Annotated in this window: 54 protein-coding genes and 1 pseudogene (2 of these 55 running past the window's edge); 28 read left to right on the top strand and 27 right to left on the bottom strand. The window is 44.7% G+C overall.

Annotated elements, in window-relative coordinates; all coding sequences use genetic code 11:
- Nucleotides 1-226: the 3' portion of a hypothetical protein gene (locus H6550_13370; GenBank protein ID MCB9047117.1), read on the top strand. 425 nt of this gene lie to the left of the window's left edge; only the last 226 of its 651 coding nucleotides appear in the window; its start codon lies off the left edge, out of view; it ends in the stop codon at nucleotides 224-226.
- On the opposite strand, the gene H6550_13365 is transcribed toward H6550_13370, so the two are convergent.
- Nucleotides 216-1172: a hydrogen peroxide-inducible genes activator gene (locus H6550_13365; protein MCB9047116.1), complete on the bottom strand. Its 957-nt coding sequence runs from the start codon at nucleotides 1170-1172 to the stop codon at nucleotides 216-218. The two genes, H6550_13370 and H6550_13365, sit on opposite strands and share 11 nt — an antisense overlap.
- Before the next feature lie 184 nt (nucleotides 1173-1356).
- Between H6550_13365 and H6550_13360 the strand changes: the two genes are divergently transcribed.
- Genes H6550_13360 through H6550_13350 form a run of 3 tightly spaced genes read left to right on the top strand, consistent with a single transcriptional unit; the run spans nucleotide 1357 to nucleotide 3279 of the window.
- Entirely contained in the window at nucleotides 1357-1998 is a 642-nt protein-coding gene (locus tag H6550_13360) for a YdeI/OmpD-associated family protein (protein ID MCB9047115.1), read from the top strand.
- Nucleotides 1995-2477, top strand: coding sequence for a PaaI family thioesterase (locus H6550_13355; protein ID MCB9047114.1), 483 nt, complete (start codon nucleotides 1995-1997; stop codon nucleotides 2475-2477). The genes H6550_13360 and H6550_13355 overlap by 4 nt, the downstream gene beginning before the upstream one ends.
- A gap of 52 nt (nucleotides 2478-2529) precedes the next feature.
- Complete coding sequence (locus H6550_13350) at nucleotides 2530-3279, top strand: glycosyltransferase family 2 protein (protein ID MCB9047113.1); 750 nt, start codon at nucleotides 2530-2532, stop codon at nucleotides 3277-3279.
- A gap of 2 nt (nucleotides 3280-3281) precedes the next feature.
- Here the strand turns inward: H6550_13350 and H6550_13345 are convergent, their stop codons facing one another.
- The 3 genes from H6550_13345 to cadA all read right to left on the bottom strand — a co-directional run bounded on the left by H6550_13345 (nucleotide 3282) and on the right by cadA (nucleotide 8414).
- Nucleotides 3282-5537, bottom strand: a complete 2256-nt coding sequence (locus tag H6550_13345; protein ID MCB9047112.1) for a T9SS type A sorting domain-containing protein — start codon at nucleotides 5535-5537, stop codon at nucleotides 3282-3284.
- A gap of 11 nt (nucleotides 5538-5548) precedes the next feature.
- Nucleotides 5549-6169, bottom strand: coding sequence for a hypothetical protein (locus tag H6550_13340; protein MCB9047111.1), 621 nt, complete (start codon nucleotides 6167-6169; stop codon nucleotides 5549-5551).
- A gap of 115 nt (nucleotides 6170-6284) precedes the next feature.
- On the bottom strand, nucleotides 6285-8414 hold the full coding sequence (gene cadA, locus H6550_13335; protein MCB9047110.1) for a cadmium-translocating P-type ATPase: 2130 nt from the start codon (nucleotides 8412-8414) through the stop codon (nucleotides 6285-6287).
- Nucleotides 8415-8451: 37 nt separating this feature from the next.
- Between cadA and tsaE the strand changes: the two genes are divergently transcribed.
- The 4 genes and pseudogenes from tsaE (at nucleotide 8452) to H6550_13315 (ending at nucleotide 11979) form a co-directional block, all read left to right on the top strand.
- On the top strand, nucleotides 8452-8907 hold the full coding sequence (gene tsaE, locus H6550_13330) for a tRNA (adenosine(37)-N6)-threonylcarbamoyltransferase complex ATPase subunit type 1 TsaE (GenBank protein ID MCB9047109.1): 456 nt from the start codon (nucleotides 8452-8454) through the stop codon (nucleotides 8905-8907).
- 65 nt (nucleotides 8908-8972) lie between these two features.
- The gene (locus H6550_13325; protein MCB9047108.1) at nucleotides 8973-9698 is read left to right on the top strand and encodes a LysE family transporter; all 726 of its coding nucleotides are present in this window, start codon (nucleotides 8973-8975) and stop codon (nucleotides 9696-9698) included.
- A pseudogene (locus H6550_13320) lies at nucleotides 9691-11540 on the top strand (amidophosphoribosyltransferase). The gene H6550_13325 and the pseudogene H6550_13320 overlap by 8 nt, the downstream one beginning before the upstream one ends.
- Nucleotides 11541-11781: 241 nt before the next feature.
- Complete coding sequence (locus H6550_13315; GenBank protein ID MCB9047107.1) at nucleotides 11782-11979, top strand: T9SS type A sorting domain-containing protein; 198 nt, start codon at nucleotides 11782-11784, stop codon at nucleotides 11977-11979.
- A gap of 53 nt (nucleotides 11980-12032) precedes the next feature.
- On the opposite strand, the gene H6550_13310 is transcribed toward H6550_13315, so the two are convergent.
- Nucleotides 12033-15284, bottom strand: coding sequence for a M1 family peptidase (locus H6550_13310; GenBank protein ID MCB9047106.1), 3252 nt, complete (start codon nucleotides 15282-15284; stop codon nucleotides 12033-12035).
- A 169-nt stretch (nucleotides 15285-15453) separates the two neighbouring features.
- Here H6550_13310 and H6550_13305 point away from each other — a divergent pair, with 169 nt between their 5' ends.
- The 3 genes from H6550_13305 to H6550_13295 all read left to right on the top strand — a co-directional run bounded on the left by H6550_13305 (nucleotide 15454) and on the right by H6550_13295 (nucleotide 17094).
- Nucleotides 15454-15843: a helix-turn-helix transcriptional regulator gene (locus tag H6550_13305; GenBank protein ID MCB9047105.1), complete on the top strand. Its 390-nt coding sequence runs from the start codon at nucleotides 15454-15456 to the stop codon at nucleotides 15841-15843.
- A gap of 63 nt (nucleotides 15844-15906) precedes the next feature.
- Nucleotides 15907-16662 carry an SDR family oxidoreductase gene (locus H6550_13300; protein MCB9047104.1) on the top strand — a complete coding sequence of 252 codons (756 nt, stop codon included), beginning with the start codon at nucleotides 15907-15909 and terminating at the stop codon, nucleotides 16660-16662.
- 99 nt (nucleotides 16663-16761) lie between these two features.
- On the top strand, nucleotides 16762-17094 hold the full coding sequence (locus H6550_13295; protein ID MCB9047103.1) for a YegP family protein: 333 nt from the start codon (nucleotides 16762-16764) through the stop codon (nucleotides 17092-17094).
- A 48-nt stretch (nucleotides 17095-17142) separates the two neighbouring features.
- Here H6550_13295 and H6550_13290 read toward each other — a convergent pair whose 3' ends face one another.
- Genes H6550_13290 through H6550_13280 form a run of 3 tightly spaced genes read right to left on the bottom strand, consistent with a single transcriptional unit; the run spans nucleotide 17143 to nucleotide 19944 of the window.
- Complete coding sequence (locus H6550_13290) at nucleotides 17143-18159, bottom strand: YdcF family protein (protein ID MCB9047102.1); 1017 nt, start codon at nucleotides 18157-18159, stop codon at nucleotides 17143-17145.
- A gap of 38 nt (nucleotides 18160-18197) precedes the next feature.
- A complete protein-coding gene (locus H6550_13285; protein ID MCB9047101.1) occupies nucleotides 18198-19379 on the bottom strand; it encodes a tetratricopeptide repeat protein in 1182 nt (393 codons plus the stop codon).
- Nucleotides 19372-19944: a sigma-70 family RNA polymerase sigma factor gene (locus H6550_13280; protein MCB9047100.1), complete on the bottom strand. Its 573-nt coding sequence runs from the start codon at nucleotides 19942-19944 to the stop codon at nucleotides 19372-19374. The genes H6550_13285 and H6550_13280 overlap by 8 nt, the downstream gene beginning before the upstream one ends.
- 172 nt (nucleotides 19945-20116) lie before the next feature.
- Between H6550_13280 and H6550_13275 the strand changes: the two genes are divergently transcribed.
- The 4 genes from H6550_13275 to H6550_13260 all read left to right on the top strand — a co-directional run bounded on the left by H6550_13275 (nucleotide 20117) and on the right by H6550_13260 (nucleotide 27375).
- On the top strand, nucleotides 20117-22312 hold the full coding sequence (locus H6550_13275; GenBank protein ID MCB9047099.1) for a sodium-translocating pyrophosphatase: 2196 nt from the start codon (nucleotides 20117-20119) through the stop codon (nucleotides 22310-22312).
- Between the two features lie 128 nt (nucleotides 22313-22440).
- Nucleotides 22441-24285, top strand: a complete 1845-nt coding sequence (locus tag H6550_13270) for a T9SS type A sorting domain-containing protein (GenBank protein ID MCB9047098.1) — start codon at nucleotides 22441-22443, stop codon at nucleotides 24283-24285.
- Nucleotides 24286-24423: 138 nt separating this feature from the next.
- The gene (locus H6550_13265) at nucleotides 24424-26232 is read left to right on the top strand and encodes a PKD domain-containing protein (protein MCB9047097.1); all 1809 of its coding nucleotides are present in this window, start codon (nucleotides 24424-24426) and stop codon (nucleotides 26230-26232) included.
- A 153-nt stretch (nucleotides 26233-26385) separates the two neighbouring features.
- Nucleotides 26386-27375, top strand: coding sequence for a T9SS type A sorting domain-containing protein (locus H6550_13260; protein MCB9047096.1), 990 nt, complete (start codon nucleotides 26386-26388; stop codon nucleotides 27373-27375).
- 55 nt (nucleotides 27376-27430) lie between these two features.
- Here the strand turns inward: H6550_13260 and H6550_13255 are convergent, their stop codons facing one another.
- Nucleotides 27431-28399 (bottom strand): nucleoside hydrolase, encoded by a 969-nt coding sequence (locus H6550_13255; protein MCB9047095.1) that lies wholly within the window; start codon nucleotides 28397-28399, stop codon nucleotides 27431-27433.
- Nucleotides 28400-28563: 164 nt separating this feature from the next.
- On the opposite strand from H6550_13255, the gene H6550_13250 reads away from it, so the two are divergent.
- The 4 genes from H6550_13250 (at nucleotide 28564) to H6550_13235 (ending at nucleotide 33823) form a co-directional block, all read left to right on the top strand.
- Nucleotides 28564-29997 carry a hypothetical protein gene (locus tag H6550_13250; protein ID MCB9047094.1) on the top strand — a complete coding sequence of 478 codons (1434 nt, stop codon included), beginning with the start codon at nucleotides 28564-28566 and terminating at the stop codon, nucleotides 29995-29997.
- 100 nt (nucleotides 29998-30097) lie between these two features.
- Nucleotides 30098-31360: an aminotransferase class V-fold PLP-dependent enzyme gene (locus H6550_13245; GenBank protein ID MCB9047093.1), complete on the top strand. Its 1263-nt coding sequence runs from the start codon at nucleotides 30098-30100 to the stop codon at nucleotides 31358-31360.
- Nucleotides 31361-31467: 107 nt separating this feature from the next.
- Complete coding sequence (locus H6550_13240) at nucleotides 31468-32151, top strand: hypothetical protein (protein ID MCB9047092.1); 684 nt, start codon at nucleotides 31468-31470, stop codon at nucleotides 32149-32151.
- Nucleotides 32152-32230: 79 nt separating this feature from the next.
- Nucleotides 32231-33823 (top strand): Na/Pi cotransporter family protein, encoded by a 1593-nt coding sequence (locus H6550_13235; GenBank protein MCB9047091.1) that lies wholly within the window; start codon nucleotides 32231-32233, stop codon nucleotides 33821-33823.
- A gap of 24 nt (nucleotides 33824-33847) precedes the next feature.
- On the opposite strand, the gene coaD is transcribed toward H6550_13235, so the two are convergent.
- From coaD to H6550_13220, 3 genes are read right to left on the bottom strand one after another with little or no spacing between them, the layout of a single operon-like run.
- Nucleotides 33848-34306 (bottom strand): pantetheine-phosphate adenylyltransferase, encoded by a 459-nt coding sequence (coaD, locus tag H6550_13230; protein ID MCB9047090.1) that lies wholly within the window; start codon nucleotides 34304-34306, stop codon nucleotides 33848-33850.
- A 1-nt stretch (nucleotide 34307) separates the two neighbouring features.
- Nucleotides 34308-34856, bottom strand: a complete 549-nt coding sequence (locus tag H6550_13225) for an RsmD family RNA methyltransferase (GenBank protein MCB9047089.1) — start codon at nucleotides 34854-34856, stop codon at nucleotides 34308-34310.
- Complete coding sequence (locus H6550_13220; GenBank protein ID MCB9047088.1) at nucleotides 34844-35686, bottom strand: DUF3822 family protein; 843 nt, start codon at nucleotides 35684-35686, stop codon at nucleotides 34844-34846. Before H6550_13220 ends, H6550_13225 begins: the two co-directional genes overlap by 13 nt.
- Nucleotides 35687-35825: 139 nt before the next feature.
- On the opposite strand from H6550_13220, the gene H6550_13215 reads away from it, so the two are divergent.
- Nucleotides 35826-37157, top strand: coding sequence for an MATE family efflux transporter (locus H6550_13215; protein ID MCB9047087.1), 1332 nt, complete (start codon nucleotides 35826-35828; stop codon nucleotides 37155-37157).
- On the opposite strand, the gene ytxJ is transcribed toward H6550_13215, so the two are convergent.
- Nucleotides 37158-37487: a bacillithiol system redox-active protein YtxJ gene (gene ytxJ / locus H6550_13210; protein ID MCB9047086.1), complete on the bottom strand. Its 330-nt coding sequence runs from the start codon at nucleotides 37485-37487 to the stop codon at nucleotides 37158-37160. It lies immediately after the preceding gene.
- A 155-nt stretch (nucleotides 37488-37642) separates the two neighbouring features.
- Here ytxJ and fabD point away from each other — a divergent pair, with 155 nt between their 5' ends.
- On the top strand, nucleotides 37643-38536 hold the full coding sequence (gene fabD / locus H6550_13205; GenBank protein ID MCB9047085.1) for an ACP S-malonyltransferase: 894 nt from the start codon (nucleotides 37643-37645) through the stop codon (nucleotides 38534-38536).
- Between the two features lie 254 nt (nucleotides 38537-38790).
- Here fabD and H6550_13200 read toward each other — a convergent pair whose 3' ends face one another.
- Both H6550_13200 and H6550_13195 read right to left on the bottom strand, forming a co-directional pair.
- Nucleotides 38791-39459 carry a hypothetical protein gene (locus H6550_13200; GenBank protein MCB9047084.1) on the bottom strand — a complete coding sequence of 223 codons (669 nt, stop codon included), beginning with the start codon at nucleotides 39457-39459 and terminating at the stop codon, nucleotides 38791-38793.
- Between the two features lie 527 nt (nucleotides 39460-39986).
- A complete protein-coding gene (locus H6550_13195) occupies nucleotides 39987-41018 on the bottom strand; it encodes a phytanoyl-CoA dioxygenase family protein (protein MCB9047083.1) in 1032 nt (343 codons plus the stop codon).
- A 23-nt stretch (nucleotides 41019-41041) separates the two neighbouring features.
- Here H6550_13195 and H6550_13190 point away from each other — a divergent pair, with 23 nt between their 5' ends.
- The gene (locus tag H6550_13190) at nucleotides 41042-41551 is read left to right on the top strand and encodes a lipocalin family protein (GenBank protein ID MCB9047082.1); all 510 of its coding nucleotides are present in this window, start codon (nucleotides 41042-41044) and stop codon (nucleotides 41549-41551) included.
- Nucleotides 41552-41559: 8 nt separating this feature from the next.
- Here H6550_13190 and H6550_13185 read toward each other — a convergent pair whose 3' ends face one another.
- Nucleotides 41560-43752, bottom strand: a complete 2193-nt coding sequence (locus tag H6550_13185) for a radical SAM protein (protein MCB9047081.1) — start codon at nucleotides 43750-43752, stop codon at nucleotides 41560-41562.
- Nucleotides 43753-43844: 92 nt separating this feature from the next.
- Here H6550_13185 and H6550_13180 point away from each other — a divergent pair, with 92 nt between their 5' ends.
- A complete protein-coding gene (locus H6550_13180) occupies nucleotides 43845-44468 on the top strand; it encodes a hypothetical protein (GenBank protein ID MCB9047080.1) in 624 nt (207 codons plus the stop codon).
- On the opposite strand, the gene H6550_13175 is transcribed toward H6550_13180, so the two are convergent.
- The 4 genes from H6550_13175 to H6550_13160 all read right to left on the bottom strand — a co-directional run bounded on the left by H6550_13175 (nucleotide 44465) and on the right by H6550_13160 (nucleotide 47916).
- Nucleotides 44465-44776 (bottom strand): DUF1232 domain-containing protein, encoded by a 312-nt coding sequence (locus tag H6550_13175; protein MCB9047079.1) that lies wholly within the window; start codon nucleotides 44774-44776, stop codon nucleotides 44465-44467. The two genes, H6550_13180 and H6550_13175, sit on opposite strands and share 4 nt — an antisense overlap.
- 135 nt (nucleotides 44777-44911) lie before the next feature.
- Nucleotides 44912-46153, bottom strand: a complete 1242-nt coding sequence (locus H6550_13170) for a T9SS type A sorting domain-containing protein (GenBank protein MCB9047078.1) — start codon at nucleotides 46151-46153, stop codon at nucleotides 44912-44914.
- Between the two features lie 216 nt (nucleotides 46154-46369).
- Nucleotides 46370-47287, bottom strand: coding sequence for a putative sulfate exporter family transporter (locus H6550_13165; protein ID MCB9047077.1), 918 nt, complete (start codon nucleotides 47285-47287; stop codon nucleotides 46370-46372).
- Nucleotides 47281-47916, bottom strand: coding sequence for an NUDIX domain-containing protein (locus H6550_13160; protein ID MCB9047076.1), 636 nt, complete (start codon nucleotides 47914-47916; stop codon nucleotides 47281-47283). Before H6550_13160 ends, H6550_13165 begins: the two co-directional genes overlap by 7 nt.
- Nucleotides 47917-47962: 46 nt before the next feature.
- Here H6550_13160 and H6550_13155 point away from each other — a divergent pair, with 46 nt between their 5' ends.
- Genes H6550_13155 through maf form a run of 3 tightly spaced genes read left to right on the top strand, consistent with a single transcriptional unit; the run spans nucleotide 47963 to nucleotide 50132 of the window.
- The gene (locus tag H6550_13155; GenBank protein MCB9047075.1) at nucleotides 47963-48592 is read left to right on the top strand and encodes an orotate phosphoribosyltransferase; all 630 of its coding nucleotides are present in this window, start codon (nucleotides 47963-47965) and stop codon (nucleotides 48590-48592) included.
- 24 nt (nucleotides 48593-48616) lie between these two features.
- A complete protein-coding gene (locus H6550_13150) occupies nucleotides 48617-49567 on the top strand; it encodes a geranylgeranylglycerol-phosphate geranylgeranyltransferase (protein MCB9047074.1) in 951 nt (316 codons plus the stop codon).
- Complete coding sequence (gene maf, locus H6550_13145) at nucleotides 49560-50132, top strand: septum formation protein Maf (GenBank protein MCB9047073.1); 573 nt, start codon at nucleotides 49560-49562, stop codon at nucleotides 50130-50132. The genes H6550_13150 and maf overlap by 8 nt, the downstream gene beginning before the upstream one ends.
- Here maf and H6550_13140 read toward each other — a convergent pair.
- Both H6550_13140 and H6550_13135 read right to left on the bottom strand, forming a co-directional pair.
- Nucleotides 50129-50734, bottom strand: a complete 606-nt coding sequence (locus H6550_13140; protein MCB9047072.1) for a GNAT family N-acetyltransferase — start codon at nucleotides 50732-50734, stop codon at nucleotides 50129-50131. The two genes, maf and H6550_13140, sit on opposite strands and share 4 nt — an antisense overlap.
- A gap of 62 nt (nucleotides 50735-50796) precedes the next feature.
- Nucleotides 50797-51180 (bottom strand): hypothetical protein, encoded by a 384-nt coding sequence (locus H6550_13135; GenBank protein ID MCB9047071.1) that lies wholly within the window; start codon nucleotides 51178-51180, stop codon nucleotides 50797-50799.
- Between the two features lie 194 nt (nucleotides 51181-51374).
- Here H6550_13135 and H6550_13130 point away from each other — a divergent pair, with 194 nt between their 5' ends.
- On the top strand, nucleotides 51375-52871 hold the full coding sequence (locus H6550_13130; GenBank protein MCB9047070.1) for a T9SS type A sorting domain-containing protein: 1497 nt from the start codon (nucleotides 51375-51377) through the stop codon (nucleotides 52869-52871).
- Nucleotides 52872-52874: 3 nt separating this feature from the next.
- Here H6550_13130 and H6550_13125 read toward each other — a convergent pair whose 3' ends face one another.
- The 5 genes from H6550_13125 to bshB1 form a co-directional block, all read right to left on the bottom strand.
- On the bottom strand, nucleotides 52875-53270 hold the full coding sequence (locus tag H6550_13125; protein MCB9047069.1) for a hypothetical protein: 396 nt from the start codon (nucleotides 53268-53270) through the stop codon (nucleotides 52875-52877).
- A gap of 110 nt (nucleotides 53271-53380) precedes the next feature.
- Nucleotides 53381-53548, bottom strand: coding sequence for a DUF4295 family protein (locus H6550_13120; protein ID MCB9047068.1), 168 nt, complete (start codon nucleotides 53546-53548; stop codon nucleotides 53381-53383).
- Nucleotides 53549-53568: 20 nt separating this feature from the next.
- Nucleotides 53569-53751, bottom strand: a complete 183-nt coding sequence (gene rpmG, locus H6550_13115; protein ID MCB9047067.1) for a 50S ribosomal protein L33 — start codon at nucleotides 53749-53751, stop codon at nucleotides 53569-53571.
- 26 nt (nucleotides 53752-53777) lie between these two features.
- Complete coding sequence (gene rpmB, locus H6550_13110) at nucleotides 53778-54014, bottom strand: 50S ribosomal protein L28 (GenBank protein MCB9047066.1); 237 nt, start codon at nucleotides 54012-54014, stop codon at nucleotides 53778-53780.
- Between the two features lie 73 nt (nucleotides 54015-54087).
- Nucleotides 54088-54822, bottom strand: coding sequence for a bacillithiol biosynthesis deacetylase BshB1 (gene bshB1, locus H6550_13105; protein MCB9047065.1), 735 nt, complete (start codon nucleotides 54820-54822; stop codon nucleotides 54088-54090).
- Between the two features lie 1072 nt (nucleotides 54823-55894).
- On the opposite strand from bshB1, the gene H6550_13100 reads away from it, so the two are divergent.
- A protein-coding gene (locus H6550_13100) for a T9SS type A sorting domain-containing protein (protein ID MCB9047064.1) crosses the window boundary here: on the top strand, nucleotides 55895-57671 show its 5' portion. It continues 1988 nt past the right edge of the window; 1777 of the gene's 3765 nt are visible here — the first part of the coding sequence; the start codon lies at nucleotides 55895-55897; its stop codon lies beyond the right edge, outside the window.

The following is a 57671-nucleotide window of genomic DNA, read 5'->3' as shown; positions in this document are numbered from 1 at the left end:
GGTAGTGGATATATTCACAGGCAGAGTAGCGCCTGCGTTTGTTACATCAAAAGGATTCCTGGAGCATTGCCGCAGGGGTATTAACCCCGGCGGCTATATGGTGCTCAATTATATTATTCAGCGCAATGAAGATTGGTTTCGCATAGACAAGACCATACGCTCTGTATTCCCGGTATGCTTTTGTATCGACGACGGTATTAATCGTATTGTGATAGCTAAAGCTTAGAGGATTGTATACGCAATACTTTACGATTGCTTTTCTGTACCCTCATTTTTTCAGGCACCAGTTTCAGGATACTGTCTATAACGCTTTGCAGCAATGTTAACTTAACAAAGTGGCCGCTGGTGACCATGCTTATTTCGCGCACCGGTTCAGGATCTTCAAAATAACGTACACGTTCCATACGGTCGTCAGAGAACTCGAATGTGGCAAACTCCGGCAGTATGGTCAGCCCTTTATTGGTATCTACCATTTTGCGCAGGGTCTCTACATTGCTGGATTCGTACCTATAGGGGCGTTCCTTCTGCAGCTTTTCTATATGATCGCCACAAAGGTCCAGCACCTGGTTGCGTAGGCAATGGCCCTCATTCAGCAGCCATATCCTGTCCAGTTCAACATCGTCAGGTGTGATCATGCGCTTTTTCAATGCAGGTTCACCGGCAGCGAAATAACCTACCAATGGCTCTGTAAATAGAGGATATTCTTTAATGCCGTTTTCGTTGAGCGGAGTGCTGAGTAAGCCAGCATCTATCTCGTTATTCCTGAGCGCCATGAGTATCTGGTCTGTCTCCATTTCTTTAACCAGCAGTTTCACTTCCGGATATGCTTTGTTGTAGCTTTCCAGGAGTCCCGGTAAAAGATATGGGGCGATGGTAGGTATTACAGCCAGTTTGAATGCGCCGGAAATAGTTGTTTGCTGGCTTTGTATCAGCTCATATATCTTATCACAGTCTGCCAGTATTATGCGCGCCTGATCTACTATTGCTTCTCCCATAGCAGTTATAGCTATAGGGTGTTTGTTCCTGTCGAACAACTTAACGCCCAGTTCGTCCTCCAGCTTCTGTATCTGCATGCTCAACGTAGGCTGGGTAACAAAACACTTTTCAGCGGCTGCCACAAAGCTTTTGTAAGTTGCTACGGCAACAACATATTCTAATTGAGTAATCGTCATGGTTTACAATTTATACGCGAAAGTAGTTCATATTAGGGATATAGACAAAGTTTATAGCCTTTATAGTGAGTGCTTAGTGTTGGCATAATGTTAAAGCATGTGCCGCGTGTAACAATCGGCTTTAATATGTGGCGGTAAGGGTTGCTTTTTTAGGTTTACCTTTGTGCTGTCCCAACTGACTTTTATGAGCATTGCAAAGAAAATGAGACTCAAAACAGGTTTATTATACCTGTTGAAAGCACCCAAAAGTTGCGAAATATATTTTGACGGGCTTGAGCAGAAGAATGCATCGGCCGGGAAGCAGGTTATAGGGCAGGCAGTATTATTTGCACAAAACAAAAGCGTGCTGGAAGAAATAGTACCCAAGCTGGCTGTAAGACTGGAAGAGGATGCCTTGTTGTGGATAGCTTATCCTAAAAAGTCAGGAGGTATCAAATCGGACATAACAAGGGACAATGGCTGGGATGTTGTATTTGCTGCCGGCTATGAACCTGTTACCCAGGTAGCTATAGATGATAACTGGTCGGCTCTAAGATTCAGAAAGACCGAGCTTATAGGGCCGAAACTGAGGGACGTGGCTATGGAAGACCGCAATATAGAAGGGGTTGATTTTATCAACCGTACAGTAGTTTTGCCTGCTGATGCTAAAAAAGCGTTGAAGCAGTATGCAGAACTGTATGAGTTGTTCGTTAGCATGTCGTTCTCGCACAAAAAAGAATATGTGGAAAGTATAGTTAGCGCGAAAAAGCCTGAAACCAGGGAGCGCCGCATACAGAAAATGATAGAAATGCTGGCACAAAAGCAAGCTGAAAGAAATAAGAAATGAGCTACAAACAAATACCTGCAGGACAGGTACTGCAATATCTGAAAGACAATTATGAAGGTAAGCTGGTGCAGGATTCACGCTCTGCAGCAGGCAACTGGCTGAATTTTACACTGGAGCATATTGACAAAGGAACCGCAACGATATCGCTGGAGGTGAAAGAGGATATGACCAACCCTTATGGCAATATACATGGTGGTATGATGGCGCTGGTAATGGACGAGGTGATAGGCTGGGGCGTTGTGAGCCTGGACACGGACAATTACTATACGTCTCTGAACCTGAATGTCGACTTCCTGTATGCTATAAAAATGGGCGAAAGGCTGAAAGCCACCTCCAAAGTAGTCCGTGCAGGTAAAAAGATCATACATGTGGAGTGCCATGTATATGATATGCAGGACCGGATACTGGGCAAGGCATCGAGCAACCTGATAGTGACGGGTATGCGACCTAAAGAAGGAGACTATAAGGTGGCTAATTAATGCCGGACATTTCATTTTTGTACACCAGCTTGTTACTTTTGACGATAATTTTATGCTGAACGGGAAAAAAATAGTGGTAGTGCTGCCGGCTTATAAGGCGGCGCAAACTCTTGAGCGGACTTATAACGAGATACCGTTCGACATAGTGGACGATGTAGTATTGGTAGACGACCACAGCCCAGATGATACGGTGGAGGTGGGTAAACGACTGGGCATAAAACATATCATTCGCCACGAGCAGAATAAAGGTTATGGCGGCAACCAGAAAAGCTGCTACGGCAAGGCTATGGAGCTGGGAGCAGACATTGTTATCATGCTGCACCCCGACTACCAATATACGCCTAAGCTGATACACGCTATTTCTTCAATCATCGCATTTGAGGTATATCCGGTTGTGCTGGGCTCGCGCATATTAGGTCATGGCGCGTTGAAAGGTGGCATGCCGATGTACAAATATATCTTCAACCGCTGCCTGACATTATTCGAGAATATTGTTATAGGCCAGAAGCTGAGTGAATACCATACAGGTTACCGTGCCTTCAGTGGCGAAGTGATACGTTCTATTGATTTTTCGCACAATAGTGATGATTTCGTTTTTGATAACGAAATGTTGTCACAGGTATTCATGAATGGATACGACATAGCAGAAGTAACCTGTCCAACCAAATATTTTGAAGAGGCATCAAGCATTAACTTCAGCCGTAGTATGAAATATGGTATGGGCGTGTTGCGTGTATCTATGATACACCGGCTACACAAATGGGGGCTAATAAAAAGCAAGCTATATAATAAGCCTGAGTAAGTTTATTCAACCACAAATTTCTTAACCATTTTGTCTCCGTTCCTGCTTATGAGTGTAAGATGATAGACGCCTGCTGCCCATCCGCCGAGGTTCACAGATGTATTGCCCTCGATCTTACCTTCCCATACTTGCTGGCCCAAAGTATTATGTATGCTTGCACTGTAATTGCCACCGTCAACCAGTTTTACCTGCAGTGCTCCTTTGGCCGGGATAGGATAAATATCAACCTGCCCTAAAGTGCCGAGGTCATGAACGGTATCCGGCCAGTCGTTGATGATGAAACTGGCGTTACTGATGTCGAAGAATACATTGCCTGAGCCTTTTATTTTTACCCTTGCTGATGCAGTATAGGCACCTGCGGGCACAGTGATCACCTCAGAGCCATCATTGGGAGTACCGGTTGCTAAGGTGTAAGGGTATGTCTGGCCGTCATCCATAGAAAGGAGGATGTCTACGTTGCTACAGGATACAGGTGCTGCATTGGTATTGGCCACGTCCCACTTTACGGTATATGAATTGCCAATGCGCCAGTAGTCTGATGATTTGTTGGGTTCCAGTACCAGGAAAGGGCCGGCCTGGTCGGTAACATTCAGCTTAAGTGTACTATCCGACCAGTTGTAAGCGCCTTCGCCATTGTGCATGTCTCTTACCGTCAGGCGGAAGTTCATAGTACGTGTTACCTCCGGTAGCTTTTCTCCCGGGTAGTCCAGCACATTTCTACGGATAGAATCGAGCACCGGGAATACCCTCCAGCGAGATGTGGTGGGCCTGAATGAGCGGAAGATCGGCCCCAGTTTGGTGTCAACCAGTCCTTTGCCAAAATCACCCAGGTCATATTCTTCCCAACAGTATGTCACTGTCTCATTTTCCGGATCGGTAGCTTGTGGTGCCTCAATCTCAAACGGGGTCAGTTTGGGGATATCATACACAGAATTCACAACGGGTACGGATGAAGGACTGTTTGCAGCAGGTGATGTACTACCGCACAAAGTCAGCCCGGATATGTAAGTTATTATCTGGTCGAGGCTTTTGGCATGAAAGTAATCGTCACTGTTGTACTGTATGTTGTTACCGGAACACAAACCGGCGTACGCCATGATTGTACTACCACTGCCGGGTTCATAGGCACAATTGGCACGGGCATGAGGGTTGCACCCTGAGCCATTATAATTGAAAGTATGCTCAGCACCTAACTGGTGTCCCATTTCATGCACTACATAGTCTACATCAAAAGCATCGCCAACGGGATTTGGCCTGCCTGTTGCTGCACGTGCCTCATGACCGGGATCGCACAAACCCTCCAGGTCTGCAATACCACCATCTCCTGTGCAGAAAACATGTCCCATGTCATAGCTAAGTGGCCCGATCACATTATCAATGTTGGTCTGGTTGGCTGTTTGTGTGTTGCCATTCACTATTTTGTTTTGTGTGTATGAAAAAGGATCTGTTGCGGAATCAAGGTATACGATCTGGTCATTGTTGTTCACCAATTGCAGGGCAACATTCAGCTCCTTGGTAAGTATGCCGCTAACACGTGTCAGTGAAGTGGTCATTGCGCTGATAACATTAGGTTTGGTTGGGTTTGGACCGTCTACTGCCAGGGCATACTCACCCGTGCAGGATAGTGCAAGCCTGTATGTTCTTTTAACTGTACTATTGGTCTTCCAGCCTACGGTGGGAGTTGGGGTGCCGACTTGTATACTTTGGCCTTGCTGTAATTCATTGATCTCTTTATCGCCAGTCATACAACTGAAGTTATGTAAAGTAGCGGGGTGGTCTTTTTTGTAATAGCATAGGTAGTAACCATCATTTTCATTACTGTAAGGGTCTATGAAATAGGTTTTTGGCCCGTTGTATACCATGGCGTTGAAACCTTTGTAGGTATAGTTGATACTTGCAGTGATGTCATGATTATCTACCGCGACACCGGTAAAATTTTTAATTCCGGGGTATTTTGCAGCCAGCCCCGGAGCCATGGCCGGTGTTTGCCATACTTTGAAATCCATTGTGCTGCCATCAGCAACCGGCAGAGTGATCACTGCGCCATTTTTGGGCTGTTCCGGCAAGCTGAATAATAGGTTCTTCATGTAGCTGTCATTCAACAGGTATATCCTGTACACATAAGGATGTATCTTTTGTTCTCCTTTGGAGGGAACCTGCTTAGCTTTTATTTCCTGCCATACAGCATTGACATTTGCTGTTGCCTGCAAAGCAAGGAACAGGGTTATTAACGTGGTGAAAATGATGTTTTTTTTCATCTGCTGATGTTTTACTTATCGTATCTTATTTCTATTACTTCGGGCTCAGTTTTGGCCTTGTCTTTGTTTTTGTTGTTGTTTTCGGGTGGTGGCATTTTTGAGTAGACGATCACATAAGGTTCGCCCTGTATAAACATTGTCTTCAGCTCATACTCTATACCAAACCAATTAACATTGGCGGCTACCTTGCCCATATAATAGCTGATGCCCATTGTTTGTCCTTTACACTCACCAACGGCCATCGTTGCGCCTTTGGTTACATGCGCTCCTTCTTTCACGTTATTCTTTACTGTGAATACCTGGCAGTCGGCCGGAGAGGGCAGCGGTATTACCGTAGTAGCAGTTGCACCACTTCCAACGGTGTTGAAGAAAACTGTAGCCTGCGATGTGTCTATGGAATAAACTTTATAGTCTTTGGGCAGCACCAGCACCTCTGTGCTTTTATTCAGAATTGAGTTGTTGGCTTCAAACCAATCTATGTGGGCTTTGTTCATTTCAACATGTTCTTTGCCACATGCTATTTTCTTTCTTATTTCTGAATTGCCAGTGTTATTTGTTGTAACGACTTTATTGGAGCCCTTGCAGGAGGCCAGGGCTAAGGTCAATATTAATATGAATGTTTTCAGCTTCATTTCCTTACTTCATGCGGATCTTCCGTTATATAAAAATAACGAATTATAACTAATTGATTGTAACAGCTTTGTTGTTACAATATTACGGATATTTTGCGTCGGGATATTTCGACAGCTATTTCTTTAGGTTGCGAACGCCCAGGTATAGCGAGTTGAGTATCAGCACTACATCGCTCAGTGCCATGATACCGGCACCATATGTAGGTTTCAGCATACCCATTGCTGCTACAGGAATTGCTACGATATTATATATGAACGCCCAAAACAGGTTCGACTTAATAGTGCGTTCAGTGTAGATGCCCAGATTAATGGCCAGCGGAAGTGTACTTAACTGGTTATTGGACAATATGACATTGGCAGACTGGATGGCTATTTGTGTGGATTCGCTCAGTGATATGCCTACTGTAGCTTTGGCAAGGGCAGGGGCATCATTGATACCATCGCCTACCATTGCTGTCGGAGCGGTTTTCAGCAATTCGTCCAGGCGGGCATTTTTCTGTTCAGGTGAATGTTCTGCATACACCTGGTCGATGCCCAGTTGTGAGGCAATATGCTCGCATTTGGCTTTTTTATCACCACTCAGTAGTATAGTTGTATAGCCCATTTCTTTCAGACTGCTGATGGTCTCCTTCGCATCTTCTCTCAATGCATCTGATATGCGGATAGCCCCGGTATATTCCCCGTTTTTATACAGGTACATATCATAGCCCTTGTCCTGCTCTTTATTAGCATGCAACCATATCTCAGAACCTAGTTGCCATTTGTTTCCTGCTTCGTCCGTGGCTTCAACTCCTTTTCCTTTTATTTCTTCTACATGGCTGAAAGGAATGTCCGGGGCATTACCCCATTGTGTGCTCACTGACTTTGCTATAGGGTGTGATGAATGCTTCTCTATTGAAGCAACCACTGACCGGAAAGTTTCGTTATCAATACTGTTCGCTTTGAATGAATCGATCTGCAGTTTACCGGTGGTTAGTGTTCCTGTCTTGTCAAATACGATCTGCTTCACTGTTTTCAGGTTCTGCAAAGTATCACCGCCTTTGATGAGTATGCCATTACGTGCTGAACGTCCCAACCCGACAGCAACAGCTGCAGGCGTTGCCAGCCCCATAGCACAGGGACAGGATATGACCATAACAGCAATAGAGCGCATCATGGCATTTTGAAATGTTACGTCGAAGAAGAAATAACTGACTACTAACGTGAGTACTGCAATAGCCAGGACGACAGGCACAAAAACAGCACTTATCTTATCTGCCAGTTTTTGCAGGGGTGGTTTCTGTCCCTGCGCCTCGCGTACCATCCTGATGATATTGGATAATACCGACTGGCTGCCGACGGCAGTAGCTTTGACGCGTATATGTCCTTCCAGCAATACCGTGCCGCCCACTACTTCATCATCTACATATTTATGCACCGGCAGGCTTTCTCCGGTTATCATGTGTTCGTCGATCTGTGCTTCACCTTTGACTATTATACCATCTACAGGAATACTGTCTCCATTGTTTACCAGCACAACATCTCCTGCGCGTACAAACTTGCTGTCTATCTCAGATATGGTTTCCTTGCCTATACTGTCAGTAAATACAATGCGTGCTTTTTGAGGTTGCAGTTGTACCAGCGCGTCTATTGCGGCAGTTGTAGATTTGACGGTCTTATGTTCCAGCCAGTTGCCGAACATCACCAAGGTGATGATAGATGCAGCCGTTTCGAAGAACAGGTAGTCGTGTACATGCTCTGTATAGATGAACATGCCGATAAGTGAATATACATATGCTGCTGTTGCTCCTATTATTACCAGCACATCCATATTAGGTATGCCATGCTTTAATGAACGTATAGCACTTACGCCAAAATGTTTCACACCAATAGCAAATACCGGAGTAGCCAGTACCAACTGTACCCACGGGTTGTGCAGGAGGTGCCAATCCGTAAACATATGTGCCAGCAGGGGTAGGGTGAAAACAGCACAAATGATAAGATACAGGTCTGAGTGGTCAGCGTGACTGGCATGGTGCTGATGTGCATTTTCATCCGTATCCCTGACTACAGTATACCCCAGGTCGTCTATGGCGTCATATACTTTATTTACGTCAGTTTCTTCTACCATTGTAAAACTGACATCGCCTGATGCTGCGTTCGCAGATATATTCTTTGCACCTTTTTTTTCTAAGACCTTAGAAATAGTCAACGCACAATTGCCACAGGTCATACCCTGTACGGTAGTGGAATATGTTTTTTCCATTTTTTTTGAGTTTCAGGCATCATATCTTTGCCTGCTGATGGAACAAGATCCGATACTACAAATTTCCTATTCTTTATCGAATATCCGAAATGCGGCCCATAAGTTGTGGGAATGTGCTCATCATTATAAGGTATGGGCATTGAGTGGCCAGATGGGAGCAGGTAAAACAACACTCATACATGCCTTATGCGACGAATTGGGCGTGCAGGATGATGTCAGCAGCCCCACATTCGCGCTCATCAATCATTATAGTTTTGATGATAATGGTACAGAGCGGACTATTTATCATATGGACTGGTACCGCCTGAAAGACGAAGAGGAAGCTGTACAGGCAGGAGTGGAGGATTGCCTGTTACAGAAAGAAGCCTATTCGATAGTTGAGTGGCCTGAACAGGCTCCCGGATTATTACCTTATCCGCATTTAAAGGTGACCATAGAAAATACCGGTGGAGACGAACGCAAACTTAATGTTTGGTTAATTAATAACTCATAACCAGTAGACTATTATTACAGCCATAGTTTTGAGGTGATTATCCATTTTCTTCTTTATCTTGTAATATGCACTTGTGGGACGCATTATTGAAAGGCACTGCACTGGGATTATTCCTGGCGATCTCGGTGGGCCCCACGTTATTCGCCATACTAAAATATAGCCTCAACCACAGCTATCGGGCGGGTATAGCCTTTATCCTGGGTGTTTCTATCAGTGATATATTGTATGTGACCGTTGCTAATCTTGCCGCGTCATGGCTGGAGGTGCTGCATGAGTACTCTAAGGAAATAGCCTACGGAGGGGCAGTGATACTGATAGTGGTAGGTGTGGCCGGGCTGGTGGGTAAATACAGGCCGGTACGCCCATCTGCAACTAAGCTTAATATCAGTAATACCGATTATGTGAGGATATGGACCAGCGGTTTCCTTATTAACACTATCAACCCCGCTGTTATCATTATCTGGCTGGGTTCTGTCTCAGCCACCGCCAATACTTCGGGCTGGTACAGGCTCGTGATGTTCTCGGTATGCCTGTCGCTGGTGCTGGGTATTGACTTTTGTAAGGTTTTCCTGGCCGATGCGATACGCCGCAAGCTGACGCTCCGTCGTGTCATGTACCTGCAAAAGACCTCATCAGCCATAATCCTGACATTCGGCGCGGCATTATTCCTGACCACCTATTTTGACCTGCATATCAATAGAAATGGATTGCAATCTGCCCATTATCAAAAACAATTTAAAGAAGAGTTTAAAACTTCTGAAACCTTAGTATCTTTGCAGCCTCATGTCTGATGCGATACGTCACGAATGCGGGCTGGCATACATTCGCCTGCTGAAACCACTGGCATTTTACCACCGCAAATACGGAACAGCTTTTTACGGCCTGAACAAATTGTACCTGCTTATGGAAAAGCAGCACAATCGTGGCCAGGATGGGGCTGGTATTGCCACTGTTAAATTGAATGTAGAACCGGGATACCAATTTATGCACCGCCTGCGCCTGAATGGCGCCGGGGCTATAAAACGCGTGTTTGAAGAGGTGCATGCCGAAACAGAAGGGCTGGAAAAGATGTTCCCCAATATCCGCAATCACCCGGGATTGCTTAAGGGCTATATGCGCTTTATGGGAGAAGTGATGATGGGACACCTGCGTTACGGTACACAGGGAAGGAATAATGTAGAGTTTTGCCACCCGTTCATCAAGCCGGACATCAACCCGACACGCAACCTGGTAATGGCGGGTAACTTCAACCTGGTAAATACGGACGAATTGTTCGAATTGCTGCATGAGCACCCCAGCGACACGATACGCGAGAGTGACCTTGGGGCAATGATAGATACCGTGCAGCACTATATCAAACTGGAAGACGAGGCCAACCCTCAGTCACTGAACCTGGAAGCTGCATTGAAAAAAGCAGCTGCACACTTTCGATGGTGGTTTTGTGTGCGGAGGCCTGGTAGGTAATGGCGACAGCTTTGTGCTGAGGGATGCTAATGGCATCAGACCAGCCTATTATTATAAGGATGACGAAATAGTGGTTGTGGGCGTCTGAACGCCCGGCAATTATGACATCATTCAACGTGCCTTTTGAATCAGTGAAGGAATTGACACCCGGGCATGCCGTTATCACAAAGTCAGATGGTACTTTCAAAGATGTACAGATACTTGAGGAGCGTGAGAAGACAGCCTGTAGCTTCGAGCGTATATACTTCAGCCGTGGTAGCGATGCGGATATATACAGAGAGCGTATGCAGCTGGGCCGCAATCTTGCAGGTAAGGTGTTGGAAGCGTTGGACAATGACCTGAAACATACTATCGTATCATTTATACCGAACACCGCAGAGACCGCCTTTTACGGATTGATAAAAGGTTTGGAAGATTATCTCAACGAAAGTAAGCTACACAAGATACAAGCTCGCGGCAGCGAGATGACCGAAGAGGAAATGCTGGAACTTATCGGTCGTAGGGTTCGTATAGAGAAGATAGCTATCAAGGATGTGAAGATGCGCACCTTCATCACCGAAGATTCTGCGCGTGACGAAATGGTACAGCACGTGTACGACATCACATACGGTACAGTGCAAGATGGTGTGGATACATTGGTGGTGATAGATGACTCAATAGTTCGTGGTACAACGCTGAAAGAAAGTATCATCAAGATGCTGGACAGGCTGAAGCCTAAGCGCATCATCATAGTGTCATCAGCTCCGCAAATACGCTATCCTGACTGCTATGGTATAGACATGAGTAAGATGGGAGATTTCATCGCCTTCCGTGCTGCAGTGGAGTTGTTGAAGGACAAGGGAATGGAAAGCAAGCTGGACGAGGTGTATGATAAGTGTAAAGTAGCACTGGACAACGGCACGCTGGACGATCAGAACTTTGTGAAAGAGATATATGAGCCGTTCACTGCCGAGGAGATAAGCGATAAGATAGCACAGATGCTGAAACACGAGGACGTGCATGCTGAGGTAGACATCATCTACCAGTCAATAGAAGGGTTAAAAGATGCTTGCCCTCATAATACAGGCGATTGGTACTTTACCGGTAATTATCCTACCAGGGGTGGTAACCGCGTAGCTAATAAGGCCTTCATGAATTATATGGATAAGAAAGCAGGGCGAGGATATTAAGTTCGTATTAGCATAAGTATATATTTTTATTATAGTTAAGAAAGTCTTAACTTTACACTAATAAAGGTGCCGGAAACAACCGTAGCACCTTTGTTATTTCAGGAATTACGAGGCAGAGAGAAACGTTGCAGAAGTGATTCACCCCAAAAGAATTGATCACATTACAAACAGGCGGACTTGTTCGCCTCGGGGGTGTTTTATTTCTAAACAAGTTTTAAAAAAACGATACGACAAACGACTAATGATCAGTATTAAGAACAAAGAAAACGAAGAGTGTCTTTTGATGCTTGTGGACATGAAAGGCAAGATATATTGCGAGACCTACATGCAACCCAATGACAAACTTACATTAGATATTAAAGATCTGCTTTCAGGTATTTATAACCTGGTATTCAAAACAGAGACTACCAGCCACATACAGCAAATAGTTAAATATTAAATGCCCGATAGCTATGCTACCGGGCATCGTTAGTTATATGCTAGCAGCTGTGCTTAAAAGGCCCTGTTGATACCTACAACATACCTGAACCCGAAATAGTCGGGATTGGCATTCGGTGGCCTGTTCAGGAAGGCAGGTACATCAAACCTCAACGTGAGCGGGTGCGCTTTAGTAAAGTGCCACCATCTTTTTATGGTCATAGCCATTCCTAATCCGGCATCGGCACGAATGCCGCTCCATTGCGTGGTAGGTGTTGCATCCCAGTAATTGGCCAGATTGCCTGCATAGCTTAGTTCTATCATACCTGCATCTGCAAATGCATACAGGTCTACGCTCAGCCATTTGCGTGTGAATTTCGGCCTGAAAGGTATGTACTTGTCAAAACCTACTTCTACATTGGCAGCCACGCCGCTACGGCCTTTATAGCCTACAAGTACGGTACCCTTCCTTTGTTCTGCTACCAGGTACCCGGCATAGCCGCGCAGGTTCATTCCGCCACCTGCCTGGAAATGGTTGGTCTCGTATTTAGACATACCGCGCCACTCGTCCGGTACTACAGCATTGTTGCGGGTATATTTATTATCCATCATCTCTTCAGGATTAGCTCCGGATAGCCACAAAGCACTTTCGTACGGTATAATATTACCCGTTCCATAACGGCCGAAGAGCCTTGTGCGGATGTCCAGCTTGTCCAGCCTGTTGTAGTTCTGTACTTTCAGTTGCAGGTAGCTGTAGTTAAAACTGTTGTTGCCGGTAAGGAAGGGTGCTCTTGCCGACAGATTGAAATACCCTGAGCCACCTATGTATTTGAAGTCGTGCTGCCATGACATGTTCAATGACGAATTAGGCCTTGCACGCATGCTGCTCCATTCATTGTTGTAAATCAGGTAGTCTATATCAAAATTCAGGCTGCGCCACATGGTTTGTGCATAAAAACTCAGTGTGTTTCTTTTATTTACTTCCCAGCTCAGCCCCCCGCGGTGATACCACAGTCCGTCCAGCAGTTTGCTTTTCACATGTACCTGTAGTTTGGGGTAGAACCTGGTTATCGGAGATTCGTAACTGATATTATAGTTCAGGGGAACATACCTGTCGTACCAACCTTCGTTGTCGTAACTCTGGTATTGTCCGTATTGCAGTATATGGGTATTCCACCATAAGGAAGCGCTTACTTTGTGCATCGTATGCATATAATCACCTTCCATGTGTATGCCTGCTTTAAAGCCGTCTACAGGGTTCCACCACAGGTCCGGTCGCAGGTAGGCATGGTTATGATGCCTGTCCAGTGGACTCGCTGCACCTACGTCGGGCTTAAGAATGGTTGATTTGGGAGATAGCGGCATGTGGCGACTTTTATAGTTGTCTATTGCATACATATCCGCCAGCCTGTTTGACGTGTCTATCTGCACGTTCTTTATACCCGAAGGTATCTGCACATGCGCATCGTAGGTCTTGTCCCAATTGCCCCAGCCATACCATTTGTCCAGTATTATTGCGTCCGTCTCTTTCTCAAACCACGTGTTGGGTATATGGTAGCTGTGTTTGCTGCCATCTTTTGCGGTTACTGTAAAGTCTATCGGCATCTGCATCTCCCCGTTGCGGACGAAACGGATCGAGAAACTGTCATTACCTTCAATTTTCCTTATACCTTTTATGCCATAATCCAGGCGTTTGGTTGTTTCCAGCCATTGGTCAAAGAACCAGTTCAGGTCAACATGAGTATACTGTATTATTGATGTGCGGAAATCGTCGAAGTAAGGATGTGCAAAGCGCCATTGTTTAAAGTAGTTCTTCATAGCATGAGAGAACAGGCTGTCGCCTAAGGTGTATTGCAGGTTATACAGCATAGTCGCTGTTTTGTAGTATACCAGCCCGTAGCCATTCTCGTGGTGCAATGCATTGCCAAAGTCGTTTGAGTGTGTATTCAGCGGCATATCATCGCCATTCAGCGCATCATAAATATAGCGTGTGTACACGCGCAGGTCGCGGTAAGTGCCGGGGTAATAAGCCAGTTTTGAGCGTAGTTTTTCAGGCTTCTTTGAAATGGTATCACCCTCCAGCCGTGTTAGCCCCCATGCGGTAAGAAATTGAGTAAAACCTTCGTCCAGTGATGCACGGTATGTTTCATTATTACCCACCATGCCATAAAACCAGTTGTGTCCTATCTCATGTACCAGCAATCCCTTATAGCCCGGGCTACTGCCGCCATCAAGTGTCAGCATGGGGTATTCCATTCCGTCAGCAGCATCTGCAGCTACCATTTTAGGATATTGATATTTACCGAAGTCTTCAGAAAAGGTTTTAATGATCTGCGCCACATAGCTGGCCGATGTCTGCCAGCCACGTGCATGAGGCTCTTGAACCAATCCTACGCACTCAATACCGTTCCAGTATTCCGTATTGATACGGTACGATGGGTCGGCTGTAAAGGCAAAGTCGTGTACGTTGATGGCTTTGAACTTCCATGTTTTACGTTCACCTTTTTTATAGGGAGTTATGATAGAGGGAGCTTCGTTCCACTTTTTGTCTTTGAAGTTTTTCACGTCCAGTTTTTCGCGCAGTTCTTCGGGTAACACTTCTTTGCGGTTTTGTATCGCTCCTGTTGCCTCTACTACATAATTCGATGGAAAATTGAGTGACACATCGTATTGTCCGAAGTCGCCGTAAAATTCTTTATTCAGGTGCTGGTAGGTATCCCAGCCAAACTTACGGTCGTACACGCACATTTTAGGGAACCATTGTACACCGTTGTAGTGCATAGCGCCCCAGGCATCGTACATTTTCATGCGTCGTCGGGTATCGCCGTTGTCCCAGTAAGTAGTGAACTTCATGGTGAAAGTAGTTTTGCCACCCGGCAGCAGAGGTTTGGGCAGGTAAACTTTTAGTATCGTATTGTCCAGATCCAGTTCTACATTCTGGCCATCAACCTCTATTTCTTCTACCACGCAACCCAGGCCTTCCTGCTCATATTCGCCTAGTTTTGGTTTCACCTTGTTGGCAATTTCCAGCCTGTGCAGGTACGAGCCTTTTACAAAAGCATTCTGCCACAGGTGAAAATATACATATTGCAGTGTGTCCGGTGAGTTGTTCCAATATTCAAGCTTTTCGCCCGCATTTATCGTGTGCTTTTCTTCATCTATCCTTGCGTCTATGGTATAATGTACATCCTGCTGCCAGTATGCGGCATCCGGCTTGCGGTTCTGCCAGTACATCTTGTTTTTCGTTGAGCGGTATTCGTTGTCGTTTTGTGCGTGTAAACTTGCCGGAATGATGACAATCAAGACCAGCAGCAGTAAATTCCTCATAATTAGCCTGAATATAAGGCCTGAAAATACAAATAAGTTGGCATAAGCACCCTAACGCATAGCGGGGGATATATAAAAATGTAATGATTGGCTATACTGCTATAAATACTAACAGTTACCTGCCTATATGGAGGTTTGTTATTTTTGAATATCAATAAACGGGACTTTCATGGCACTGACAGATACACAACCTACTACAAGAAAGCAGGAGATTTACAACCGGTACCTGCAACTGCTGGATACACATATTGCAGAGCTAAAGACAGGTATGGCAGAAGACACCTTGAAAATTGAGGATTTTGCACAGGCGCTGTTCATTCATCCCCGCCACCTGAGTAATACTATTCACGAGTTAACAGGGGATTCGCCTTGTAGTATGTATGAAGAGCGGCTGATGAAAATATCTCGTGAATTGATACTGGAGACGGATGATTCTATTGCATCTGTTGCCCGCCACCTGATGTATGATCCATCCAATTTCTCAAAATTCTTTAAAAGTTATGAAGGTGTAACGCCGAAACAGTTCAGGATAATGAACAGAACAAAAAATCTGAACTAAACACCGTGTTCAGGCAAAATAATATGCCCACATTTGTGATCTTGGATTAAAAAAACAATTACGATGAACAAAATAGCATTAGTAACAGGCGGTAGCCGCGGACTAGGTAAAGACATGGCTATTGCATTGGCAAAGAAAGGAGTAGACGTAATACTAACCTACAAGGCCAATAAGACTATGGCTGACGATGTGGTCATGGAAATAAAAGCAATGGGTGGCGAAGCTGCTACCCTGATGCTGGATGTTGCTGATGTCGCGTCTTTTGATGCTTTCCTGGGCAAGGTGAGCAGTATATTAAGATCGGTATGGAATACTGATAAATTTGATTTTCTCATCAATAACGCGGGTATGGGGACTACTATACCCATTGCACAGGTTACTGAAGATGCCTTTGACAGGCTAATGAACACGCATTTTAAAGGCGTTTATTTCCTGACACAAAAGTCATTGCCAAATATGAATGATAACGGTTGTATTATTAATATCTCATCAGGTACTACAAGGTTCTGCGTGCCGGGATATTCTGTTTATTCTTCACTGAAATCAGCCGTGGAAACTTTTACAAAATACGTAGCCAAAGAGGTAGGCGAGAGAGGTATACGGGCCAATGTAGTTGCACCCGGGCCAATAGAAACAGACTTTAATGGGGCTGCAATACGCAATAATCTACAGATGAAAGCATTCCTCAGCGGTCAATCACCTTTAGGAAGGGTAGGGCAGGCAGATGATATTGGCAGTGTAGTAGCTTTCCTATGCAGTGATGATGCCAAATGGATCAATGCACAGCGTATAGAAGTAAGTGGTGGTATCAATGCATAATACACCGAATTAACGTAATAATAAGAAGCCGCTATTTGTACAAAATGGCGGCTTTTATTATTTTAACGGTATAGTAATTGTGAAACTAAAAATAAAGAGATGGGAAAATTTGTAGTAAGTACCCGTAAGAACGGAGAATTCCAGTTTAACCTGAAAGCCGGCAACGGGCAGGTGATACTGAGCAGCGAAGGCTATACCACCAGGGCTGCATGCGATAATGGAATTGAAAGCGTTAAGAAGAATGCTTCGGAAGATAAACGTTACGAAAGGCTGGAAGCAAAGAACGGTAAACAATACTTTAACCTGAAAGCCGGTAATGGCCAGGTAATAGGCACCAGCCAGATGTATGAGGATAAGTCGGGCATGGAAAATGGTATTGAGAGCGTGAAAAAGAACGCGCCCGATGCTACTGTAGAAGATGAAACAGCTTAATAACTGAACAGAAGATATGCAAGCGGGTACCTTAGGGTATCCGCTTTTTTATTCCAATTCCTCAAGTGTGGCAGGCGGTGAAAGGAAGTATTTCTTACAACTATCACCGACATAACCATAATAAAAGTTGGTTTGCTGGTTGTACAGTACCAGGTACGATCCTGCATTAATGCTGAAAGCATATTCAGTATCTCCGGTTTTTAACCTGCCTGATACCTCGCAGGGTAATACGTCATAGAAATAATGCCATTGTTGCCCGTCAATCGGTTTGAAGTGGTTGAGTAATTTTGATGCGGTAAGGCTATCCATTGTCCATGTACCGCATATGCCATTATAAGTGGCGGAGTCAATGGAACGGTTCTTGCTACTGATGCTTATATTTAGTATCGCGGTGCCGTTCTTATTTAGGTCAGGGTGCCCGTCTGTGTTATCTTCTATATCTATCTTATCTCCGAAAAACCTTGGTTGTTTGTTCAGCAGCAGGTCCAGTAACATCTTTACACGTGCCAGCTTTTCGCGTATCATCACTTTTACCTGGAATTTTGCGGGTGGGTCTTGTGCATTATATGCTATGGCTTTTATGCCTCTGCTGTTGGCAATAAATAAAGCACGCTCGTTATGAAAACGTTGCGAGATAATAATAGCGCCATCTGTGCCAAAAACGGCGTTACTTCTTACTACACTGTCCAGCGTACGGAAACCGGCATAATCCAGGAATATCCTGCTTTCGGGTACGCCTGCGGCTATAAGGTCTTTTTTCATGGTAGCAGGTTCATTGTAGTTCATCTTACGGTTATCGCCACTTACAAGTATGAAATCTATTTTGCCTGCTTTGTATAGTTTAACTGCAGCCTCTATCCTGTATTTATAATAGAGGTTGATGCGCCCGGTAGCTACATATTTTGATGTGCCCAGTACTAAACCCACTTTGGCGTGCTGTATGGTGCGGATATTATCATGTATCTGTTTTTTTACAGAATAAGAGACATAAGCATCAATACCAAACACCAGTATGATAAGCAGTAGTATCGCTACCAGAAAATATTTGAACAAACGTCTCCCCATATGCTGAGATAAAGGTAGGTAAATTTAGTCCGTACTGCTTATTCGCCCACCTGGTTAAGTAAGGACTGTGCTTCGCCTTTTTTGGTGGAGTTTTCCTGTATCAGGCTGTTGAGCAAAGTGCGTGCCTGCATTTTTTCATCCATAGCTATGTGGCATTTGGCAGCCATGAATGTTGCGGCATCTTTCTGGTTAGACTCAGGGTCGTACATAACCTTCTGGTAAAGTTTAAGTGCCTTTTTATACTTGCCTTCATTAAATGCTTCGTCTCCTTTTGGTATACCGCTACGTGCTGTACCCAGTTCGATTTTCTTTTTTTCGGGTTCTGCTGTTTCTGCGGCTTTCGGTTGTGTTGTATTTTTGCTACTATACTCGCTGGTTACCGTTGGGCCATAACTGTTGCCTGCTCTTGCAGGTTCGTCTGCGACCAGTGAGGTCTTTGTGTTTACGGGTTTGTCAACTGTAGCTACAAGTTTCTTTTTATCTTCTTCAGCTTTTTTAGCTGCAGCCAGTTTTGTTTCAGCCAGTTTTTTATCGGCTTCTTTTTTAGCAGCCAATGCTTTGGCTATTGAGTCTTTTGATGGTACTGCAACCAATTTTTCCGGTTTTGCTTCTGTAGCCATCTCAGTGGCAGTTTCCACTCCCGGTTCAACAATATCTGCTATCGCATCCTGTGCAGGTGTGGCTACAGTGTCTCCCATAGCAACTGCATTGCTGTCTTCTAATGGGCGGTATACAACTTCCGGTTCCGGCTCAGGAGTTACAGTTACCTGCTCGGCCAGTTGGTCATTATCTCCTTTGGGGAATATGCTGTCACGCATGAACCACATAATGCATACAGCGACTACGAGGCTGGCCGCCAGCGAGAGTGGTTTCCATGGTATATGAACAGCTTTTTTCTCTTTTTTCTCCGGTTCGGTAGAGTAAGCACCGGCTTTGATAACAGGTTTTGTTTTGGTTACCTGCTTTATTTCCTGGTTGGAAACACCAAAATGTTTCGCAATGAAACTGTCGTCCAGCTTTTCCATACCTGCAATTGCCGCAGGATTCTTCGCAGACATAATTCCCTCCAGTGCGTCGCTGCAGAAAGGGCAACTCAGCAGGTGTACCTCTACGGCATGGCACTCTTCATGCACCATTTTGCCGGTGGCATAACCTTTCAACTGCCTTGGACTAAGGCAGGCGCTGGGCTCAAAAATATGTTTCAACTGCTCTTTACTCATGTTTCTTTTCTTCCAACAGTCCCGCTAATTTTATTTTCAGGTTCCTTTTTCCGTTCTGTATGGCGCTTTTTACAGTATTCAGGTCATAATTGGCCTGTCGCGCCACTTCAGCATAACTCATCTTTTGCAGATAGAAATAACGTATACATATACGCTGTTCTTTGCTCAGTTCCTGTATGGCTGCTTCCAGTTCGTTCAGAAATTGCTCTTCTTTTACCTTTTGATGCCATTCATCCTCAAATTCCATATTTTCAAGAGGCACTTCTTTATCTACAACCGGGTTGTTTTTACGCAATATCATATAACAGTGGTTTTGCGCCACTTTATATAGCCAGGATTTAAAATGTGTTATATTATGCTTCTTAAGCTCTTCCAGTAGTTTGATGAATATTTGCTGGTTGGCATCTTTGGCAGCTTCTACATCTTTCAGGTATTTCAGGCAAACACCGTACACCAGGTGCGAATAACGGTCGAACAGGCTCGCAAAGGCGAGATGCTCGTTGCGCTCAGCATAACGGAGGACCAGCTCCTCATCAGATAATTTCCTGTAGTCCTGGGTTGCCAATATTTTGTAATGTGTTTCTTTGTTCGGACTAAAGATAATAGATTAATTGTTAATTGACTATAAACAAAAGGCTACTATTTACCATGGCTGTATAACATCATGATTAAAACCTATGTTTTTAATGCCCGAACTGCTATATTTGCACCCTTAATTTAAATAACATAATATATATATGGAAATGTTTTACCTCGTACCGGCTTTTGGATTGCTGGCACTGTTGTTCACAGTAGTTAAAAGCTCATGGGTGAGCAGTCAGGATGCAGGTACAGACCGCATGAAAGATATAGCCAAACACATTGCCGAAGGTGCTATGGCATTTCTGAAAGCTGAATACAGGGTGATGATCTACTTCGTAGTGATAGCTGGCCTGTTGCTTGCTTTCATGGGTTCCAGCAACCCCAAATCAAGCCCTGCTATCGCACTGGCGTTCGTTATCGGTGCTGTATTTTCTGCGCTGGCAGGTTTTATTGGTATGCGAATAGCTACTAAGGCAAATGTACGTACAGCTAATGCTGCACGTACTAGTTTCAGTAAAGCACTGGCAGTATCATTCAACGGTGGTGCTGTGATGGGGATGGGTGTTGCCGGCCTGGCTGTATTGGGCCTGGGTAGCTTATTCATTATACTGAAAATGATCTTCGCACCAGAGGCAAGTGTAAGCAGCGAGGAAATGGAAAGAACCATCGAGGTGCTGACCGGTTTCTCACTGGGTGCTGAAAGTATCGCGTTGTTTGCCCGTGTGGGTGGTGGTATCTATACCAAAGCTGCCGACGTAGGTGCTGACCTGGTAGGTAAGGTAGAAGCAGGTATTCCTGAAGATGATCCGCGTAACCCTGCAACTATTGCAGATAACGTAGGTGACAACGTTGGTGACGTTGCCGGTATGGGTGCCGACCTGTTCGGTTCATATGTAGCCACCGTTCTGGCTACGATGGTTCTGGGCCGTGAAACTACTTCTGTCGACAACTTCAATGGTTTTGGTCCGATATTGTTACCTATGCTTATTGCAGGTATAGGTATCGTTTTCTCTATAATAGGTACATTCTTTGTGCGTATTGCTGAAAATACAGCCGTTGGTACCGGCCCGGTTCAAAAAGCGTTGAACATGGGTAACTGGGGGTCTATGATATTAACGGCTATTGCATGTTATTTCCTGGTGATGTATATATTGCCTGAGAGCATGGAACTGCGTGGTCGCACATTCTCTAATACAGAAGTATTTGGTGCTATCATGATAGGCCTGGCTGTAGGTGCGCTGATGAGTATTATTACTGAGTACTACACCGCTATCGGTAAGCGCCCTGTAAACAGCATCATCCGCCAGTCTGCTACAGGACACGCTACTAACGTAATTGGTGGTCTTGCTATTGGTATGGAAAGTACTTTCCTGCCTATACTGGTATTAGCAGGTGGTATATGGGGCTCTTTCGCTATGGCAGGCCTGTATGGTGTGGCTATCGCTGCTGCCGGTATGATGGCAACAACGGCTATGCAACTGGCTATCGATGCATTTGGCCCGATCGCGGATAATGCAGGTGGTATTGCAGAGATGAGTGAACTGCCTAAAGAAGTTCGTGAAAAAACAGATGCGCTGGATGCTGTAGGTAACACAACTGCTGCAACCGGTAAAGGTTTTGCTATCGCTTCTGCTGCACTTACAGCATTGGCTTTGTTTGCAGCTTACGTAGGTGTGGCCGGCATTGATGGTATCGATATATACAAGGCTGATGTACTGGCTATGTTGTTCGTAGGTGGTATGATACCTTTCATCTTCTCTTCACTGGCTATACGTGCCGTGGGTGAGGCTGCTATGAGTATGGTGGAAGAGGTTCGCCGCCAGTTCCGCGAGATACCGGGTATTATGGAAGGAACAGGTAAGCCTGAGTATGATAAATGCGTGGCTATATCTACCGGTGCTTCTATCAAGAAGATGGTATTACCGGGTGCTATCACTATCCTGGCTCCATTGTTGGTAGGTTTTCTGGTAGGCCCTGAGGCGCTGGGAGGTATGCTGGCAGGTGCAACCGTTAGTGGTGTGCTGATGGGTATGTTCCAGAATAATGCCGGTGGTGCCTGGGATAACGCTAAGAAATCTTTTGAGAAAGGTGCAGATATCAGTGGAGAGAAGCACTACAAAGGTTCTGACGCGCACAAAGCGTCTGTGAGTGGTGATACCGTGGGTGATCCGTTCAAGGATACATCAGGCCCTTCTATGAACATCCTGATCAAGCTGATGTCTATCGTAGCACTGGTTATCGCCCCAACCCTGGCAAGTATGAATGGCAACAGCCACGAATCTGCTAAAGCGCCTGTTAAACAAGAGGTGAAAATGACAGATAATAAAACTTCAGTTGTTACTGTTAAATGATAAAATATACTAATATTGCAAAGCCGTAGAATTTTTCTACGGCTTTTTTTATGTAGTACTAACACTTTGTACCAACGTTGCGTCTTGTTAGTAGAAAACGATATTGGAAAATGCTAAAAATCAATACAATGAGAAAATTCCTACTATTTATGTTAGTATGTGTGTTCAGCGTACCGACATATGCACAATTGAACTGCAGCAATGTAAATGCCGCAATTAGCCTGAGTGCCAGTGGAGCTACTGCCACGCTTACCAATAGCAGCGTACCTACCGCAAGTAGCACCATTTATACATTCTACACCATTAATTGGGGTGATAATGTGACTACTTATGCATATAACACTAATGCTAACCAGCAACATTCATACACTGCCTCAGGTACCTATACGGTGACGTTGTATTCAGATGTGCTGGATTCTGTAAATAATATACGCTGCCTGGATACAGCTACAGCCAATATCAGTGTTACCGTTCCTCCGTTGAATTGTAACAACGTAAACGCAGCTTTGTATGTTACTCCCCAGGCCGGTGGTACACAGGGCCGCCTTACTAATAACAGTACACCTACGGGAGGCATGAACCTGTCTACCCAATTTGAGATAAAGTGGGGTGATGGTAATACTACCTATACTTCCAGCAAGGCAACACAGGTGCATACTTATACCGCTAATGGTAACTATATTGTATGGCTGAAGATCACAGCACATGATTCTGCCAATAATATTACATGCGTAGATTCTATGCAGGACTCTGTTTCTATTACCGGCTTCGGAACCACCCTGAACTGCAGCAGCGTAAATGCGGCGTTTACTAAAACGACAAGTGGTGCCAGTGTTACGCTGGTTAACAACAGTACACCTAACATTGGTTCAGGCATAACAGCAGTATATACTTATTATTGGGGTGATGGCTCAAGCACAGTGAGGACGAACAAAAATAATACTTCACACACTTATTCATCATCGGGTGCTTACACCATTAAGCTGGTTGCCGGGTATACGTATCAGAATATTTATTGTGTTGACAGTACAATGGACAGTGTTAATATCGTTATCAATGTACCTAATATCATATCCGGTAATATATGGGTAGATTCTACCAGCCAGTTGGATAGCTATAAAGTATGGCTGATCACTTTCGATTCAAATACTAATATACTGGCTGCAGTTGATTCTCAGAATGTTGCCGTAGTGGCAGGCTCTGGTTATTATGTATTCGCTAATAAGAGCGCACGCAACTATCGCACCAAAGCGGCTCGTCTGAATGGCCCGACATCCGGTACAGGTTATGTACCCACTTATCATGATTCGAGCCTCTTGTGGAGCAGTGCGAATGTGATTGCACATAATGGTGGTAGCACACTGTATAAGCATATTTATATGAAGAAAGGTACTGTTACAAGCGGACCGGGATTCATCGGCGGTAACGTACTGCAGGGAGCTAATAAAGGAACAGCAAATGGTATTGAAGGTCTCAATATCCTGTTGATGGATGCTAACGACAATATTATTACCTACGCGGTAACCGATGTCAACGGCGATTATCAATTTCATAATCTGCCTGTAGCAAGCTACAAGGTGTATCCTGAAGATCTTAACTACGCTACAACACCATACGTTGTAAATGTGACAAGTGCCAAGCCTTTCCACCAGGCAGTAAATTTTGAACGTTCCAATAGCAAAATGACCATTAATCCATTGGTTACAGGTATTGCTGATGTGAACAATAAAGAACTGTTGTTGCAGGTATATCCTAATCCTGCACATGATGTAGTAACGATCAGTTGGGGTGTTTATACTGACGATATGGCGAATATTACCATTTCAGATATAAGCGGTAAAAGGGTATTCAGCACACAAACAAATATGAATCAGAATGCTGTGATAAGTGTAGATGGCCTGCAGACAGGTTTCTATTTCATGAATGTAAGTACCGGCTTTGGTAGTAATACACAGAAGCTGATAATTAAATAGTAATAGCTCTGAGTCTTTGTGGCTTACTCAACCCGTACTGCTGGCAGTACGGGTTTTTTTACTTATAGCAAACTAATTTCCCATTTTGTATGTCTTCTAGTAATACTGAATTCTATTTATCATTCTTAAAATTAACCTATGAAAAAACTTTTGGCATTTATGGTGGCTTTGATATTATGTCAGCCTGCTTTTGCTCAAACCCCTTGCGGTCATACCGTTAACTGGACGAACATTTCCAGCGGCACTAACAAAGTCCTCAAATTAGATATCACAAATGCCCAGATGTCGGGCGTGCAAAAGATGCATCACAGCATTTATTGGGGCGACGGGAATAGCACCAATTATGGTGTTTATTCAACATCAAACTCAGTGAACCATGCTTACCAATCTTTAGGAACCTACAATGTGAAATTAGTGGTCACGGTTGTTGATTCTACAAACCAGTCTTTAATATGTGCAGATTCAACAATGATCGCAGTTAATATGTATTCTACCAATCCGTGTAGTGTGTACATAAGTGCAGTCAATGATACTTCCAATAATGGGAATGTTACTTTTTCGGTCAGTGCTCCTCCCAGTGGCAGTAATGTGACATACAACTGGAGTTTTGGAGATGGGTCTTACGGAACAGGAAGTTCGGTCACTCATACATATACAAAGTATGGACAGTATTATGTTACATTGTATTATTCCAATGGGTATTGCAGCGCAACCCGAAACATAACAGTATATCCTCTGAATGGATGTAAAGGGCTTGGCAATATGATGACCTCAACTGTGAATACCAGTACACTCACAGCAAGTTTTATGGCCAACTCACAACTTTCACTGGGTTGGGGCAAACACATGTATTACCAGTGGAATTTTGGTGACGGAAGTTCTACCGGTTCTTCTATGAGCAACGCTAATATAAGTCATACCTACAGTATTAATGGTAACTATACAGTTGGCTTGATCACAACAGTAGTAGATACAGCTACAAATACTGTACTATGTGCAGATACAACAGCCCGAAATGTTCAGGTAGGCTCAAGCAATGGTATATACGGTTTTGTTCAGAGAGATACTCTGTTGTCACCTCTATCTGCAGATTATAAGATTTGGTTGATAAAATTCGATTCAGCGACAAATAACCTTTATGCGGTCGACTCCTTGAGCATGTCGAGTATATACGAGCGCACATACTTTGCGTTCACTAATAAAACAGCCGGTAAGTACCGCCTGAAAGCTGCTGTTACCAATAATCCTACCACCGGCACTGTCAGCATCCCCACTTACTCTGACTCAAGTCTGTTGTGGAGTAATGCCTATGTTGTAGTTCACACCCAGAGTACAGTACAGGCTGATATCTATATGCGTAAGGGGGTGCCGGTAAGTGGACCCGGGTTTATAGGTGGTAATGTCTTACAGGGCGCCAACAAGGGGACCTCTAATGGCATTCAGTATGTAAACGTACTACTGATGGATGCCAATGATAAAGTAATCACATATGCAGTTACCGATGCGAACGGTGAATACAAGTTCCATAGTCTACCTTTAGGTACTTATAAAGTTTACCCTGAAGACATGGGTTATGCTACGACTCCGTACGTTTTGGATGTTAATACCGGCAATCCCTTTATACAGTCTGCAAACTTTGAACGCTCAGAAAGCAAAATGACGATCAAGCCATTAACGACAGGCATTTCAGATGTTAATAGAAGCAACCTCACCTTTAAGGTGTCTCCCAATCCGGCACAAGACGCAGTGACAATAGCATGGGGCAAATATTCCGAAGAAAAGGCGAATATTACCATTACAGATATAAGCGGTAAAAGGGCATTCAGGACAGAGGTAAATATGAATCAGAATACCTTGATAAAAATAGATGGTCTGCAAACAGGCTTCTACTTCATGAATGTAACTACAGATTTTGGTAATACTACACAGAAGTTGATTGTCAGATAATAATTTGTGAATACTGCAATATCCTGAACCGCAAAGGCACAACCTTTGCGGTTTTTTTATTTTTTTAGGGTTTTGTCTAACAATAAGTAATAGTGTTTCGTCATGTATTCGGGTACTCAATAATTATTTTTTTAACCAAAAAATCTAAATTTTATGAAGAACGTTTTACTAATAGCAATGGTTTGTTTGTTAGGCTTTTCTGCTTCTGCACAGACAGGTTCAATAGGCGGCATTGTTTATGGCGACTCTACAAAAACTAATCAGAATGACACTTTTAAGGTATGGCTCATCGTGTTCAATTCGCAAACAAATATCCTTTCTGCTGTTGACTCACAGATTGTAGTTGGCTGGGGACAGGCTCAGTACGATTTTAAAGCAAAGCCAAACGGCAGCTATCGCACAAAAGCAGCTCATCTTAACGGCCCTACCAGCGGTACAGGTTACCTGCCTACATATCACAGTTCCACATTCATGAGTTCTCCTGTATTGTGGAGCAACGCATCTGTTATTACACACACAGGTACGATCAATATGGGTAATCATATATACCTGGCTTACGGTACTGTAACAAACGGTCCGGGCTTTATTGGTGGTAATGTTTCGCAGGGGGCTAACAAAGGAACATCAAGCGGTATACCTAATATGACAGTACTGTTGATGGATGCCAATAGCAACCCCATAAAATTCACTACTACAGATGCTAATGGCGATTACAGTTTTGATAATCTGCCTTTTGGCACTTATAAAGTATACCCTGAAAACCTGGGCGATGCTACAACTCCTGCTTCTATAACAATAGACGCTACGCATACAACAATGAACGGCATCATCTTCGAACGCTCCAGCACGAACAAGACCATTACTTTGGTTACAACGTCTGTTGCTAACGTATCAGGAAAAACGCTGGACCTGTCGGTTTACCCTAACCCGGCTCACAATGTAGTGAACATAAACTGGGGCACTTATACACAAAATGTAGCTACTGTTGTAATATCTGATGTGACAGGTAAAAAAGTATATGCTGCACAGGTAAGCATGAATGCAAATACAACAGTGGATGTATCATCTCTGAACAGCGGTATGTACTTTATGAGTATCAATTCTGCAAACGGCAGCAACACACAAAAAATGCTGATACAATAAAAGATAGTTTGCTTCAATAATAAAAAAGGGGGACAGAATATTCTGTCCCCCTTTTTTATCGTTTCAGTTGCTCTAACACATAATCATAAAAGTTATCGCTGTTAGAGAAATTCTGGTATACAAGTTGCGGGTGCATGGTTGGCTTATCAGTTCGCCTGATCCATCCCTGTTCAAAACCCCATAAAACTATATCAAGCGGTGTCGTTTCAGGCTCTGCATATATATCTGTTCTTCCGGATAGAAATACTGTTGCGCATGTATTCCACATTTCATAAAAAGGTTGATCTTTCACCAGGTCGTATGCCTGGTAAACAAATTTTGAATAGGGATATTCAGATTGCGCCAATAGCCTTGCTTTGAATTCGGGAGTTATCTTTGCCTGGTCCGTAATGTCCAGCGGGAAAACGCGAACCTTTTCAAACAGCCTGAACATGATGTCAACTGCAAATGGGTCCCAGAAAGCGTTCCACTCCGCATGTTTATTGGCTATTGCAGCAGGTATAGTAGCCGGGTCAAGGTTACCGGGTACATCTACAGCACCTCCCATCCATACTATTTCATTGATACCTTCGAGTAACGTCGGGTTGTTACTCACCAGGTTGGTAATAGTAGTAACCGGTCCTGTACATAATATGGTTACGGGGTCTTTCTTTTCTATAGCTTTTATCAGCAGGTCCGTCATCATAGCCTCACCCGAAGGGTAAGGTGGCCAGCTTTTGTTATCGCTGAAAGGTTTCAATATGTCTATTGTACCCATGTTGATACAGTCGGCCCTGTACTCCCATGGAAAGGAATTCCACCCCCTCGCATCACTGAGCGTAAGGGGTATATGCTCTATGCCAAAAAATTGCGATACGCGCCAGGATGTGTTCATGGCCGGTGTAGCTATGCAATCAGCATTGGTCACAACAATTCCCTGGAGTTCTATATTAGGCATGGTGAGTAGCACTGCAGTTGCTACAAAGTCGTCTATTGCTGCACTGTGGTTAAATATCACAGGTGTACGTTTGGTCTTGTTTTCCATTTTACGTGATGTAAGTTTTTGATGAAAGAGTAAAGTAGGGTCTTTGACCAACAAAAAAAAGGGTGTTTTTCCCGTTTTTTCTGAAATGTCAACATTCTACCTTTACATATTCTGTTTAAACCCTGTCGGATTATTGTCTTATAACTTTAAACAAACAATAGAACATGAAAAAGCTAATTACGATTACGGTTGTGTGTGCATTGGGTATTATCATCAGCTGTAACAGAACAGCGAGCGATAATAATCCGAATAACAACAAACTGGAAAAAAACTCATCTGAATTTACTGAAGACCAGGCCCCATTCCCTGATTTCGGGTATATGCTATCTCCTGATGTATACCATGGCCCCATATTCAAACTCAGCCAGGATTACCCGGACAAGATGCCCAAAGACCCTTTGCCGGATTTCTTCCAGACAGATTTTAAAACAGACTGGAGGAAATACCTGGAACAGGTGCAACAGTATTGTTTTGAAGGTAATACAGATGTTGATTTCAGGGTTGAATATAACAACAAACGCGCATGGTATCATATGCCATGGCAGCATTATGGCAATAACGGTCGAGAAGGGATACACGGGCTGACACAAGAGGCACCGGTACAGCCTTACCAGTTAGGCCCCAACCAGTCTACAGACTCGTCTGGTGCTGTTGCAGTTGGTTTTTATAATGACATTGGCGGTTATACCATCGGGCAGGTTTGGAAGAACCACTATGCTCCTGATCATAAAAAAGATGTTGCTTTCAAACAGGGTGCTGTACTGTTCAAATTGTTGTTTGTAACACTTACCAAAGAGCAGGCCGTAAGCCAGGTACCTTACCTTGTAAATGGTATATGGTGGGATGGGTATGTGGTGCGCAACTTTAATGATATGTATAAACCCAACCCTGCCGCTTACAGGGCAGTTCACCCGGTTGTGCTTATCCAGATGGATGTTATGGTCCGTGACGACCGTTCGCCAACAGGATGGGTATTAGGTAACTTTATGTACAATGGAGAGCTTAATAAACCTGATCCATGGGATAACCTGATACCGGTGGGTATTATGTGGGGCGATGATCCGGAGAACAACACTAACGCATCTAACCCTAAGCCTACCAAAACAATCATCAATCCTGACCTGAAGGAGACAATTATTAATCCTGATGCTAATGAATTGCCACCTACGCACCTGGGATGGAACAGCAGGCTGAATGGCCCTGTTGATAACCCGATGAGTTCATGCTTCAGTTGTCACTCTACTGCCGAATATCCGCAGTATGCGGTAATGAGCCCGCTGTTCAACGATTCACTGAAAAATGCATGCCCTCCGGGATCTGATTGCTGGATGGAGTGGTTCAGGAACCTGCCTTGCGGCACTCCGTTTACTCCGGAAGCACATTCTATGGACTTTAGCCTTCAACTGGCTATCTCACTACAGAATTTCTATGACTGGAAAGGTGAGCAGGCCGGACTGTTTGCAAGTGCATATACTACAAAACAACCACAAGCCATGATGCAGGCAGCACCTGCCGCTAAAATGGCTGAAGAAGAAGAAACTACTGAACCATCAAAACCTATGAGAAGAGTACAGCCGATCACCTTCCCGAGACGCTGATCATTTCATACATGAAAACAGGAAAGCCCCGAAAGGGGCTTTCTTTTTGTTACTTCTTACCATATCTGTTCATTAACTTTAATTGTTTAAAGCGGCAATGATGAACAAGCGTGATTTTTTAAAAGCCTCGTCCCTCATCGGGCTGAATAGCTTTCTTAGTTTTTCAGCGCTCGGGCGCATGTTAGATCAGGCAGCAAATTTGCCTGTTGATGAGTTAGCAAAAGACGACGAATTCTGGACTGCTGTGCGAGGGGAGTATAACCTGAAAAAAGAATACATCAACCTGGAGAGTGGCTACTATAACATTATGCCCCTGCCTATACAGGAACGATACCTGCAACATATCCGCGATGTGAATAAGCTGGGCGCATTCTACATGCGTACAATGCAGGCAGGTAACAAGAAACGTGTGACATCTAAACTGGCGCAGTTGGCAGGTTGTAGTTCTGAAGAACTTATCATTACCCGGAATACTACGGAAAGCCTGGATATGATCATCGCAGGCCTTGATTGGAAACGTGGTGATGAGGCTATTATGGCCGAACAGGATTATGGTGCAATGTTAAACATGTTTCGACAGGTAAGTGAGCGTTATGGAGTAGTGAATAAAGTATTGTCTGTACCCCAACATCCCGAAAACGATGACGAGATCGTTAGTTTGTACGAAAAGGCCATTACGAAAAAGACCAGGCTGCTGATGATTTGCCACATGATCAATATTACAGGACATATACTACCGGTGCAAAAGATCTGCGATATGGCACATAAGCACGGAGTACTGGTGATGGTAGATGGAGCCCATACTTTTGCTCACCTTGATTTTAAAGTGCCTGACCTGCATGCCGACTTTTATGGTTGCAGCCTGCATAAGTGGCTGAGTGTGCCGTTGGGGGCGGGCATGCTTTATGTAAAGAAAGAGCACATAAAAAAGATATGGCCGCTGTTAGCAGAAGACAAAAGCCAGGACGACAATATTCTGCGATTGAATCATACAGGCACGCATCCCGTAGCTACCGATCTTACTATTGAAGATGCCATTGATTTTTATAACAACCTGGGCCCGCAGAAAAAAGAAGCTCGCCTCCGTTATCTGCAACGCTACTGGACAGAGCAGGTGCGTGACATACCCAATGTAATATTGCACACGCCTGCAGACCCTAAGCGCGCATGTGCTATTGCCAACGTAGGTATAAAAGCTATTTCGCCCGCTGATATGGCTAAGCGCTTGTTTGATGACTATAAGATATATACAGTAGCAATAAACAATGCAGGTGTGCACGGTTGTCGTATCACACCCAATATTTTTACAACAAAAGATGAGTTGGATGTTCTGGTAGAAGCTATCAAAGCAATGGCAGTTTAATGGTTATGCTTCGTCATCCTGATATGACAATAGCATTACAATATATTTGTTATTATTGTGTTGTATATATGTTGCGAGCTCAATTCTTATGATTCAATAACTGCCCTATGAAAAAAATCTTGTTGTTTACGACGCTTCTTTTTAGTTGCATTCTTCTGATGCAATGCTCTAAAACACCCACCAGTGTTGTTACAGATGATACACCATCAGGTGCAGTTGTTTTTTATACGCGCTCTAACCTCGGAGCAGGTAAGATAGATGTATACATAGACAGCACAAAAATGGGACAGATAACAAAATATTACCCTGACGCACCTATTACCTGCGATGCCGGGCTAAGTCTTACTGTTGAGCAGGCACCTGGTACACACAAACTAAGAGCTGTTAGTGAGACAGGTATTGAATGGACAAAAGATATTGAATTTCTGGAAGGGCAATGTACTAATTACGAATTGACCGAGCATAATATTGATACAACAGGTATTATATGCCTGACAACGATGTATGGTACCTGGATTCTGCAAAACGAAACTTATACTGGTAAGGGAACAAATGGAATGATCGTAAAATGTGAAAATGGTGTAGGTACGATCACATACGTCCAGGATAATAATACTAACAAATATAAAGCAGGAGATGTGCTTTGGAAAGATTACTACAGTGACGATTGTATGTTGAATTTCCTGTCCAGTAAGTCGTTGAACCTGTATTCTTACCGAACTGTGAAGTTTTATTCGAACAATCATATGCGCATTAGTGGCGGTGGAGATTTTTACAGGAAAACAGAATAATGCCGGTTACGCAGGTTATGAGATGGTAACATTCGTCATGTCAAGATCGAAATGGATTTTATAGCTTTATAGCTGTAAGATGAATTACTCCGAAATAGAAGTATGGCCTTTACTGGCGGGATTGGGTTTATTCCTGTTTGGCATGTATATGTTGGAAGAGGCGCTAAAGGCTTTGTCAGGGCGGGCATTTAAAAAGTTCCTCAGCAAGCATACCGGTAATGCGGTTAAGGCCGTATTGTCGGGCGCATTAGTTACAGCCGTGCTACAGAGTAGTTCTATGGTTTCTTTGCTGGTCATGTCGTTTACCGGGGCTGGTATCATCGGTTTGAAAAATGGTATCGGTATGGTGTTTGGTGCCAATATCGGTACTACTATAACCGGGTGGTTGATATCGCTTCTTGGTTTCAAGGTCGATATCAAAGAGTTGATACTTCCTTTCATTGCCGTTGGCGGCCTGGGCATTAGCTTCCTAAAAACGGAAAAACTCGCCCAGTTCAGCAAATTTCTTATGGGGTTCAGTCTTATGTTCCTCGGGCTGGATTTTATGAAGTCAGGTTTTACTGCTTTTGCTCAGCATTTTGATTTCGGCTTTATGGATCATTTGATGTTCGGCTGGTTTGTTGTAGCCGGCGTGGTGCTTACTGCTGCTATTCAATCCAGCTCTGCTGCCATGATGATCTTCCTGTCTTCTCTTGCGGCGGGCATCATTACTTTGCAGCAAGGCATGTTCCTGGCCATCGGTGCCGATCTTGGTACCACTATTACGGCGGTGTTAGGAACGATAAACGGCAATGCTATCAAAAAGAAAGTTGGCTGGTCGCAGGTATATATTAATATCATTACCGCTATCGTTGCATTATCCCTTATTAATGTATTCAGGCACCTGCTTGTAGATATTTTGGGTATTCATGATCCGCTTATTGCCCTGGTGTCCTTTCATACATTGTTCAATACTACTGCCATTGTGGTCATGCTGCCATTCATTAGCTTGTTTACAAAAGCAATTGACAGGCTTATTGGCAACAAAAGGGAGAGTATGGCTACATTGGTTGCCAGGGTAAACCCGAAAGAAAGTCATGCAGCTATAGAAGCATTGAAAAAAGAGGCGATCACTTTTGCAAGAAATGGTATAGCTGTTAATAAGGCATTTTACGGTATCAGCAATGGAAAGAATAGCCACACAGTAGCTTCTTACTTCGATCTGAAAAAATATGAAGCAGACATAACGAAGTTCTATCTGAAATTAATGCAGAATGATCTGAATGAAAAGGAAGTCGCAATAACAGATAAGCTGATAAGAGCCATCCGCGATACTACTTTATCTGTAAAAGACACAAAAGATATCAGGCATAACCTGGCTGAGTTGGAGCAGTCTGCCAATGACCACCTATATGCTTTTTCTAAAGAAATAATGGAACGTCAGCGGCGATATTACAATGAAGTAGAGCTTGTTTTAAATAATATAGAACTGACTACATCTGATGATATCAATAATCTTGAAGCGATAATTCGAGAGTCGCATGTGAGTGTCAGTGAAAGCATCATTAGGCTCGACAAGCTGGTAGCCGATACTGATATTGCACTGCCCGGCCTGCTCAACATGGTGCGCGAAATCAACAACTCTGACGAATACCTGCTAAAGGCGGTAGCTCACTTGGTGGCAAGTGTGTAAAACAGTTGCGCATTGGGAGCTGAATCACCATTTTATCTCGGCAGGAATGAATTTACTTACATCTCCACCGTTGCGTATCACATCGCGTACTATGGTGGAAGAAACGGTAGAATACTCCGGCGCGCAGGTAAGGAAAATGGTCTCTACTTCAGGCGCCAGTGTACGGTTCATATCAGCAATGGCTTTCTCATATTCGAAGTCAGCTATGTAGCGTATGCCACGCATCATATACTGTGCCCCCACCTGCTTGCAAAAGTCGATGGTCAAACCTGTATAGTTCGTTACAGATATCTGTGGATAGTCTTTGAAAATCTCTTCTATCCAGGCCGTGCGTTGTTCAACAGTGAACATAGGTGTCTTTTGCGAATTCACACCGATCGCTATGATAAGTTTATCGAACAGGGAAACGGAACGTTTGATAACATCCACATGCCCCAGTGTCATAGGGTCGAAAGTGCCGGGGAATAAACATATCCTTTCCATCTTACTGTTCATTTTGGTTGGTAAAGTAGCTGAACACCGTCGTTCCGTAATTTTTCATCTTCAGGAAGTTCGGGTGCTGCTGGTAATCATTGCGGGGCGTGTGCTCCAATACAAATATACCATCCTCTGCCAACATCTTTTGTTGAAACACCAGCATGGGCAGATCGTCAATATTTTCCAGTGCATAAGGAGGGCCGGCAAATATGAAATCGTACTGCTCGGTACATTGCTTCATAAATCGGAAAACATCCCCTTTTATGATATTGAACTTGTCGGCAACACCCAACAGGGCTACTGTCTTACGTATAAAGTTGATATTCCCGGTATCGGCCTCGATAAGTGTCAGGTTGCCTGCCCCGCGCGATGCCAGCTCATAGCTGATACTACCCGTACCGCCAAACAGGTCGCAGGTGGAGATATCCTCCAGGTCCATCATATTCTGCAATGTATTGAAAAGGCCTTCTTTAGCTACGTCTGTTGTTGGCCTGGCAGGTGTCTTCGCCGGGGGAGTGAATTTTCTGCCCCTGAATGCACCGCTTATAATCCGCATGCGTATAGTTGTTGGATCAGGTAGATATTGCTCACCCAGCCACGCTCGTTGGTCACAACAGTGCCCGTTCCGTCTTTCAACCCGGGGAAGAACTGCAGCATATCAGTAATATGAGGGGCAAGTTCTTTATTGGCAACGGTACATTGTATGGCCATTTGCCCCTGCTCAATACCAAACTCATTGGCAGCGTGCATTACCTGGTAGGCAATATCTTCTGATGATTTATAATTGAATACCTGGTGCCAGGTCAGTTCCCTGTTCTTGTACAATGTGGCAAAAGCCCTATCGCTGGTCAGTGCCATTTGCAGGCTGCATTCCGCCTTGAATGGCTTGTAGAACTGGTAGGTGGAGAACGGCAATATCTTGGATTTAGTGAAATACCTGTTGATGAGGCTTTTAATAGCCGATGGCCATGCATACAGGTAGTACGCTTTGTCTTCCCTCAGGTGATGTGTCGTCACTATCTCATTGCTCTCTACATAGTGCAGTTTTTTCAGCCATGCTTCTGCATCATGAGGTTTGTATAAAGTTTCAGGCACCAGCAGGTTCTTGTCTGTTGCCACAAAAACAGAGGTCACCTTGTGTGGCGCAGACAGCATCTGGTCGTTCAGGAACTGGTGCTCAAAAAAATCGATGATCCACTGCGGCAGCGTTTTTTTGTATTCGTTGTTCTTGATCATCAGCAGGTCGCCCCTGTCGCTGAAGCCGGCGACAGATACCGCGCGCGGCATCAACACAATAACCACCCTCGCTATCTGCGAAATGATGTTATCGTTATTGTGCAGCTTATATATTTGCTCGTTAGACGGATTATTAGTTATCTCTGCCATACCTCTGGCACAATTATAGAATTTTTTTGCGACACTTGCACAATCATAAAGCTGTAAGTTGTGCCGCGTACGCTATTTTTGCAAAGCTATTACACATAACACACTTAACAAGTCAGCTTAACATATATCAATATCCATAGTGCAACTATCCATTACTAATAAAGATATACTTAAACTGGCGGCGCCGATATCGGTCTCCCTGCTTATTCCGCAGATCAGCTTCCTGACGGATACCATCTTCCTTGGGCAACTGGGCGAGCGCGAACTGGGCGTCAATGGTATGGCGGGCATCTTCTACCTCATATTATCTATGATCGGGTATGGGCTGGCCAATGGTATACAGGTACAGATGTCTCGCCGGGCGGGCGAACGCAATTATACAGGCCTTGCCCGCACCTTTACCAATGGTATGATGCTCTGCCTCATGTTCGGTATAGGATTGATGGTTGTTTCATTTATATTATCGCCAATAATATTCAATACCAACCTCCACGACGATAGCAATGCCCACCTTACCTTACAGTTCCTGAACATGCGTACATGGGGGCTGCCCTTCCTGTTACTTACTCAATTGGCCAACTCATTTTATATAGCTACCAACCAGTCGCGCTACCTGGTGCATGGGGCCATAGCCAGTACCGCCGTGAATATCGTCCTGGACTACGGCCTGATATTCGGCAAGCTAGGGCTGCCTGAGATGGGCCTTGCAGGTGCCGCACTCGCGTCTGCAATTGCCGAGGTGGTGTTCTGCGCTGTTATGTATGGCATCTTTTATTATAAAAAGATGCAGCATAAGTTCCCGGTACTTTCCACAGGCAGGTTTGATACTGCATTGGCCCGACGTTCGCTGGTAATAGCTTCGCCACTTATCGTACAGTTCCTGTTCAGCATAGGCGGCTGGCAGATATTCTTTATCTATGTAGAGCACCTGGGCACGCGCGAGCTGGCAGTGAGCCAGATACTGCGCAGCGTGTTTGGCGTAGCGGGTATCGGGCTGTGGGCGCTGGCCTCATCCTGCAATACCATTGTGAGCAACGTAATAGGCCAAAGCAAACAAAGGCTGGTGATACCCGTGATACTGCGCACTATAAAACTGGCGGTGATATATGCCGTAGCACTCGGCGCTATACTGGTCATCTTCCCCGATAGCTTCCTGGGTATGTACCGCAACGACCCTGACCTGGTACAGTTTGCCATCCCTAGTCTGAGGGTAGTAGCCATATCGTCCATTATCATGGCGGTAGCTACTGTACTCTTCAACGGCGTGATGGGTACCGGTAATACACGTATCAACCTGCTGATAGAGGTGATATGCGTGGGCACCTATGTAGTGTACTGCTACTTCGTCATAGAGCGTATGCGGCTGCCACTGTATTGGGCCTGGGCCTCAGAATTCGTTTACTGGGGCGCATTGGTCACGGCCTGTATCCTGTACCTGCGCACCGGCAGGTGGAGGAACAAAACGGTGTAATTATGCTGCCTGCTCAGCAATCTCTTCCATGCTGATGCCATTGTGGCTTTCTTCATATACACATTCGCCGCCCTTTATCAGCAGTACCTGCGGGCTCTCGTGGTGTACGCTGAACACCTCGGCCACTTTATTGCTCACCGGCCTGTAGTTGATCAGATCCAGGTAGTAGAATTTGATGCCTTCAGGTTGTTCTGAGCGCTCCAGGCGGGTCTTGGCCATAGCGCTGATACTGCAGCGTATGCTGTGCTTGAATATCACTACAGGCTGCGTTTTACTTTCCTCTGCAATAGCGTCCAGTTGCGCTTCGTTTGTCAGTTCTGTCCAGTTCATTTTGCAAAGTTAAAGCGTTAAAAGATCAATAGGTTAATAGGCAGATAAGGTAAAATGATAGTATAGGTAACTAACCTGACTGACAATTTAACCGACCGCCTTTTTCAACCTTTTGCCCCTTTTGCATTACTTTAGCCGCTACAAATTGATGACAGATGAAGCATGCTTACGTTTTCCCCGGACAGGGGGCGCAGTTTACAGGTATGGGTAAAGACCTGTACGACAGCAACACTTTAGCCAAAGAATATTTTGAACAGGCCAACGAGATACTGGGTTTCCGCATTACGGATATCATGTTCAGCGGTACGGCAGAGGACCTGAAACAGACCCGTGTGACACAACCTGCGGTTTTCCTGCATTCGGTGATCAGCTTCCTGGTGCAGGATGGGCTGCATCCTGATATGGTGGCGGGCCACTCGCTGGGCGAATTCAGCGCGTTGGTAGCCAACAAGGTGCTGAGCTTTGAGGATGGCCTGAAACTGGTGTACAAACGTGCTATGGCCATGCAGCGTGCCTGCGAAATGAACCCGAGTACAATGGCGGCAGTGCTGGGACTTGACGATGCCAAAGTAGAAGAGGTGTGCGCCGGTATCACCAACGAGGTGGTGGTGCCTGCCAACTATAACTGCCCCGGCCAGCTGGTAATAAGCGGCAGTATTGAGGGCATCAACCAGGCCTGCGAGGCTATGAAGGCTGCCGGTGCCAAGCGCGCGCTGGTGCTGCAGGTAGGTGGTGCGTTCCACTCGCCACTGATGGAGCCTGCCAAAGAAGAGCTGCAGGCGGCCATAGAGGCGACCAACTTCGGCAACCCGAGCGGGCCGGTGTACCAGAACGTAGATGCCAACCCGTATATTGACCCGGCTATGATACAGCGCAACCTCATCAACCAGCTTACTTCGCCTGTGCGCTGGACACAAAGCGTGGAGCATATGATCAATAATGGTGCTACGCATTTTACCGAGTGCGGACCGGGAACGGTGCTGCAGGGGCTGGTGAAGAAAATTGCCAAAGAGATGGGGAAAGAGGTGGAGACCGATTCTCTTTCTTAATATATCATACAACTTTGTTTCTTCTTTTAGAGCGGCTTTCGGGCCGCTTTTTTTATCTCATAACTCACCTTTCGTTCATTTCTTTTATTTCGGCCATTTTCCCCACTGATTTAAGCCAGCAACTTAAATCAGCAATAAAAGCAAGGCTATACCTGGCAATACAATGATGACGCTGAGGAATGGTCATTGCCGGTTACAAACCTGCTCTTTATGTATCATTTTAGTTGCAAACATAAATGAGTGTAGAGCAACCGTTAATTTTCCCTTACATACATTATCTCATTGTTGATAACGAACGTGTTAGCATCAGGAAAGTGTACAAAATGATTGTAATGGCTTCCTGCTGTGGTCAGGTCATAAATTCTGCAATTCTTGCTATTAAAAAGTACCCATTTTACCATCCCTTTTTTATAAAAGTCTACGCCATCAGGCACACTTGTAATTATGCCCTTGCCGTTGGCAAATTCAACGATCATACCAGCACTATTCGGCACACGGGCATCATTGGCCCTGCGCCACGTGCCTTCAAGGCTTTCATAACACTTTGCCTGGTCATCTGTATTGTCTGACTTGAATTCGAAATAATTACATTGACCCTCATTAAATGATAAGTTCGCCGTCCATTGCTTTCCACCGGAACTATAAGCTTTTAATAAATAATTGCCTGGCTTTTGGGTCACTACCAAAGCATGCTCATCAAAACAGTCACCAGGCTTTTTTGCAAGGGGGGCGGTAATTTTTCCGCGTAAAACATTGTCGACGTAAACATCTATGTCACCGGCATTTAAGTCTGAAAGCATGTAAAAAACATAGGCCGGGCTGCTAAGTGTATCTGTACGCACCTGCCTGGCTGTTTTTTTCGTGCACCCGGACAATGAAATAAATACGAGTAATATAAATGATATAGAAAGAAGGTTCTTCATAGGTTTATTTAAGTTTTTTAGTTAATGACCGTTAGCTAAATTACTATCTATAACATTCAGATCCGTAATAATATTGTAAAAGAACACCTACTCATATCTACGTTATCGTTTCAGCAATAAAAGCATGGCTCTGCCTGGCAATAGTGTGATGAGGCCGAGGAATGACCGTTGCAGGTTACAAACCTGCTCTTTATATATCATTTAAGTGGCAAACTTAAACGAGTGATGCGTACTAGAATAAAATTGCTTAAATGATATAATTAACGTATATTTGCTACTGTAAAATGAATGATAATTATTATTCATGCACAGCTCTTTGACATATCGCCATCAGAAAACGAATCACCTGCCCGGCCCGCTTTTTTATTTTTGCCAATCAGGAAACATTTGGAAACAAAACCTTGCAATAGTTTGCATTTCAATCAATTACAAGGTGCATTGCTTTCCCCTGTACGCTATACAAGGAAACAAAACGGGAACAAAAGCAGGCAGCAGGAAACAATTTTCAGGTACAAAACCAATGGCCATTACTTCCACACTTCCGCTACCTGTTCGTTTACGGGTTTGTAGGCAATGTATTGCACCATTCGGGGGTGCTTGCCGCGGTTGGGGGTAGCGCAGTGGGGTAGTGCCTGGTGCCATATCACCAGGTCGCCGGCATTGCCGCTAACGGGTACGGGTTGCAGCTTTGCAGGTGCCAGTTGTCTTGGGTCGGCATCTTGCGGCAGAGCAGCAATCCAGTTGCCGACAGATGTATGAAATCCGGGCACGCAATGAAAAGCGCCATCATCCGGGCCTGTATCATTGAGGTAGAGTAGCCCCTGCAGGGCAAAGGGTATGGGCTGATGCAGGCTTACATCCCAGTGCAGGCTACAGCCGTTGAATTTGTGCTCTTGTGTCTCCGGCGGATTGAAACTTACTTTATCTATCAGCAGGTAAATATCGGTAGCGCCATACAGTTGCTCGTAGGCTTTCTTTATCCTGCCTGCGCTCCTGTTGTCGTTCAGTGCGGGGTGCTGAAACAGGTCTACCATCAGTCCTTTTTTCTGCGGGTGTGGCAGGTACCATGTTTCCGGCACGTGGGGCGACGCTCCGAGAAATTCCCATATCGCATCCCTGGCCGCTTCACATTGTTCGGGGCTTACCGCGTTCTTTACCACCACGTAGCCGTTCTCGTTCCAGTGGCCAAGGTCGGCTTGCGAAAGCACCGGTTCATCATGTCCGTTCGTTGCATGGGTAGTCTTGTGTTGCAGTATCCACCGGCTGAAGGCTTCGAACGAAGGGCCCTCGTGATAGAGGTAGCCCAGCGCTTCGGGCATGCCTATACCGTATTGCGAAAGGTGTCGCACCTGCTTGCTCCATACATCATCGTTGGCACCTGTACCATGGCCGTCCCTGGCAGATATAGCGTCTTTCCATAGCAGGTACATGGGGTCTTTTCCCTGTTCCGTGTTCATCGTCATCATGTGGTTAAATGTAGGACAGTCATCGTTGCCCGACAAGGTGAAAATCACCCAGTTTTCTATACAAAATGCGGCTGGCTGTAATGAACCAACCATACGGATAGTTTGTTATACCTTGCATGAGGTATTTAATGATCATTACAACTATGCTTTTTTTCAGCGCCTGCAGTTACGAACCGTTGGCCACGGTACAGCACGTAGACATTCAACGGTACATGGGTAAATGGTACGAGATAGCATCGTTCCCGCAACGTTTCCAGAAAGGTTGTACCTGCACGGTAGCCGAATATACCCTGAACGACAACGGTACGGTGAAGGTGGATAACAGTTGTACGGCTTATGGTAAAGGCAAGCAGAGTATCGGTATCGCCAAAGTAACAGACAAAGAGACGAATGCCAAGTTAAAGGTGTCTTTCTTTCGCCCGTTCTGGGGCAAGTACTGGATCATAGACCTGGCTGATGATTACAGCTATGCCGTGGTGGGACACCCTAACCGTAAGTATTTATGGATATTGTGCCGCACACCACAAATGGATAAAGCGGTGTATGAGTCTATACTGGAACGTGTGCAGGCCAAGGGATTTGATACGACTATGCTCAGTGTTACTGAGCAGAAGGGTTGCAGGTAGAAGTGTGGTTACAGCACCAGCAGCCCGTATTTGTACAAACCGTTCACGGGTTTGTTGTCCCAGAACAGTTCAAAATCTTCAAGTCCTGCGGCTTCGTAGCTTTCTTTTACAGATTGCAGGGTGCGTGTGTTCAATCCATCTGCAGACATTGTGTCGAGCAACTCTGTCAGCCATTTGCCCTGCGGCTGACTGACATTTATGGTAAGGCTGTCTTGTTTGCCCATGAAAGTGAGGGAGGTCATTTCCCAGGTATTCCCTTTCTTCGATTTTGTATAGTGTTCCGCTACAGGTGGTTTACCTATCCATACTACTTTGGCATTGCTACGCGATGATATCTCGTCCTGTTTCAGTGCTTTGGCTATATAGTCGGACGAAATAGTGGTTTTGGGCACTTTATGTTCGAACCACTTGTGCAGGGGGTAGTCGATACCCACACCATGCATATAGTTGAGCAATGACTTTTTCAGCCCATAGCTGAACAGTTCATGCTCAGCGCCTGTGGGGTCGGTAAAGTCAATGTCATTATTAGCGAAAGTGCCTACGGCTTCAGTGGCCTTTGCTACTTTGTATTTGTCCGGCTCTAAACCTACCGGGCTATGTGCCGTCATGGCAAAGCGGTGCCAGAAGGCAGATTGCAATACGCCCGCTTCAAACATCTGCCGCACCATCTCCAGCGAGTCTATGGTCTCTTGCGCGGTTTGTGTGGGGAAGCCGTACATGAGGTAAGCATGCACCATGATACCTGCATCGGTAAAGTGTTTGTTTACCCTGGCTACCTGCGCTACTGTGATGCCTTTTTGTATCAGCTCCAGCAAGCGGTCTGATGCTACTTCCAGCCCACCCGAAACGGCAATGCAGCCCGAGGTTTTGAGGAGTATACAGAGGTCGCGCGTAAAGCTCTTTTCAAAACGTATGTTGGCCCACCAGCTTACCACCAGTTTGCGCCGGATGATCTCAAGTGCCAGTTCGCGCATCAACGCAGGTGGTGCAGCTTCGTCTACAAAATGAAAACCTGTTTCGCCCGTTTGCGCAATGATCTCTTCCATACGGTCGCACAGCAGTTGCGCTGTCAGCGGTTCGTAGTTCTTAATATAGGGTAATGAGATGTCGCAGAAGGTACACTTACCCCAATAGCAACCATGCGCCATGGTGAGCTTGTTCCAACGCCCGTCACTCCACAGGCTGTGCATAGGGTTGGTTATCTCAATGGCAGAAATATACTTATCCAGCAAAAAATCACTATAATCAGGTGTGCCCACCTGCCCTTGTTTGTAGTCGGCACATGAAGGGTTGTTGAAGAAAGTGACCTCGCCATCCACCAATGTGAAAGTGCGTTTCAGCTCTTCCAATGCGCATTGCCCGTTCAAATACTTGACCAGCGTTTCAATAGGTGCTTCGCCGTCGTCCAGGGTGATGAAATCGAAGAATTCAAATACGCGTGCGTCAGACAGGGAGCGCAACTCAGTATTTGGGAAACCGCCGCCCATAACAGTTTTGATGTTCGGGCGATGTTGTTTGAGCCATTGCGCTATCCGGAAAGCCATAAACAGGTTGCCGGGAAATGGAACCGAGAGCGCGACCATCGATGGTTGAACGTCTGCAATTCTTTGCTCTAGTATGTTGAGCAACAGTTGATCGATGAAACCGGGAGGCGCCTGCAGGGCTTCGTACAATTCATCAAAGCTATTGGCCGACCTACCCAAACGCTCTGCATACCGGCTGAACCCGAAGTGCGGATCTATACATTCCTGTATCAGGTCAGAGAGGTCTTCCAGGTACATGGTGGCCAGGTGTTTGGCTCTGTCCTGCGTACCCATATTACCGAATGAGAGGTCGAGGTTCTCAAGTTGCGCAAAGCGGTTTGCTTCGGGCAGGTAATTCCTTTTGGCTATGAGGGTAGCCAGTGTAGGGTTATGTCCCTGCAGGAATAGTATAACTGCATCTATGGTATGTATATAGTCGTCTTGAAGCGCTACGATACGCCGTGCATTGGCAGAAAGTTCCTGAGATCCGTCAACCAGTGCAAAAAGTTGTTGCAGCCCTGTTTTTGAAAATAATGCCAGTGTTACCTCAATGCCCATATCTGCCTGCACGGAGGGTATGCCCTTAGTGTTCAGGAAACCTTTCAGGTAGGCCGTAGCCGGGTAGGGGGTGTTGAGTTGTGTAAACGGGGGCGTTATTAATAATACCGGGGCTGACAAATGCAAAAGTTTAATGTGCAAAGGTACTGGTAATTGCGTAAGGGCGTATGGTAAGAAGGATTTTGTTAGTTTAGTAGCTATTCGCGAAACCTATGAGCAAGTATCTGGGCTATTTAGTTATTATTCTTATTCATTTTGGCATAAAAGGCTGCCAGTATTCAGAAATGGAGAAGACGACGGGTGTAGTGGTAGAAGAGCGCAGCTTTGCCTACGGCAGAATGTCGGGTAGGGGAGGACGTGACGTGGTGCCCTATCCTGTGGTGAAATTCAAAGGACCGGTTACAACTAAAGAGATAAAGAAAAGAATATATAAGCCCGAAGATCATACGCCGAGTGAAAATGCCGCTATGAAATACGGTCAACAGATAGAAATAGATGACGTAGGACAACTGACGGAAGATGAATTAATACACCTGGCAGAGTCTGTTGCTCACGGGTTTGAGCGGCAGGAAGAGTTCACAGAAAATAAAGTATTTGAAACCAGCTACGAAGAAACAGATGAATACCTGACAGAAACACCCTGGGGAGCCTATTTTTTCAGGCACTTTGATACAGGAGAGGAGTTGCCTGTAATATATTACAGGGATAATCCTGAGGGCGGTATCGTTTATTCGTTCTTTAGCTTCTGGCTGCACCTGCGCGCTATTTGTTTTATCCTGCTGGCCTGTATTGTATGGACAGGCCTGTACAGGATAGTAAAGGGCCAGGTAATCTAGCAGTCCCTGCGGCGCTCCATAGCTTTGTAGCGGATGTAACGTTGTGTTTCTTTCTGCAGCAGTTTTATCATCAGGAATATCACGAATCCGTCGTCTATCCAACCTATGATTGGTATCCAGTCAAAGTCTATCGGTATAACAACATATAATAGCCCCAGCACCAGCAGTGCACTGGTTAAGAATGACATTTTATAACTTCCTTTCCAAGACTCTTTCAGCATGCACCACAAAGTTTTGCGGTTGCGCAGCAGATGCCAGCCCTCTTTCACATGTTTTGCATTACTTATAGTAGTAATTTTCCCCATCATCGGCATACGTTTAATTACAGTACAAAATTACGCATGTGAATGTTGCAGTACTGTTAAGAAGGGTCAGGCTAATGTTAAAAAAGAACCCCCTCTGCCGGTGCAGGGCAGAGAGGGCTATGTAGATCGAAATATGCCTTATTGAACTATCAGCTTCTGCTGTGCACAACCTCCCGCCGTGTTGACAGCAACTATATACATACCGCTATTGAAAGAGTTTGCAGGCAGGGTGAAAGTATGCAGGCCTGTGCTGCCGTTTACCTGTTGTGCAAATACTGTTCTTCCTGCCATGTCCGTAACCGTTATCGTTACATTGTCAGGTGTACTGTACACAAGTTGTACGTCACCACCTTTTGATGGGTTAGGATAAAGCGCAACGGTGTTTTTATTGCCACTGATGTTGTCTTTCACGCTTAGCGAGCCGATCACTTCTTTGTCGAAAACGAACATGCCGTTAGTGCTGGAGAAGTCTGTGAATATCAGCCTCCAGATATGGTCTTCCACATCTTTTACAAAGTACAGCAATGAATCTTTTACAGAGTATACACCCATGCTCTGAGATTTCCAGTCGTAACCGATGGTGTTTATCTCGGTAGAACGTGTATGGCTCTGCCAGTTGCTGTAAGTGTTCTTGTTGGGTAGGTTACCTACTTCAGCTACACTAACCCCCCTGTTGTGTAATACGCCCGTAACTGTATACGGAATGGGCACGAAACCTGTGTACTGGGTGAATTCCAGGTCCCATTTAAAGTTGTCCGGTTCCCTGTTTAGTGTATTTTGGTTCACTATAGAATAGTATCCGAGGTTCTTATCTGTAAAGGTTGATTTGCTTACCTGTGCAGAAACTTCACTGCTGCCATCAAGGTTAGCGAACTTAAAGTTGAATGTACCTCCGGTCAGGTTGTCGATGAATAGTTTTTTGTAGTTACCATTTACCAGTTTGATGATATAAACAGAGTCACCGTGAATGATGTGGGTGGTCATGTCGTAAATTCCCCAGTCAATATCAAAAGGGTTGTTAGGGTCGGCATATCGGCCCATAGCTCCCTGCGCCCATGATGTGTCTGAGTTGTAACGTGGGTCCCATGTGCTCAGTCCGTTGGTGTCTACTGTTGACCATGCAGATTTATCCCCTTTGGGATAGTTCCATAACATAACGCCCGCAGCCGAGTTGATGCGAATTGAGGAAGTGATCTCTACTACGTCAAAGGCAATATCCCACTCATTTTTCTGTGCGCTGCCCTGCTCGTCATTCTGCAGGCTGTACCAAACTTGTTTTGCGTAACCTGCGTCAAGTATCACGCTGTCGTGCACTACTTGAGCCTGAGTTGTTGTTGCTGCGGCCACAAGGATCAGTGCCGATAGTAATTGTTTTTTCATCTCTGTTTTATTAAGTAGATCGTATGTGTTGCTCAGATATTGTGTTTGTTCAGAGCTGGGATCATTGTGTGCAAAGATAAGTTCGCTGTTTAGATGAATGCTTTACTAATCGGGAAAAGCGGCATCAAAATCGGGAAAAGGGATTGTTTATTACAATCGCATGACAGAAGGGAGGTTGCCGACAAATATATGCGGCTTAAGGCTGCTATTGAATATCTATATTACATATAGCACAGCTAATAAAGCCACTGCAGACACCAGCAACCACAGTACTATGCCTTGTAACAATGGGCGAAATCCCACTGCTTTAATGGCTTTGGGTGACAGGCCGGAACCGATCAGGAATAATGTAACCGTAAAGCCTGTTTTTGCTGCTTTTACTATGTAGGGTGTTACAAGTTCAATCTGTGGAACCCATGAACTGATAAGCATGGCCAGTACGAACAAGCCTATGAAATAAGGGATATTCAGTTTGGTATCTTTCTTTTTAAAGATGAATGCTGTAACCACAACCAAAGGTATGATCCATAATGCGCGTACCAGTTTTATAGTAGTAGCTATTTGCAATGCTTCTTCGCCATAGGTGCTGGCTGCCCCTACTACCGAGCTGGTATCGTGTATAGCTATAGCACTCCATATACCAAATTGCATTTGTGAGAGGTCAAGCATATGTCCTATAACAGGGAATATGAAAAGAGCTATGGCATTGAGTACGAACACTACGCCCAGCGCCACGCTTATCTGTTCTTCTTTAGCAGACGCTACCGGAGCTGTTGCTGCAATAGCACTACCTCCACATATAGCTGTGCCTGAAGACACCAGGTAGGCAGTTATTTTGTCTACTTTGAATATGCTGCCCAGCAGTATGCCTACCAATAGTGTGGATATAATAGAAATAACTGTGTATATGAATCCTTCTTTGCCTGCTTCTAACGCAGTATTAATATTGATGCCAAAACCCAGGCCTACAATAGATACTTTAAGTAAAAATGCTGTGAACTTACCCCTTTTCTTGCCCAAAGGGTTGGTGATGAACATAGATAAGATAAGTCCGAGAAAGAGTGCATATGGGGGGGACATGAATGGCATACAACATATTGCCAGTGCTATCCAGAAAATGCTGTTCTTTACCATTTTAGCCCTGCCTTTTGCATTACTTCGCGTATGGCTTCGTAAGATTTATAAACAATTGATGACAATTCTTCATCAGATACCCATCGGGCTTCCATGATATTCTCCTCGGCTTGAGGCACAGGTTTTTCTTTCAGTGTGCCTTTCATTTTATACCATGCTGTTCGTTTCAGCAGGTTTTGTTTGTTTTGGCTGTACACATGATAGGTGTCACATATCTTTTCGCCCAATTTCAGTTTATACAGACCAGTTTCCTCGCTCACTTCGCGCAGGGCACATTCATCTATTTCTTCACCATCGTCGCATTTGCCTTTGGGGAGGTCCCATTTACCACGACGGTATATCATTAGTACCTGCCCGTTTTCATTGGTTACTACACCGCCGCCGGCATCTATTGGTGTATAGAGGGCGTGTAATTCTTCCTGTAATGATTCATAGGAAAAATCTTCGATGATAGCTCCCAATGTTCCACGCTTGCTGATGTGTTGCAGTGCCAGCCTGAAATTGCGTGGGAAGGCACCTTCTAAAGATATATAACCGCCTGCAATAGGATGTTCTGCAATATAGGACCGGGCATCGGTTGTCAATATCAGGGGTTTATTGTTTATATATATCTTTTGCGCAAAGTCCATTCGCGAAGTTTGTAAAATTACTGATTTGGCGTAGGTTTGAGCCGTTATGAGTACTCAAAAGCATTTTGCCGAGAAATTAATGCAAATTAAGGCATTACAAATCAACCTGCAACAACCATATACTTGGGCTTCAGGATGGAATTCGCCTGTATATTGTGATAATCGTAAAGTATTGTCATATCCGTATACACGCGACTTTGTGAAGAGTGAACTGGCCAATATGGTGCTGGAGCACTTTCCTGATGCAGAAGTAATAGCCGGTGTAGCTACAGCAGGTATCCCTCACGGAGCTATGGCTGCCGACCAGTTGAAACTGCCATTTATATATGTGCGCAGCAAGCCCAAAGAGCATGGCATGGGCAACCAGATAGAAGGTGTGTTGGAACATGGCCAGAAGGTGGTAGTGATCGAAGATCTCGTATCCACTGGCAAGAGCAGCCTTCAGGCTGTAGACGCTATCCGTGCTGCCGGCGGCGAGGTGCTAGGTATGTGTGCGTTGTTCACTTATGGTTTTGATGCTGCTGCCAAAGCTATGGAAGAAGCAAGTGTGCCATTATACACCATCAGCAACTACACAGCACTGATGGAAGTGGCGGAAGAGCAGAATCTTGTAACAGCTGAACAAAAACAATCATTGGAACAGTGGAGAAAAGATCCTGCAGGCTGGGGTAAATAATCTAACGGAACATACTAAAACGATATGGCCTGGCTGCAACTGATACGTTGGCAAAATCTTATTATCGTGTTTCTGACGCAATTATTTGCGTGGGGATGTGTTATTATACCTATGCAAAATTATTCACCTGAGCCATTGGTGCTCACGTGGAATAATTTCTTGTTGTTGTCCTTGTCAACAGTGCTTATTGCTGCAGCTGGATATATTATCAACGATTACTTTGATGTCAAAATAGATATTATCAACAGGCCGGAGAAGCTGATATTGGAGAAACGCATCCCGATGAAGCTGGCGATAGTAGTACATACCATATTTAATATCACTGCTATTGCACTGGCAATTGTTGTGGCACGCAGAGCCGGACATTACAGTTTTCTGGCTATGCAGTTGGGTTGCACAATAATGTTATGGCTTTATTCCACTACATTTAAAAGACAGTTCGTTACCGGCAATGTTGTAGTATCAATACTGACGGCTTTTACCATTGTGGTGTTGATGTTGTATGAGAGTGCGATACGCTTTTACCTGCACAAGGATTTCTTTATACATGGGGGACAAGGGTTGATACCTAATCCCGTATGGGTACTGGGTACCTATGCGTATTTCGCATTTATGCTCACATGGATGCGCGAAATAGTAAAAGATATGGAAGATTTTAAAGGCGATGCCGAGCAGGGATGTGTTACTATGCCTATAAAGTGGGGGTTGTTGCGTAGTGCAAGATTTGCACAGGTTTTAGGATTGTTGACTGTTATTCCGTTAGTAATAGGTGCTGTAAAACTGTTGCGCGAACAATGGTATGTATTAGGTATCTATACCCTATTGGGCCTGGCAATGCCGGTAGTAGTATGGATGTACTATTTGCCTAAACATGCAACCACAAAACACTATGGCAACGAAAGCCGCTACCTGAAAATTATTATGGTATTGGGGGTCATTTCCCTGGTGATTTATTATTTTCAAACCCATGGCTGATATTATACTCGCATCACAGTCGCCACGCAGAAAACAACTGCTGGAGCTTGCTGAAATAGATTTTGATATACAGGTGGCAGATATAGATGAAACACCACCTGAAGGTATGCCGGGAGAAGATGTACCCGAACACCTGGCCAGGCAGAAAGCAGCTGTTATCTCAGCGAAGAACAAGAATGCTATCGTCATTGCAGCTGATACGATTGTATTGCTGGATCATGAGATATTGAGTAAACCGATGAATGAAGAAGATGCTATAGCAATTCTTACTAAGCTATCAGGTAAGGTACACCAGGTTATAAGTGGTGTGTGTATCATGCGGGGAGATACAGTAGAGAGCTTTTCTGAGACAACGGCGGTTCATTTTCGCCCTTTGACAGAAGAACAGATTCGCCATTACGTAACCAATTACAAGCCTTACGATAAGGCCGGTGCCTATGCCATACAGGAATGGATAGGCATGGTAGGTATAGAAAAGATCAACGGCGACTATTACAACGTTATGGGATTACCTGTAGGATTGGTCGTTCAAAGGTTGAAAAAGATGAAAAAGATGGATGCCTAAAGCCTTGCGTATTTTTCGTTCATCATATCCTTTAGTTTTTCTTTTCTGACAGGCCATTCCTCTTGTGTAATGCTGAACATTGCCGTATTTCGAATACTGCCATCTTCATTGAGCATGTGGTTGCGGAGAATACCTTCAAATGTGGCACCTATTCTTTGTATAGAATTGCGCGAGCGCAAATTGGTATCTCTGGTTTTTAATTGTGTACGTATAGCCCCCAGTTTTTCAAAACAATGGGTAAGCAATAGTAACTTACATTCTTCATTATAGCCTTTACCCCATACCTCGGGCACATACCATGTCCAACCTATTTCCAGGGTCTTATTGGAGTAGTCTATATAAGCTATTCTTGTAGTGCCGATGATTTCACCGGAAATGGTATTGATGATGGTAAATGGATAGTGCTGTTGTATTATTCGCAGTGCTAAAGCATCATCAAGAAACGTTTGCATAATGGAGATGTCAGCGCCGTTGCGTCCGTACTGTTCCCAAATCCGGGTGTTTTGTGCTGCCCGTATTAACGCGGGAAAATGCTCAGGCTTCAACGGTTGTAAAGAAACTTTACTACCGGATAGCACAAGCGGATGACCGATCCATTCCATACAGATATTTTGGACTAAATCTACAGAAACAGTACGAATCACGGTTGCATTGTATTGTTAAACTACGCTATGCTTGCATACACGTCCACGTTTTCGGGTTCTTCTTTCAGTTCTATGAACCAGAAAAGGATAAACGCAACGGAACCCAACGCAGGGAATGCTACTATCCACAGCACCTTTTCCAGTGCTGTCATTTGTCTCAGTCGTGCGATATGTACTACGAAATAGAGCATGATAGATGCTGTAATAATGCAAATCAGCGATAATGATATCCAAAGGCTGGTGTAACTGCTTGCCATAGCTGCCACCCAGTGAAAATGGTTAGAGAAACTGGACGTAACTACTTGTTCCTGCACGATACTGAAAAAGTAAATGGTCCACGCTGCGAACAACGTGATGGGTGTAAAGCACAATATTTTACCGTATTTTTTGGCAGTATTTTCCATGACTATGATGTTTTAGTGAATAATAGTAACACTATGTATAAAACAGTATATATCTGAAAATGTTTGTTAAATAGTCAATCTGTTGATTGGCAATAAGTTCTGCAATTTGTCATATTTATATACTTATTACCCTTTTTGAAACGTTGTATATCGTAATAACTTATTTTTACTATGATAAACTGATATGCCCGTTGATGAGATCGCTGCTTCTTTACCCTGTTCTGCTCCTTGCAATATCTGCATCCGCACAACCAGTGTTGGTGAGAGATATTATGCCTGATGTTTTTTCGAGTACACCTGTCAGGCTTACTGTGTTTAATAACAAACTGTATTTTTTCGCCAGCGACGGCGTGGTGGGAAAAGAGCTGTGGGGGTATAATGGAAAAGTTGCCAAGCTGGAACAGGATATTTATTCAGGAAGCAAAGACTGTACACCCGCTACAGATAATCACACGTGCGTAGTTACGGGGGGTAAGATGTATTTCCCTGCCGATAACGGCAATACGGGTTTAGAATTGTTCAGCTATGATGGAGCGAACCCACCTGCGCTGGTGAGTGATATACACGGAGGTGCTGCAGGGTCTGATATTGATGAATTGGTAACACTGAATGGTAAGATATACTTCAATGCCGATAATGGCACCAACGGACCTGAGCTATGGGAGCATGACCCAACGTTGGGCCAAACAGTACAGCTTAGTTTTATCAACGTTGTTGCGCCTGGTAGCTCACCGCAACATCTTAAGACGGCTATGGGTAAAATTTACTTTTCTGCATTGAGTCCAACTACCGGCAGGGAATTGTATGAATACGATCCGTCTAACAACAAAGTGAAACTTGTTGCAGACATCTACCCTTCTGCCGGCAGCTCAGAACCGGAATCGCTTGCAGAGCTCAATGGTAAATTATATTTCTCAGCATACACACCAGGGTCGGGACGTGAGATATATGTTTACGACGGCACTACTGTACAGCAACTACTGGATATGAACCCGGGAGCAGGTTACGGCTGCTGGGCATCAATCGACGACTTACCGGCAATCGGAGCTATAGGCAACGATCTGTATTTTGCAGGCGGTGATGGTACTAACGGCATACAACTGTTTAAATATAATACACTATCTAAAACCGCATCATTTGTAGCTACCATCGACCCCAACGGAAAGAGTTATCCTGCCGGGTTCATCTACTATGCCAACAAGGTATTTTTTACAGCAGACAATGGCACGCATGGTCGGGAGTTGTGGGTGCTGGATGGGAATGGTTCTGCTACAATGGTGGCTGATATAAATACAAATGCACAGGTAGGAATTGCACCGAACAATTTGGTTGTTTATGACAATGGACTTTATTTTACCGCGTATGGAGATAAGGGTACAGAGTTGTATAAGTACATTGATCCCCAGGCCGGCGTTACTGATTATAGCACATTGCAGTCAACAGTTGCATATCCCAACCCTGCAAAAGATATGCTGAATATCAGGCTTGAACTGGAAAGAGAGGAGGAGTTGGTTGTCAGGCTGACAGATGCTACCGGAAGGGTAGTGCTAACCAGTAAGGCTAGGGCATATTCAGGGTCGGCTAATACAATGTCGGTTCCCGTAACAGATCTTGCAGCCGGAGTTTACCATTATATGGTACGCAATACATCGGGTATACCGGTTGCCAGTGGCCGGGTAGTGAAGATGTAGCTACTATTTACCCAAATGAATGGTAGTTCCCGAACTCCTTATTTTACCCGAATTGTCGTAATAAGTTTGCGAGGTGGTTTTGAGGTTGCCGATGTGGCCCTGTTGTTGGGTAGCATTCATCATCTGGGGTTGGGCATCCATGCCCGTGTTGCTGGCAGGAGCAGCTTTGCGGAAAGTACCATTCGTTATCGTTCCGTCGCTACTGTATTGTTCGGAAAGGTTGGTTTCTGTATTAGTGGCGGGAGTTGTGCTGCTTTCCTTCAGCAGGGTAGCATTGCTCTTTTTATGCAGGGGTGTATTTGAACTGCCGGGGTCTTTAGATAGGTCTATTTTAGAGGATTGAGCATAACCTATAAAGGCCAGGCTTGAAAATACAACGGTAAAAAGCAAAGTTTTCATACATGAATATTTATACTGTAAATTACGTAAAATAATTTAGCCACCCTGTACAGGATGGCTAACATGTATTAATGAATCCGGTTATAAGTCTGTAGTTTACAGAGGCCGACTTATTTTGCCAAAAAGTCCTTCACTTTATCCTTGTGCACAATAGCTTCTTTAAAGGTATAAGCACCTGTTTTAGGGCTGCGTACAGTTTTCACTACTTTAGTGTAGTTTTTTGATTCTGCACCACCTTTAGCATCTGATTTTATCGCCGTTTTTGCAGCTTTTGCCATGACTTAGAGTATTTTAAAAATTATTTAATTTCTTTATGTACAGTCACCTTTTTCATAATAGGGTTGTACTTTTTCAGTTCGATACGCTCAGGCGTATTCTTTTTGTTCTTAACCGTTATATAACGGCTGGTACCTGGCAAACCAGTTTCTTTATGCTCTGTGCATTCCAAAATAACCTGAACGCGGTTTCCTTTCTTCGCCATTGTATATGGTGTTTATTTTCTTTTAATTAAATTTTTTCGCCGTTAGCGCGCATTTCTTTTACTACAGACAGCAGTCCATTCTTATTAATAGTGCGGATAGCTTCTGTTGACAATTTCAACGTGATCCAACGGTCTTCTTCTGCCAGGAAGAAACGCTTAGTCTGCAGATTTGGCAGAAAGCGGCGCTTTGCCTTCTTGTTAGAGAAAGATACTTTATGTCCTGTTATCGGTTTTTTTCCTGTCACCTGACAAACACGTGCCATACTTTAGATTTTTTGGGACTGCAAAGGTCATTTTTTTTTACGGAATGACAAAATTATTTTTTAAAAAATTATATCAGGCCAGTTCGGGCAGCAAAAGGCTGTCCAGGTGGCTGATACCTATGGTGTTTTCGCATATGAACGCCTCGCCATATGCCGCACCTATGCGTTTGCCCAGCAATGCCGCCCTGAACTCTATTTTGTCCATAAAGCCGCCGGTAGCTATGTACGTTATCGGTTCATCAGAATTGGGGTCGTGGAACTGGCTTTTGTAGGCTTTTACAGCTTCCATCTTCTGTGCATGTGTACTGCTCACGTCTACAATAAAGTCAGGCTCCAGGAAACGGTCCTGCATCATATGAAAAACACGTTTGGGCCTCCATGGTTGTTGCGGTTCGCCGTTGTGCGTGGTAGGTATCTTGCTCAGCCCCGCCAGGAAACAGGCATCGGCTATCAGTTTGCCCGCCCGGCCGTGGTCGGGGTGGCGGTCTTCCAACGCATTGGCTATCACAATGTTGGGCTGGTATTTGCGTATGTATTCCACCAGTTTCAGCTGGTGTTCCTTATCATTCTGAAAAAATCCGTCGGCCATACCCAGGTTCTCTCGAACGACAACGCCCATAATTGCAGCCGCATCCTGAGCTTCCTGCAGGCGCAGTTGGGGTGTGCCACGAGTGCCCAGTTCGCCCTGTGTCAGATCGATGATGCCGACCTGCTGACCCATTTGCACATGTTTGATGAGTGTACCGGCACAGCCCAGCTCAATATCGTCGGGATGTACGCCTATAGCGAGTATGTCCAGTTTTTGCATGGGGGCAAAATTAATTAAAATACTATTCGGCTTTTCGTTGATATGATTATAAGCCGATTTGCGAAACTGATAATAGTGTTTTGGCTCCTTTCTGCCTGTTTTGTTAAAAGCTGTTGACATTTTTTGCCTTAACGAGCTCACATAGGTTCGTTTGTTAAGTAATGCTTCTTTTGACTTTAACCATGAATTAATATTCAGTTTCGCTAAGTTGTTGATAGTTAATGCCTTGCAGTGAAAACTGTTAAGTAATGTTAAGTAAAATGGTAGAGTCGTTGTACTTAACAATGCATAAAAAAGTCCCGCAGGGGCGGGACTGATCATTTCGTGTATATGTTGGGGTGAGGGCATTGGCTTTGTATTTTATTACTGTCCCACTATGGCGGGATCTTCGTAAACGCATTCGCATTTACTACAACAAATGTACGTTATTTTATTCGATATTGCAATTCTGTTTTTTGCGTAGCGTGAAGCTTGTCTGAATCAGGATTCACAGGATTGGAGGATTAGCAGGATTTTTTAGCCTGCCCGACTTCATCATTCAGGCGGACTGTGGAGAATGAGTTTCCCCTCCTCGGAGGGGTGTAGGGGTGGGTGTCTCGCGTTGTGCTATTTCACGCGAGTAATACACACCCCACCTCATTGCATTCGGTTGCCCCTCTCAAGAGGGGAAGGTAATTGCCTGTCGTTAGTTTCTGTGTTCGACATGACGGCTTTGATGTGGGCTGATCGGTACAGTGAGAACAGCGACCAAAGGGGGAATACAATACTCGTTTGGGCAAGATTGCTTCCGCCGTATTTGTCGTGGCAAATACTTTGTCGCAAAGACCGGGAAGTGGTGGGAGGGCTTTATTTCCTCTCAGAACACTAGTGTTTTTATATAGTTCCGGTTTTTGCGAGGAGGCACGACGAAGCAATCTTAAGAGCTCATCAATGTTCTTCATCTGATAAGATTGCTTCGTTGCTCATTCTTCGCTCCTCGCAAACACCTGTTGTGGGGTATGGGGGCGGTACAAACACATACACCTTATTCGCTTTTTGGTTAACTTTAATAGATTCAAACCGCACATGAATTATGATCACCTGTAGATATTACATCATTATGGCAATGTTGTTGCCAGCAATTTCCTTTGCCAAAGGTGAAAACGCAACACCTGCAACTTCTGCCCAATTTATAGCCAACAAAGGCCAGGTGGCTGACCAGTATGGTACACTGAGAAGGGATATAGACGCTAAGATAGAGGCGGGTGGTGTGACGATGTTTGTGGGTGATGGGCAACTGCATTATCAGTGGGTTGCGGAGCAAGGTCAAAAGTCAAACCCCGATAGCTATCGGGAGAAAACCAAAAAGTTTGACGCGAGTAGACATCTCCCGTCGCTGTTCAGCGACACCCTCTTCAAAGAGGGAATTGACATTGAGATATACAGGATGGATGTGACGCTGGTGGGTGCCAACAAAAGTGCCGAAGCAATATTTGAAGAGCCCACGGGCGATTATGAGAATTATTACCTGCCGCAATTTCCTGATGGTGTTACAGCCCGGGGGTACAACAAAGTAACCTACAAAAATATTTACCCTAATATTGATTGGGTAATATATACCCCTCCGGCACCCCTAAAGGGGGGAGATGGAGAGGTAGACTCACGAGGAATAAAATACGACTTTATCGTACACCCAGGAGGCGATCCGGCCGATATACGCCTGCGCTACAATGGAGCTACAGGTTTAAACATTGTAAACGGTGCGCTACAGGCTAACACGCCCTTTGGTACTGTAACGGAGGATGCGCCCTTTAGCTACGATGCTGATACCAGGCAGCAGGTAGTATCAGCATATGTACTGTCGGGCAATGAACTGAGCTTTGGCCTGCAGCCGTACGATGGTACACTGGTGATAGACCCTGCGCTGAATTGGGCTACCTACTATGGCGGGATTGGTTATGAGCAGCTGGAGCATATAAGTGTTGATAGTGCAGGGAATGTGTACCTGGGTGGGTGGACAACCAGTAGTAATAATATTGCTACCAGCGGGGCATTTAATACCACTGCCATCACTGCCGATTGGAATATGTTCGTGGCCAAATTCAATACCAGTGGTGTAAGGCAGTGGGGCACCTATTTTGCTGACACGGGGTATGTAACCCGCAGCATTGGTTATACATCTGCCGATAGGTATGGTAATGTATACATGGTGGGCGCTACGCATTCGGTATCGGGTATAGCCACTTCAGGCACCTACCAGGGCACACACCAGGGGCTGGAGGATGGTTTTATCATAAAGTTCAACACTGCAGGGCAGAGGATATGGGCCACTTATGTTGGGGGTAGTGATTTTGATGGTTTAGGCTATATACACATTAGTGCACAGGGTCAACTGATTGTTATCGGTAGTACCAACAGTGCATCAGGTATTGCCACTTCGGGTACTTACAAGCCTAATTACCATATAAATAATGGAGGCTGCTTGATGAAATTCGACAGCAGTGGCCAGCGCATATGGGGCACCTATACCAACTTTGGTGGTGATATTGCTACAGATATCTATGGTAATATATATATCGGCGGCTGGACTTATGCTGATACCGGTATTGCTACTACAGGCGCGCACCAAACTTCAAGGGTGAGTACGGGCAACGTTTCAAGTGCTATATTAGTGAAATTTGATAGTACCGGCAACAGGCTTTGGGGTACCTATTATGGCGGGGCTGGTCAGGATTATGCTCTAAGCGTTGTCGTTACGTCACCTGGTGATATTTATATATCAGGTGGGTCCAGCAGCAGTAGTAATATTGCTACTACAGGCAGCTTCAATCCATCTCTTAGCGGCAGCTATGCAGGTTTCCTGGCAAAAT

Source organism: Chitinophagales bacterium, from assembly GCA_020636495.1.
In the GTDB taxonomy this organism is placed as follows: Bacteria; Bacteroidota; Bacteroidia; order Chitinophagales; family Chitinophagaceae; genus UBA5543.
This window is presented reverse-complemented; position numbering and strand designations above follow the sequence as displayed.

Coding starts and splice junctions, on each gene's coding strand:
- H6550_13350 (MCB9047113.1), top strand. CDS start 2,530: ATGCTGAACGGGAAAAAAATAGTGGTAGTGCTGCCGGCTTATAAGGCG.
- maf (MCB9047073.1), top strand. CDS start 49,560: ATGGCTGATATTATACTCGCATCACAGTCGCCACGCAGAAAACAACTG.
- H6550_13195 (MCB9047083.1), bottom strand. CDS start 41,018: ATGGTTGGTTCATTACAGCCAGCCGCATTTTGTATAGAAAACTGGGTG.
- H6550_13160 (MCB9047076.1), bottom strand. CDS start 47,916: ATGGACTTTGCGCAAAAGATATATATAAACAATAAACCCCTGATATTG.
- H6550_13340 (MCB9047111.1), bottom strand. CDS start 6,169: ATGAAGCTGAAAACATTCATATTAATATTGACCTTAGCCCTGGCCTCC.
- H6550_13275 (MCB9047099.1), top strand. CDS start 20,117: ATGGAAATGTTTTACCTCGTACCGGCTTTTGGATTGCTGGCACTGTTG.
- H6550_13255 (MCB9047095.1), bottom strand. CDS start 28,399: ATGGAAAACAAGACCAAACGTACACCTGTGATATTTAACCACAGTGCA.
- H6550_13305 (MCB9047105.1), top strand. CDS start 15,454: ATGGCACTGACAGATACACAACCTACTACAAGAAAGCAGGAGATTTAC.
- H6550_13265 (MCB9047097.1), top strand. CDS start 24,424: ATGAAAAAACTTTTGGCATTTATGGTGGCTTTGATATTATGTCAGCCT.
- H6550_13360 (MCB9047115.1), top strand. CDS start 1,357: ATGAGCATTGCAAAGAAAATGAGACTCAAAACAGGTTTATTATACCTG.
- H6550_13315 (MCB9047107.1), top strand. CDS start 11,782: ATGATCAGTATTAAGAACAAAGAAAACGAAGAGTGTCTTTTGATGCTT.
- H6550_13325 (MCB9047108.1), top strand. CDS start 8,973: ATGCACTTGTGGGACGCATTATTGAAAGGCACTGCACTGGGATTATTC.
- H6550_13270 (MCB9047098.1), top strand. CDS start 22,441: ATGAGAAAATTCCTACTATTTATGTTAGTATGTGTGTTCAGCGTACCG.
- H6550_13220 (MCB9047088.1), bottom strand. CDS start 35,686: ATGGCAGAGATAACTAATAATCCGTCTAACGAGCAAATATATAAGCTG.
- H6550_13345 (MCB9047112.1), bottom strand. CDS start 5,537: ATGAAAAAAAACATCATTTTCACCACGTTAATAACCCTGTTCCTTGCT.
- cadA (MCB9047110.1), bottom strand. CDS start 8,414: ATGGAAAAAACATATTCCACTACCGTACAGGGTATGACCTGTGGCAAT.
- H6550_13285 (MCB9047101.1), bottom strand. CDS start 19,379: ATGAGTAAAGAGCAGTTGAAACATATTTTTGAGCCCAGCGCCTGCCTT.
- H6550_13180 (MCB9047080.1), top strand. CDS start 43,845: ATGAGCAAGTATCTGGGCTATTTAGTTATTATTCTTATTCATTTTGGC.
- H6550_13250 (MCB9047094.1), top strand. CDS start 28,564: ATGAAAAAGCTAATTACGATTACGGTTGTGTGTGCATTGGGTATTATC.
- rpmG (MCB9047067.1), bottom strand. CDS start 53,751: ATGGCGAAGAAAGGAAACCGCGTTCAGGTTATTTTGGAATGCACAGAG.
- H6550_13260 (MCB9047096.1), top strand. CDS start 26,386: ATGAAGAACGTTTTACTAATAGCAATGGTTTGTTTGTTAGGCTTTTCT.
- H6550_13245 (MCB9047093.1), top strand. CDS start 30,098: ATGAACAAGCGTGATTTTTTAAAAGCCTCGTCCCTCATCGGGCTGAAT.
- H6550_13150 (MCB9047074.1), top strand. CDS start 48,617: ATGGCCTGGCTGCAACTGATACGTTGGCAAAATCTTATTATCGTGTTT.
- H6550_13175 (MCB9047079.1), bottom strand. CDS start 44,776: ATGATGGGGAAAATTACTACTATAAGTAATGCAAAACATGTGAAAGAG.
- H6550_13295 (MCB9047103.1), top strand. CDS start 16,762: ATGGGAAAATTTGTAGTAAGTACCCGTAAGAACGGAGAATTCCAGTTT.
- H6550_13235 (MCB9047091.1), top strand. CDS start 32,231: ATGAATTACTCCGAAATAGAAGTATGGCCTTTACTGGCGGGATTGGGT.
- H6550_13240 (MCB9047092.1), top strand. CDS start 31,468: ATGAAAAAAATCTTGTTGTTTACGACGCTTCTTTTTAGTTGCATTCTT.
- tsaE (MCB9047109.1), top strand. CDS start 8,452: ATGGAACAAGATCCGATACTACAAATTTCCTATTCTTTATCGAATATC.
- H6550_13120 (MCB9047068.1), bottom strand. CDS start 53,548: ATGGCAAAAGCTGCAAAAACGGCGATAAAATCAGATGCTAAAGGTGGT.
- ytxJ (MCB9047086.1), bottom strand. CDS start 37,487: ATGAACTGGACAGAACTGACAAACGAAGCGCAACTGGACGCTATTGCA.
- H6550_13170 (MCB9047078.1), bottom strand. CDS start 46,153: ATGAAAAAACAATTACTATCGGCACTGATCCTTGTGGCCGCAGCAACA.
- bshB1 (MCB9047065.1), bottom strand. CDS start 54,822: ATGCAAAAACTGGACATACTCGCTATAGGCGTACATCCCGACGATATT.
- H6550_13310 (MCB9047106.1), bottom strand. CDS start 15,284: ATGAGGAATTTACTGCTGCTGGTCTTGATTGTCATCATTCCGGCAAGT.
- H6550_13140 (MCB9047072.1), bottom strand. CDS start 50,734: ATGGAATGGATCGGTCATCCGCTTGTGCTATCCGGTAGTAAAGTTTCT.
- H6550_13165 (MCB9047077.1), bottom strand. CDS start 47,287: ATGGTAAAGAACAGCATTTTCTGGATAGCACTGGCAATATGTTGTATG.
- H6550_13290 (MCB9047102.1), bottom strand. CDS start 18,159: ATGGGGAGACGTTTGTTCAAATATTTTCTGGTAGCGATACTACTGCTT.
- fabD (MCB9047085.1), top strand. CDS start 37,643: ATGAAGCATGCTTACGTTTTCCCCGGACAGGGGGCGCAGTTTACAGGT.
- H6550_13355 (MCB9047114.1), top strand. CDS start 1,995: ATGAGCTACAAACAAATACCTGCAGGACAGGTACTGCAATATCTGAAA.
- rpmB (MCB9047066.1), bottom strand. CDS start 54,014: ATGGCACGTGTTTGTCAGGTGACAGGAAAAAAACCGATAACAGGACAT.
- H6550_13200 (MCB9047084.1), bottom strand. CDS start 39,459: ATGAAGAACCTTCTTTCTATATCATTTATATTACTCGTATTTATTTCA.
- H6550_13300 (MCB9047104.1), top strand. CDS start 15,907: ATGAACAAAATAGCATTAGTAACAGGCGGTAGCCGCGGACTAGGTAAA.
- H6550_13130 (MCB9047070.1), top strand. CDS start 51,375: ATGAGATCGCTGCTTCTTTACCCTGTTCTGCTCCTTGCAATATCTGCA.
- H6550_13225 (MCB9047089.1), bottom strand. CDS start 34,856: ATGCGGATTATAAGCGGTGCATTCAGGGGCAGAAAATTCACTCCCCCG.
- H6550_13125 (MCB9047069.1), bottom strand. CDS start 53,270: ATGAAAACTTTGCTTTTTACCGTTGTATTTTCAAGCCTGGCCTTTATA.
- coaD (MCB9047090.1), bottom strand. CDS start 34,306: ATGGAAAGGATATGTTTATTCCCCGGCACTTTCGACCCTATGACACTG.
- H6550_13135 (MCB9047071.1), bottom strand. CDS start 51,180: ATGGAAAATACTGCCAAAAAATACGGTAAAATATTGTGCTTTACACCC.
- H6550_13365 (MCB9047116.1), bottom strand. CDS start 1,172: ATGACGATTACTCAATTAGAATATGTTGTTGCCGTAGCAACTTACAAA.
- H6550_13155 (MCB9047075.1), top strand. CDS start 47,963: ATGAGTACTCAAAAGCATTTTGCCGAGAAATTAATGCAAATTAAGGCA.
- H6550_13190 (MCB9047082.1), top strand. CDS start 41,042: ATGAGGTATTTAATGATCATTACAACTATGCTTTTTTTCAGCGCCTGC.